The sequence below is a fragment of the Actinomycetes bacterium genome, from assembly GCA_022599915.1.
Lineage (GTDB): Bacteria > Actinomycetota > Actinomycetes > S36-B12.
On record JAHZLH010000052.1, the window covers coordinates 1 to 57,087 of the forward strand.

Consider the following 57,087-nt stretch of genomic DNA (forward strand, 5'->3'; position numbering starts at 1 on the left):
CAACCCCCCGCGGGGTGCCGGTCGCGTCGCGGAACGGGCCAAACCAGGCGGAGGCATACTTCGCGGTGTAGGCCAGCACAGCGGTGTCGATAAACCCGGAATCATCCAGCGCCGTGCGCACCCCGGCGACCTGACCGTCCATCATGCCGCTGAACCCCAAGATGTCCGCCCCAGCGCGCGCCTGCGCCACCGCAATCTCGGCGTAGCGGGCCACAGTTGCGTCATTGTCGATAGCCCCATCGGCGGTGAGCAGCCCACAGGCACCGTGATCGGTGAACTCGTCCAGGCACACATCAGCCATTACCGACAGCCGTTCGCCCGCTGCAGCAACTGCCACGGCAATAGCCCGGTTCAGGATTCCCTCGGGGTCGACCGCAGCACTGCCGGTGGCATCCCGCTGTTGCGGCACACCGAACAGCATGACGCCACCGACGCCAGCCGCCGCCGCTTCGTTGATGGCGGCGGGCAGCGAGTCCAGCGTGTGCCGAACCACCCCCGGCATTGAGGCGATCGGGGTTGGTTCGGCAATGCCTTCGGCGACGAACAACGGCTGCACCAGATCGGCTGATACCAGCGATGTCTCGGCGACGAGTCGACGCATGGTGGCGTTGCGGCGTAGTCGCCGCGGCCGCTGCACTAAGGGATCACGGTTCACCCAAATAATCTTAGGTGGCTTTGCGGCGAGATGCGGCGCGTTTGCTGCTGGGACGCCAGGTGTGTGCGCCAGCCTCGATCGCTGCTAGCCGCAGCGACTCGCCATGCTCGGCCAAATTGTGAGCCAGGATGGTCACCTTCGGCTCCTCGCTGAGCACATCGACGGTCAAGCCATGCTCCTCGGCAGTGCTGGCCGTGGCTGGACCGATGCAGGCAATCACCGTGGTCGCATGCGGCTTGCCGGCGATCCCAATCAGGTTGCGAACAGTGGAGGACGAGGTGAACAGCACCGCGTCGAACCCACCGGTCTTGATCGCTTCCCGAATCTCGGCAGGCGGCGGAGCGGCTCGAACCGTGCGGTAGGCGGTGACGTCGTCAACCTGCCAACCCAGTTCCTGCATACCGGCCACCAGGGTCTCAGTGGCAATATCGGCTCGCGGCAGGAAAACCCGATCGATCGGATCAACTACCGAGTCATACTCCGGCCACTCAGCGAGCAGTCCCTTGCTGGACTGCTCCTCCTCGGGAACCAGGTCGGGGGTGACACCGAACGCCTTCAGTGCGGCTGCGGTTTGATCACCGATAGCCGCCACCTTCAACCCGGCAAATGAACGCGCATCCAAGCCGTAATCGGTGAACCGTTCGCAGACAGCACGCACCGCGTTGGTGGAGGTGAACACCACCCACTCGTAGCGGCCGGTGACCAGACCCTGGATCGCACGTTCCATCTGATGTGGGGTGCGGGGTGGCTCCACCGAAATCGTGGGAACCTCAATCGGCACTGCGCCGTAGGAGCGCAGTTGCTGGGATAGCGAACCGGCCTGCTCCTTGGTGCGGGGCACGAGTACCCGCCAACCGAACAGCGGTTTGGTCTCGAACCAGGACATCACCGATCGCTGCTGCACTACATCGCCGACGACCATGATCCCGGCGAGTGACTGCTTGCTGGCCTTGAGCGCCTCCGGCAGCGTGTCCAGGGTGGCGACCAACGTGAACTGATCGATGGTGGTGCCGTCTTTGGTCAGCGCCACTGGCGTCTTGCCGCTACGACCGGCTGCCAGCAGTTCGGCAGCGATGTCAACGGCTCGCTCCGCGCCATTGAGGATCACCAGCGTCTCGCGAGCGCGCACATGGGTCGACCAGTCCAAGTCAGTGTCGTGGGCGTCCACGACCGCGACCTCACGGGACTTGCCACCGGTCAGACCGAACCCAGCGTAGGCGGGGATGCCACTGACCGGACTGACTCCCGGAATGACCTCAAACGGCACCTTGGCCTTGGCCAGCGCCTGAATCTCGATGAACAGCGAGCCATCCAACACGGGGTCACCGCTGATCAACCGGACCACCGACAGCCCTTTTTTGGCTTTGCTGGCTACCAGCTGGGCGCGAGCCCGATGGTCCAGCGGCAGTCCGTCGTCGTCAACGGCGAGGCAAATCCGCTCGGTGTCCACCAGCTCTTCAGCCAACGATGCCGCGTCGGCATCCGCGATTACCGCGTCCGCTTCTCGCAGCAGATCAGCGGCCCGAACGGTAAGCAAATCCTTTTCACCTGGCCCTGCGGCAATCAGGGAAACGTACGACATGCGCACCTTCTCTTTCTTCTTGGCAGTCATCGACGCGCTACCCCCACAATTCTCCTCATGGAACAGACTCCCCTAACAACACGCTTGCGCCCAAATTGAGCGCTTCTTCTGCCGCCCGGCGACCGAGATCGACAGCCGATTCCGGCGGCCCAGACACCTCGGTCCGCACGGTGCGGACCCCATCAGAACTAAAGACCCCGAGCTGTAGTCGGAGTTGGCCAGCCTTGACCACAGCAGCAGCCCCCATCGGTGCTGTGCAGCCAGCCTCCAGCCGGGCCAGGGCAGCCCGCTCAGCGGTCACTGCCGCCCGGGTGGCTGGATCATCTAGGTCGGCAGCCAACTGAGCGAATCGGTCGCTATCGGCGGCCGAACATTCCACCGCCAGCGCGCCCTGACCGGGGGCTGGCAGCATGTCAGCCGGGGACAAGACTTCGGTGATGGCCTCGGTGATACCTAACCGAGCCAGCCCCGCCTGGGCGAGTAGCACCCCGTCGAAATCGCCGTCAGTGACCTTGCGCACGCGGGTATCGACATTTCCGCGGATATCTACGACCTCTAAGTCGGGTCGTAGCGCCAGCAGTTGGGAACGCCGCCGAGGCGAACCGGTACCGATCTGCGAGCCAGGAGGTAGTTCCTTAACCCCTCCCGCGCGCGACACCAACACGTCGTTGGCTTTACCTCGGGTGGGGATAGCCAGCAGGTGCATCTGCGGATGGGCGGCCGTGGGCAGGTCTTTCAGCGAATGCACCGCTAGGTCTGCCTCACCGGCCAACACTGCTTCCCGCACCGCTGCGATGAAGACGCCGACGCCACCGAATTCCGTCAGCGGGGCTTCACTGCGGTCACCGAGGCTGGTGACATGCACCAGTTCCACCTCGGAACCGCTGCGTTGCGCCACGGCGGTAGCGATGTGACCCGCCTGGGCCAACGCCAGCGGTGAGCGACGGGTTGCTATCCGGATGGCGGTCATAGCTCGCCCTCCGACTCCGGATCACGGGGTCGAGTCACTTGCTCAACGCGCTCGCCAGGTAAGTCGAACAGCGAACTCAACGCATCGGCGTAGCGCTGCCCGTTCGGATCGCTGGCCAGTTGCTTGATCCGCACGGTAGGGGTGTGCATCAGCGTGTTGACGGTGCGACGCAGGGCCTGCTCTACCAACTCCCACTGTTCTTCAGACAAACCGGTGAGCCGTTCGCGAATCCGCTGCAACTCCGCCTCGGCCACAGCCGAACCGCGTGCTCGTAGACCCAGCAGCACCGGTTCGACCGCCCGCGCAGCCTGAGCGGTGGCAAAGTCGTCAAGTTCGTCGGACACGATTTGCTGGGCGGCGGTCACATCCTGTTGATCGGCATGCGTCTCGGGTCGATCAGCAAGCGAGGTCAGGTCGATACGCACTACCCCGGGAACTTCAGCGATTGTGGGATCAGTGTCATGCGGCAGCGCCAGATCCAACACCACTAGCGGTCGATCCGGTCGTTGCACCATGGCCGCGGCCACTTGTTCGTGGTCCACGACCGTGCCCACCGCTCCGGTGCAGCACACCAGATAGTCGGTCTGTAGCAATAACTCATCAAGATCAGCCAGGTCGGCATCCGTGGCGCCGTAGTTGTTGGCCAGTTCGCTGGCGCGAGCACGAGTTCGACTAATGACGGTGGTGCCCCCCAGTTGATTGCGCTGCGCGTGGGCTACCGCCAGCGCGCTGAGGGAACCCGCACCGACGACCAGTAGTTGCGCATCGTCACGAGCAGTCCCGCCAAGCGCGATCATTTGTTCCAGTGCTTCCGCGAAGCCCACCGACACCACGTTGGCGCCCGACCGGTCGATTCCGGTCTGGGTCCGAATTCTTTTTCCTACTCGCAGTGCGGCCTGGCCGACTTCGTTCAGTTCCCGGCCAGCAGCGCCCAGTTCTTGGGCCGCCACCAGCGCAGTACGCACCTGCCCGAGGATCTGCGCTTCGCCCACCACCATGGAATCCAGACCGGCGGTTACCTCAAACAGGTGCTGCACGGCGCGTTCTTCGTAGTGAACGTAGGCCAGCGCAGTGACCTCCTCTGATGTCATTCCGGCACCTTTGGCCAACCCGGCCACGACGTCATCCACTGCAGCGTGGAACCGATCCACCTCGCAGTAGATCTCCACTCGGTTGCAGGTGGACACTGCCATCACCTCAGCAACGTGAGGCGACGCCAGCAGTTCGGCAGCAAACCGACGACTATCGATGGCGGCCAGTGCCTCCAGCAGATCATTATCAGCAGTGCGGTGACTAACACCCACAGCAAGCAGTGTCATCGAGCCACCTCATCAGTCGATGGTTCCCGCAGGTCGATCGTGGCTTCTCCATTGCGACGTTGTTGCTCGTGGAAGGCCAAGATCTGCAGTTCCAGACCTAGGTCCACTTCCCGCACCTCTACGTCATTCGGCGCCGCCAACACAGCGGGAGCGAAGTTCAAAATTCCGTTGATGCCGCATGCGACCAGCCGGTCACAGGTCGCCTGCGCTACATCTGCCGGAGTAGCGATCACCGCCATATCTGGCGCGCTTTGGCTGATAATCCGCTCCAAGTCAGCCACGTCAGCCACCGTTGGTCCGGCCTCGCCCAGGGTGCTGCCAATGAGGGCCGGATCGGAATCGACGACGGCAACTACCTCGAAGTCACGGTTAGCAAACCCGGCGTAGGGAGCCAGAGCGCGACCGAGGTTGCCGGCGCCCACAATGAGAACCCGCCAGTTCTGAGTTAGTCCCAGACCACGACTGATTTGATACTGCAGGTATTCGACGTCATAGCCGACTCCGCGAACGCCGTATGAGCCCAGGTAGGACAAATCCTTGCGGACCTTGGCCCCGTTCACTGCGGTAAGTCGTGCCAGTTCAGCAGAAGAAACCGTGACGATGCCGGTTTCCTGCAACCGCAGCAGTGCCCGTTGATAAATTGGCAACCGCGCGACCGTGGCATCGGGGATTCCCGCCAGAATCGGCGCACCCGGACGTTGTTGAACCACACGTTCTCCCAAAGGCGGCAGGGTGCATTCCGGAGGGGGAAGCGAGTGCCGCTGTGACTTGATTAGGTTACGAATCCTGCTCGGTAATCACAAAGTCACGAAATCGAGGGGTCCGAATAGCGGATTTTTACTCGGCTGCGGCCCAGTAGCGCTCCCCCGAAATAAACAGAGCCGCCGCCCCCACGAGGGCGGATTCTTCTTGGGCCAGCAAGATTCGACACTGCGAGACAAACTCCAACCCAGCGTGCTGTTGAAAACCTTCGAACACCGCTGGCAGGAACAGGTCTCCCGCCTGACTGATCCCCCCGCCGATAGCCACGACGTCTAAATCCAACACTGCGGCTACCGACGCAATCGCGGTCCCCACGGCCACCCCGCCGCGCTGAAAAGCCGCAGCCGCCACGACGTCGCCTGCCCGTGCGGATTTGGCCAAGGCCACGCCGGTCTGGTCCGCACTGCGCCACCCCTGCTCGATAGCCCAGGACACCAGCGCCGGCCCGCGAGCGATCGCCTCCAGACAACCGCGGCCACCGCAGACGCACCGTGGCCCGGCTGGATCCACCACAAGGTGACCGATGTGTCCGGCATTGCCGGAGGCTCCGTTCAGCAGCCGTCCGTCGGAGACCACGCCGCCCCCTACCCCCGTCGAGACCACCATGCCCATGACGTTGGCCAGACCACGACCATTACCAATGAGGTGTTCGCCGATCGTCAGACAAATCGCGTCGTTGTGAATCCGCACCGGAAGTTGGAAGCGCCGCTGGAGCTCATCCCGCAGCGGAAAGTCCCGCCAGCCGGGAATGTTCAATGGCGACACGTCACCGCTGGGCCACTTCATCGGACCACCGCAGCCCACTCCGAGGGCGAGCGGAGTGATATCAACTTCGCTCAGCGCGGCCTCAACCGCGAAGCTCACTGCTTCGAACAGCTCCTCAGCGGATCCGCCAGGCGGAGTTGGCACTTGAGCGCTGGCCAGCAGCTCACCGCCAGAACCAATCACGCCACCGGCGATCTTGGTTCCGCCAATATCGAGTGCCAGATACGCCGGTTGCCCGCTCACGCCGGGTCGGCGACCACTGCAGTGCCGTAGGCGATGACTTCGGTGCTGCCGTCAGCGTTGGCCGCTGAGTCGAACCGCATGGCTACGACCGCGTTGCCGCCGGCGGCGCTTGCCGCACTCCGTAACTGCGTGACCGCCTCATCGCGACTGGCCGCCAAGCTGGTGTGATCGGCGGTGGCACCCAATGCGCGCACCGATACTCCAACAACGACACCGAGAATCCGACTGATTCGATGTCCAGCCAACTCCTCAGCAGTCGCCACTACTAACTCACCAGCAGCAGCCGCTGCGGGCTCGACGACACCACCGAAGGTCCCGGTACCTACGCCGAGCGCTTCCTCGGCAGCAGCTGCCAGCCCACCGGCCGCTGCGGCAGCTGCCACATCTGGCTGAACTGCCGGTTCTTCGGCCGCAGTAGCAAAACCTGCTGCTGCAACGTCAAAACCTTCCGCGGCACCAGCAGCAGGCTCAGCTGCGGCAGGTTCCTGCGACTCAGCCAAGCTGAATTCACCCAACATCGAAGGCGCCGAAGCCGGATCCGCAGCCACTGGCTCCGAAACGGCGAATCCCGCCGCCTCTACTTCAGGGGTAGCCGTCACCACTGGCTCCGCTGCAGCTGGAGCAGGGCTTGCGGCCCCACCAGCCGGACGAGTCTCCGTCGTCCACGAAGTGCCGTCCCAGTAACGTTCCTGCGCCGGATCACGCGGGTCGGGATACCAATCCGCCGGGGGTAGACCGTTTGCGTTCTCACTCATAAGTAAAACCATAGTGGGCCGAAGGCTCCAGTGGCAGGCAGATTTCCCGGCCCGTTCAATGTTCCGCGTACAGTTTGGGTGTGACTCGCCCGCAACGCCCACCATTGCGCACCCGCACCGCCCTCGTGGCGGGCCGGGCGGCCGCCGCCCTCTCGCGCGCGACTGGCCGGGGCGAAGGCATGGTCATCGGCGGTCAGGTCATCTTGCGGATGGCCCCCGACGCCATCACCAATCTTGCTAACGACCGGGTCGCGGCGCTGGTTTCTGCCACCAACGGCAAAACCTCCACCACTCGATTGCTGGCCTCATCGCTCGAGCAACTCGGCCCCATCGTTACCCAACCCACCGGCGCCAACATGTCCACCGGCATCGTGGTCACCCTCGCCGATTCCGACCCGCAAGCCACAGCGGTGCTTGAAGTCGATGAGATGTTCCTGCCCCGGATCGTGGATCAAACCGCTCCCGGGCTACTGCTGCTCGGCAATCTCAGCCGCGACCAACTAGATCGGATGAATGAGGTGGCCAAGATTGCCCGGCTGTGGCGAGCCATGCTGGCTCAGCACCCCCAGGTGATGGTGGTCGCCAACGCTGACGATCCGATGGTGGAGTTCGCGGCTGCTGAACATGATCGGGTGCTGTGGGTGGCTGCCGGTCAGGCCTGGACATCCGACTCCGCCGTTTGTGCTCAGTGCGGCTCGCTCCTTCGTCGCGGCGATGGAGACTGGTCCTGTCCCGGTTGTGGCCGGCGACGCCCCACACCATCGTGGTCGCTGCTGGCCGATCCGTGGCGGGCGCTCGGACCAGACGGCACCCAGTTCGATCTCACCAACCTGGGGCTACCGGGCCGATTCAACGCCGCCAACGCCACCATGGTGCTGGCGGCAACGGCAGCGCTCGGTGCAGATCCAGCAGTTGGCCTGCAGCGGCTATCCACTGTTGATTCCGTTTCCGGCCGCTACGGCACCTTTGCCGTCGACTCGTTGCAGATCCGATTGCTGCTGGCCAAAAATCCGGCCGGCTGGTCCGAGTTGCTGGACATCATGCCGCCCGCACCCACTCCAGTGATCATCACGATTAACTCCGACTACGCCGATGGTCGCGATCCATCGTGGTTGTGGGACGTGCCGTTCGAGAAATTACGCGGCCGAACCGTAGTGGCTACCGGATTCCGCCGCCGCGACCTAGCGGTACGGCTGCTGCAAGCCGGCGTCGACCATGTGGTCATCGAAGACCCCTACGCTCCCGATGCACCGCTGCCGCCCGGGATGCGTGACCTCGACCAGGTCGACTGCGCCGCCACGTATACCGCCTTCCATCACCTGCGCACTACTGGAGTTCCCTCGTGACTGCGGACCTGACCATCGCCAGCATCTACGCCGACCTGCTAGGCACCTACGGTGACGCCGGCAACTTGATCACGCTGCTGCATCGCAGTGACCGCCACGGGCTTTCCGCTGAAGTCATCGACGTACAACCCGGCGACGCGGTCCCCGCACAAGCCGATATCTACCTACTCGGTGGCGGCGAGGACACCGCCCAAGTCGCAGCCTGTAACGCATTGCGATCAGACGGTGCAATCAAGGCGGCGGCCGACGCGGGCGCGGTGATCTTCGCCGTGTGTGCCGGTTACCAACTCTTGGGCGAGTACTTCCCCGATGCCAATGGCCAGCCATCCCCCGGTCTGGGGCTGATTGATATTCGCACTGATCGACTGCCGGAACGAGCCGTCGGCGAACTCGCCGCCGAACCGCAGCAAGGCTCGCAGGCACGTCACCGGTCGCGACTCACCGGCTACGAAAACCACGCCGGCGGCACCACTCGTGGTGACTCGGTTGCCCCGTTGGGACGAGTCCTGTCCGGGATCGGCAACGGTGACGGCACCGAAGGCAGCGTCTCCGGACACATCCTCGGAACCTACCTGCATGGCCCCTGCTTGGTCCGCAACCCTGATATCGCCGATCAACTACTGGGCTGGGCACTGGGCCGGGAGTTACCGCAACTGGATGAGCCCGAGGTGACCGCTCTGCGAGAAGAGCGCCTACGCACCGTCCTCGGTCATTGATGGCTAGGTCTGCCAAGAATCTCGTTAGTGAAAGCGCCTGGCTGCGCGGACTACCTCGCGAGGTCAAAGTTCTCGCTGCGATTGCCTTCTGCGTCGCGCTAGGTTTCGGAATCGTAGTGCCGTCAATCCCGATTTATGCGGTGTCGTTTGGTGTCTCGGCTGTGCTTGCGGGCGCGGTGGTCAGTGTCTTCGCGTTGGCCCGGCTGATTTCATCCCCCGTTGCTGGTGCTTTCGTCGATCGCATCGGCGAACGGCGCGTGCTCACCACCGGACTAGTGATCGTTGCCTGCTCCAGCGTGCTGGCGGGACTGGCCCAGAACTACCCGCAGCTATTGATTTTGCGCGGCCTAGGCGGCATTGGCTCCAGTATGTTCACCGTCTCGGCAATGGCGTTGACTCTCAAAGTCGCTCGCCCAGAACAGCGCGGTCGGGCAGCAGGAGCCTTTCACGGTGGCTTCTTGATTGGCGGCGTAGCCGGACCAGCAGTTGGCGGCGCCGTTGTTGCAATTTCGCTGCGGGCACCGTTCTTTGTCTACGCCGTGACTTTGGCCGTGGCCGCACTGATTGCATGGCGACTGCTGCCGCCTGCGCCCGGCAAGGAGGATCCCACCAGCAGCGATCAAGCCCAGTTGGCAGCGGATCATCCACCGCCCACACTCGGGCAGGCGCTGCGAGATCGAGCCTTTCTCGCAGCATTGGCAGGCAACCTCACAAACGGCCTAGTCACCTTCGGGCTCCGCAGCAGTCTGGTGCCGCTCTTCGTCGTACTGGGACTGCGGGAAGATGCCACGTTGTCGAGCATCGGGTTCCTCGTCGCAGCTGGCACCCAGGCAGTGCTGCTGCTTCCCGCGGGTCGACTGGCCGACACCAACGGTCGAAAACGCGCGCTGATACTGGGGACAGCGTTGACACTGCTGGGGATGCTGGCGTTAGTCATCGCGGGCAGCAGCGTAATGTTCCTGACCGCCATGGCTATCAGCGGACTAGCCGGCGCCTTCATGGGATCCGCGCCCGCGGCGATAGCAGGAGACGTCGTCGGGCCGTCCGGGAAAGGGACAGTGATCGCGGTATTCCAGATGACCGCCGACCTGGGCGCCATCATTGGCCCGTTGCTCGCCGGACTGCTGGCGGACCAACTGGGCTTCGCGCCCGCCTTTGCCATCGGCGCTGCCACTGCGGCACTCGCACTTGCCCTAGCCGCGGTAATGCCGGAGACGTTGCACCGGGCCCGGCAGACGCACCCGCGCGACGGGTAAGTCCCGACCGGCAGTTGTCTCAGCCACGCTGCAGCCGCGGTCGACCCAAATCAAGCGATCCGAGCGAAAAAACTCACCGGATTCCGTTTGAAATGTCGTTTCTTGGCAAGAACCAGCTGAAAGCAAACAACGCAGTGCTCACACCGGGCACCAGCAACGAGGAGGCAAGATGGTCAAGTTCGTTATTTCGCAGGGCGGAATGCCCAGCCTGCCAATCGCGACCTACGACAACATCGACCCGTGGTACGCCGGTAAATCTGGCAACAGAAATCCCGGCGACTAGACCGAAGAGTGCCGGTCCGACGCCAATCGGGATGCACGCGAGACGAATCGCGGCCACAATATGGGGATGTCGTTCTTCGGATTTCGCCGGCCCGAGATGGTCGATCAGGAACATGCCTTACCTGGTAGGGACACAGACATCCTCACCGGGTCACCAACCCACACCATCTTGGGAACACCGCTGAAATGCCGCGAATCCTTCCCCGATGACTGGAAGAACATCTACCTCGGCATGGGATGTTTCTGGGGTGCGGAGCGACGACTGTGGCGACTGCCGGGAGTCTTCACCACGGCTGTCGGCTATGAGGGTGGCTACACCCGTAATCCCACGTATGAGGAGGTGTGCACCGGACAAACCGGGCACACCGAAACGGTTCAAGTGGTCTACGATCCTGGCCAACTGCCGCTGTTCGACATTCTCAAAGTGTTCTGGGAAAACCACGACCCGACGCAGGGCTACCAGCAGGGCAACGACGTGGGTACCCAGTACCGCAGCGCGATCTACTGGACCACGCCTGAGCAGCGGGACATCGCCATTCATACCCGCAATGTTTACCAGTCAGTGCTCACTGCCGCTGGACTCAACCCGATTACCACCGACATTGAGCCGGCTGCGGAGTGGCCATTCTTCTATGCTGAGGATTACCACCAACAATATCTGGACAAAAATCCGAACGGCTACGACTGTCACGCCAACACCGGATACGAACTGCCCGCTCTGTAGGACTTATCCCAGTTCGAGTGCATATCAGGGCACCCCAAGAAATCGGCCATCTCCGGGCAGATTGTTCAAGGCAACCAGCCGCATCCGCTTAGATCCAGTCATCGCCCACTCGCCGCAGCAGCGGCGCTACTCGACGGTGCACCCCGCCGCTGGTCGGCATGATGAGCAGATCTCGTTGATGCTGACCAACATCATCACGTTGCGCAACATCGCACCCATCGGGTCCACTCCGCACAGATTCGATTCCACTCTATGGATGTGTCTCACCCGAGGACAACCTGTTCGCCTGAGTCAATCAGAGCGGTAACGTCTTGATGAAAATGTGACCATTTCCATCGTGGCCGCCCTCGACGAGGTTCGTCGCGTAGGAGGAGAAGACGATGCGAGTGCTGTCAGGAGACCACCACGCCGCCGGGTACATGGAGTCCACGCCCTGATCGGCTTGCTCACCTGCAGCATTCGTCGACACCAACTCCACCTCCCCAGTAGCCAACGTCTTCACAAACACCTGGAAGAAGCCGTTGGTGCCGTCGACAAGGTTCGTCGCCCATGAGCCAAATGCAACACGAGAGCCATCCGGAGACCACATGAGACTGGATGAGTAACTATCGGCTTGCTCACCTGCAGCATTCGTCGACAGCAACTCCACCTTCCCAGTAGCCAACGTCTTCACAAACAACTGGTCACTGCCGTTGGTGCCGTCGACAAGGTTCGTCGCCGACGATGTGAATGCAACACGAGAGCCGTCCGGAGACCACACCGGACTGGATGAGTAACCATCGGCTTGCTCACCAGAGGACGAGGCGGATACGAGGGTCACCTTGCCTGGTTGGGGCAGGCTCACCCGGGAGCTTGCGTCAGAAAAATTAGAGAGGCCTACCCCATTGATCGCTGCAATCCGGAATCGATAGTTGGTGAATTCCATCAGATCTCCTACCGCGTAGGTAGTGGCGGGGCTTTCGGTGTCGGCCACGGTAGTCGTCCATCCGGCCCCAAGATTGGCCTGCACTCGGTACCCGGTGATTTCGCTACCACCATCAGCGGTCGGTGCGTTCCATGACACGAGAACCCGATCGTTATCGATGGTTGCGGACACGCCGGTGGGTGCGTCAGCCACAGTCTTGACCGGTATCGGACTGTTAGTGGGGGTCGGACTGTTAGTGGGGGTCGGACTGTTAGTGGGGGTCGGACTAGTTGGCGCTTGCGCGGGTTGGGTGAACGTGACCGTGATCGTCTTGCTGGTCACACTTTTCACACGACGAGGCTTCACCAACTGGGTCCGTAGCTTCACGGTCGGCTTGTTCGGCAGCTTCACCTGCTTGCGATACTTGCCCTTCTTGTTGGTCTTGGCCTTACTAACGGTGACCCACTTTTTGGCCTTTTTACGTTCAATGATGACCCTGGCTTTTGCCACCGGCTTCTTCTTGACCTTCGCCGCGCCCTTGATCATCACCGCATCACCGGTAACGGGATTGACTTTTGGGCCTTTGATAGTCAGTTTGATACTCCCGCGTTTGCCTGCTTCCACCGCAGCAGCACTGCCGCCAGCGTCTGCCGCCAGCGCTGTACCCGTTGGGGCGATAAGTCCCGCCCCTAACGCCAAAACACCAGCAGTTGCAAAAAGAACGCGTCGCATGGAAATATCCCCCGCCTGTTGTCGGTAACAACGGCTGCCCTCTCGCAACCGTCTGCACAATCATCGGCAGCGCGCAGCAAGGAATTGACCCTCGAAACAAAAAAACCGAAAGAATACCGACAGATGGAGAAGAACTTCACGGTTTTCTCTCCCGAAAGATTCGAAAATCGCTACTCGCTCTTGTCGCATGTCCACCCTGTGGTCCCTAGTGACTACCCGCAACTCTCCCGTCATCCCTCATTCCGAACCTACTGCGATTCTCGCGTGCTACTGCTGCGGATGCGCTCGTAGCTGGACAGGTACGTCGGAACATCGATAGCAGCCACTGCGTCTGCCACCACATCTAGCGGTAGATCCGCCAAGTTCCGGAAGCGGACGCAGGATTTGCCGATGTCCATGCGCTTGCCGGTCTCCCGATAAGCCTGCTCAAACCGTTCCCGCTCCCCTTCATCCGCGTAGATCGAATGAAGGTATAGCGCCATGTGCCGCTTTTGCGATGCCAAGGCAGCGAACATCAGCGGTTGCCCGTTGTAGGTGTCGGGGTAGGTGGCTAGCGGAATCTCATAAGTGATCATTCCCCAGTTCATGACCTCAACCACGCCGTCGGGCAGGTTCGCCAAGACGACGTCGCGGACCCGAGCTACGGCCTCGCGCCGATCTTCAGGTAGTTCGGCTAGGTACTCATCCACCGTCTCGGCATCGCTGCGCATACGACCACGCTACTCCGATGACCCTTCGACTCTCAGCGAACGTCAACCCTCGACTGCGCCCCCTCCGGTGACTGGCGGCCTTCATCAGGATCTTGACCCGTGCCGGTCTGCTTCCGAGAACGCGATGCGAAAGCGGACAGCGGTGTTCTAGCCTGGGGGTATGCGGCTGCTTGTTTCTACTCTGGCTGGTGCGGTCAGCGCTGGCCTGCTGATCACAGCGCCCATGGCTGCCCATGCTGCCGAACCCGATCCGACAGCGACCAGCCCCACCGCCCAACAGCCGGTGCAGATCACCGCACCAGAGCGATTCCGCGGCCGCTACCTCGCCACCGGCACGTTGCGTCTAGCCGTCAGCCCGGCAGCATACGCCGGAGCGATCGAGGTCACCGACTGGAAAGGGCAACCACTCGCTCAGACCACGGCCGATGCTGGCCAAGCCGTACTCAAGGTGCCGGCGCAGCGACTCGGCGATGTCCGCCTGCGGATCAACGTCACGGAAACGGCCGAGTTCACCGCAGCCACAGCCCGCACGGTCATGAACAGCAAAGGGACACGACTTTCACCCGGCGATCGCAGCCCGGTAGTGAAGCCACTGCTGCGAAAACTGAAGCAACTGAACTTCTTGATTCCCGGCGTTGGCTCTCGATTCACTCGGGCTAGCAGCGATGTCGTTATGGCATTCCAAAAGACGCATGAACTGCGGCGTACTGGCCGCATGAACGCCGAGACCTGGCAGACCCTCGCCAAAGCTCGGCCAGTGAAGTCTCGCTACTCCGGCAATGGCACGCATCTAGAAATCGACAAGACTCGCCAAATCATGATGCTGGTGCGAAACGGCGAAGTGAAAGCAACCTTGCATGTCTCCACTGGCAAAACCGGAAATACTCCGGAAGGACGATTCCGAATCTTCGCCAAAGGGATCGGCTACCTCTACAAGTTCATGCCGTTCCTCGGCAACTACGGAATCCACGGCTACGTGCCTGTTCCCAAGCAGCCGGCCTCCGCTGGATGCATCCGGGAACCTATGTGGGCGGCTGACTATTTCTACAACCGCAGTCGAGTGGGAACTGTTGTGCACGTCTACCGATAACCAACAGTCGAGACATCCATCACGTGTCCTGCAGCCGGGGCGACTCGGCCGCTACCGGGGATGACTAATCGTCGATGTGAACAACCCCTGCGGCCATCAGCGCATCCAAGAAGCCCAATTTTTCGTCGCGGGGTGGCCCAGCCTGTTCCGGCAGGACGACGTCCGATAGGTCGACGATTTCCGCCACTGGTCGCGTTCCGTCAATCCGATCCCAGACCTCGCCATGCGGGCCGGATAGGTCGAACTGCGAGAAGTCCTGCGGCGCCAGCAACGTGCGTGATCCGCCAACTTCAGCCTCCACCGCGTCGGGTGACCTAGTCAGCACCACTTCATCGCGGAGTTCACTACCGAGATCGACAGACACAAAGTTTTCGGGGGAAGCTGCGGGCATGGCTAAAGGGTAAAGCGGTTCGAATCCCGGCGGGGCGGAATCAGACAATCGGCAGCGGTAGGGTCACGACGTGCCCTCTGATGACATTTTGATGGAAACCCACGGTGGCGCGGTTCATCTGATCCTGAATCGCACTGCCAAAGCCAACGCGTTGACGCAACAGATGTGGGAGGAACTACCCCAGCTCATCGAGTACGCCCAAAATCAGCCGGGGACTCGGGCATTGGTACTGCGCTCGGCCACCGACGAGGTGTTCTGTGCGGGTGCTGATGTCGCGGAGTACCGCGCCAATGCTGGTGGCGTCGAATGGGGTATGGCCAACCATCAACGGGTAACCCGCGCGACGAATGCCCTCGCTGATTGCAGCCTCGCCACCATCGCTCGGATTGCGGGACCCTGCGCCGGTGGCGCGGTAGGCCTGGCCACGGCGTGTGACTTCCGACTGTGTTCCCGCGACAGTTTGTTTTCCATCCCACCTGCCCGGCTTGGGCTGGTCTATCCGCAAGCGGATACGGCTCGCTTGGTCGACCTGATCGGCCCCAGTGCAGCCAAGCGCCTGTTGCTCACTGCCGCCCGGGTGGACACGCAATGGGCTGAGCGAGTGGGCTTGGTCGACGAGGTAGTCCATCTGGAGGACCTCGACGCCGCGGTGGACCAGTTGGTGGCCCAGATCGGTGCGGGTGCCCCGGTTTCTATCCGAGCTATGAAACGAACGATTGGACTCGCCCTCGCGGGATTGCAGTCGGAAAACGCCGAGACTGAAGAACTGTTGACTATCGCGCTGCAGCATCCCGATCACGCCGAAGGAACAGCGGCTTTCTTGGAGCGGCGATCGCCGAGATTCTCCGAATGATTCCTGCCAATAGCGCTCACGTCGGCCGCATCGTGCGAGCCGCGATGTTGGGTGGTGGCGGTCTACTAGGAGTGGGTGCGGCGACTGCTGGTGTACTCGCGGTGCAGACCCAACTGGCTCGCCGCACGATTGGTCCGCGTACTAGTTCCGCCCCCTACGCAGATGGACGCTATGGCCGAGCGAAGGGCACTTCGGTGCGGCTGGTGATGATGGGAGACTCCGTTGCGGCCAGTCTGGGCGCTGACACGCCGCACGACACTGTCGGGGCAGTCTTGGCCTCCTTGGTCGCGGAATACGACAATCGCGAAGTAGTACTGAACAGCATGGCTAAGGTTGGGGCCCGCTCCAGTGACTTACGCGATCAGGTGGCACAGGCATTGCACGTTCGGCCGCATGTCGCCGTCATCATCATCGGTGGCAATGACGTAACCCACGCAGTACGACCACAGATGTCGGTCCGGCTGCTTGCTGAGGCCGTACAACTGCTGCGCGATGCTGACGTGCAGGTGGTCGTCGGTACCTGCCCCGACTTAGGAACGGTGCAACCGATTCGACCACCGCTGCGTTGGGTGGCACGACGACTTTCCCGCACCCTCGCCGCAGCACAAACTGTGGCCGTGGCAGAAACCGGAGGGCGGGCAGTATCACTGGGAGACCTGCTGGGGCCCGAGTTCAGTCGGCGGCCGGGGCAACTCTTCAGCGCCGATAGGTTCCATCCGTCAACGGAGGGTTACCAGGCGGTGGCCCAGGCATTGGCACCGTCGGTGCTAGCTGCGCTGACTCGCGGTGAGAGTGGTGAAGTACTCCCCGAAGTGCTCTCGCCGAGTGCTGAGTTGCCACCCGATACAGCCGACGCAGTAGCACCAATGACCGAAGCAGCCGTCGCCGCCACCGCCCGACCGGGAACTGAAGTACGCGCGGCACCAAGCACGCCCTCCTCACCGGCCGCTCGGACCGGCTGGGGGGAACTGCGACAACTACCGGCTGGAAAGTCAGACTCTTCGCGTTAGCCCCGCCACTAACTGCCACCGGCAGTAGGCTGATGGCATCGACGCACCACCCAGGCTGGAGGGCCGATGACGCTACACCACTCCGAAGAGACCCATCGACAGTTGGTCGAGCGCATCCCCGATGCAACCGGCAAGGACCTGAATGAGTGGTACACGGTTTTGGAAGCCGGGCCCGGGCTCTCCCGATTCGATGAGCGGGTGAACTGGTTGCGCGGCGAGTTTGAACTGTCGCATGGCCAAGCCACGGCCATCGTGCACGAGTACGACAAGACGAGAGCGGCCAGGAAACTGTCCTGACCGCTCTCGGTTGACTTACCTGACTATATTTGTCGCTGCTGCGGCGACGGCTAGTCGACTGTCCGCTAGTCGCGGCTCCCCGCCAGGATGGCCAGCATCCGCAGGATCTCCAGGTAGAGCCAGATCAGCGTCACTAGCAGGCCGAAGGACATCCGCCAGGATTCCCGCTCGGGGAGCCCCATCTTCACGCCCTGCTCGATAGCCGCGAAGTCTAGATTCAGCGAGAACGCTGCCAGCAGTACACCAGCCGCGCACAGCAGGATTCCCAGAGTTCCCACTCCGTAGAAACCCCAACCGCCGCCGACACCGAACAGCGCTGAGATGAACGAGATCAGCGCGATGGCTGCGTAGGAAATAATGGCGATGGTCATGACCTTGGCGAAGGTTCCATTCACCTTGATGATGCGGGTGGTGTATAGCAGCAGCATGACGCCGAAGGCCACCAAAGTGCCGATGATCGCCTGACTGACCAAACCGGTGTACTCCGGGTTGACCGCCTGCACCCAGTTGTCGTACCAGAAGGAAATTCCACCGAGGAAAACCCCCTGGACAGCGGCATAGACGAGGACCAGCGCCGGCTTGATCTTGCGCATCAAGGCGTTGGCAAATCCCAAACCCAGGCCGACAAACATCGCTACCCATACCAGCCACGGCATCGACGGGGTGAGTTGCCAGCCAGCCACAGCGAAGAGGACAAGTACAAAGAGTAGGACGGCAGTCTTGTTGATGACATCGCCCAGCGTCGCTGGACGGGTAGAAACCGCGCCGGTACCGGCCTGATCAGCAGACTGCGCCGTCTGCACTCCGGTGCCGGCCTGGGAATAGGCCGAACGGCCTTCATCGTAGGCGAATCCACTGTTGCCGGAACCTGGGTTTTCCAGCCGGCCAAGAACGGGGTTGCGTGTCTGCACGCTCTCACTTCTCCTCTATTGCTGTCGCAGCTTGTGACGGCCACGCCGCCCACTGCGCTCGGCGGCGGCGACCGCTTTGGCCACCCGTCGTCGAGATTACTTAATTATGACTGTTCCGGCCCCGTTGCGCCAAGCCTTGAGAGGCAGAAAGGTGTCGACTTGGGCACAGAAACCGGGAAAACCGGGCGTCAACCAGCCTGTGAACAGCCGCTGTGGCCGGCGGATGACAGTTGAGACCGGGCAGGGCGTCGGTCCAGGCCACCAGAAATCCGCCGCTCATAATCGCAGCACAAGCACAAGAATTGGCACGGCCCCGGGCCGGAGCACATTCACCCGGGCCGGGGCCAAGACCTCAACTATGACGGTACTCGAGGCTGAATCACCGTCCCGTTAACGGGACGGTGGCCTCGGTCACAACCACAACTGCTGGCGGTGCCCGGAGTGGGACTTGAACCCACACGCCGTTTCCGGCCCGAGGGTTTAAGCCTCGTGCGTCTGCCGATTCCGCCATCCGGGCTGCGTCTTAGCCTACTGGCATCGAGTATTGCGTTCAGCCAGCACCCACAACTGTCGATAGATTTGCGGGCAGGCCCGTTTCTTCGAGCAGAACGCGGGTGAACCAACCGTTGACCCCCACGTTGCACAGATCTGGCTACTGATAGGTCTGCCGTGGGTGGATGGCATGCGCAGCAGCCACCCGATCCAAGAACAGCAGTCCGTCAATGTGATCGAGTTCGTGCTGCAAGGCGCGGGCTTCGAAGGCATCTGTCTCAAACTCGATCGGCTCGCCACTGCCGGGCAGGTAGCCGCCAATGGTTAACCGACTGGCGCGACGTACGTCACCAGTGAAATCTGGCACGGACATGCAGCCCTCCCGAGCACGCTCTTTGCGGGTGGCGCTCACTACCTCGGGGTTGACCAGCGCGATGAGCCCTTGGCAACTGCGGGTCTTGGGATGACTAGATACGTCCACGCAGAAAACCCGGGCCGGGACACCGATCTGATTGGCCGCGAGTCCGACGCAACCGGGCGAAACGCGCATTGTCGCCACAAGATCAGCCGCTAGCCGGACGGTGTCCTCGTGTTCGGGCGAAACGTCCGGACACCGCTCACTCAGGACAACGGCGGGCGCAACCAAGACCTGGCGAATCTCACCCGGCCCGAGATCGTCGACTTCGAATCGCTTCATCTCGGCTAGAGCACATCCTCATCAGCCGGACGTACGGTGGCCTGGACGCCCAGCGGCGCCATTGCCGCCATCACGTCCTCGTTTACGGCAGCCAAGTCAGTTCCCGTCGGGAAATCCACTTCGGCTACTAGGACGTACAACGACGACCCCAACCGAGTCGACAGGTCGACAATATTGCCGCCACACCCAGCCACCACGCCAGCGGCGGTGCTGACGATTCCCGGACGATCGGCACCGTGCACGCTCAGCTGCGCCAAAACTCCCGGCTCCGCGGCCGTCTCCGCTGGCAAGCTCAAGACTGAAACCGCGAGGCCATCCGCCATCAGCGGCGCCAACCGCTGCTGCAGATCCGCCGCAGCTACCGGCAGATCAGCCACGAGCGTCATCGCGAAGTGACCACGAAGCAACGACATGGAGGAGTCCTCCAGATTGCCGCCCAAATCCGCAATGGCAGCAGTGACCTCGGCGACGATTCCAGGGCGATCGTGACCCACGACAGTTACAGCTAGCAACGACATAGGTGGACTCTAGCCGTAGCCACGAGGCACAATCAGCGCTGCCACGAGTCACCGTCACCGCTGCGCCACCGACACAACTGCGGCAAGCAACGCCTCAACTACGCGCAATGGTCGCGAAACTATGGTGCGGCTACTCCAAATGGGTGAGCCTTGAGGTTTTCTTGAGGTTTCCTTGTCAAATAGTTGATAAATCCCCCGTTAATGCGTCATTCTTTTGGTGTTGGTGGCGAGGACGGCGCAAAAACCTCGCAACCAACAGGCACAACCGAGACGCACATGAGAATGGCCAGGGTTACAGCACCCGACGGGTGCGACTAGGCCGGCAACGGGAGCCGATGAGCGGTAACGACAGCACCGACTCGTCACACAGTAGCCGCGAGTGACCACGCAATCCCATCGAGGATGTCGTGCTCACTCGCGGTTACTTCATTTGCGCCACTGCGTTTCACAATCTGGTCCAAAATCACCGCGCCAGTTGCAATCACATCGACCCGACCCGGGTGCATGATGCCCAACTCGGCACGCTGGGCGGCAGACATACCGACCAACTCGGTCATCACCTGCTCGACCGCTGCCGCAGAAGCTGTTGATAAATGGATCCGGTCAGAGTCGTATTCCGTCAACCCTGCGGCAAGTCCAGCAACGGTAGTCACGGTTCCCGCCAACCCGACCAACGATTCAGCCCCCCGCAGCGGCACCGACTGCTCCACCTGATCAAGGAGCCGGTCAACTTCAGCCCGAATGGCGGCCAGTTCGGCAGAACTCATTGGATCGGTGCGAGCGAACCGCTCGGTGAACCGCACACAACCCATGTCGACGCTCACCGCAGACTCCGGGTGGCCCGCACCGCGGATGAACTCTGTCGATCCGCCACCGATGTCAAAGACCAGCGCTGGACTCGGCAAACCGCTGCCCCTCATCGCACCAGCGAAGGACAGTTGCGCTTCTTCTTCACCGGTGACGACCTCGGGTGCCACACCCAGAATGTGCTGCACACCAGCAGCAAACTCAGCGGCATTATTGGCATCCCGAGACGCGGAGGTGGCCACAAACCGGACCCGTTGCGCCTCGAACTCATCGATGACGGCCGCATATTCTCGACAAGCAGTAAAGGCTCGCTCCAGCGCAGCCGAAGACAGCGAACCAGTGCGATCCACACCCTCGCCGAGTCGGATGATCTGCATCCGCCGATCCAGCTCCACGAAATCGGGGCCAATGTCCGCGACCAGCAGCCGGATGGAGTTTGTGCCGCAGTCGATCCCGGCGACTCGTGTTGATGCCGCGGTCATACCTCCTCCTTCGTAAGGCAGTCGCGTCGCTGCCACCAGCCGGCAATCGCTGCCAGCACTTCGTCACCGAGCGGGTTCACCCCGGGCCCGGCGGCCAACGAATGGGCAGCGAGCACGTGCAGACACTTGACCCGATCGGGCATACCCCCCGCTGAGATGCCAGCAATTTCCGGGACGTCCCCTAGCGCAGCCCGCCGCTGCAGATAGTCACGATGAGCGGCGGCATACTGCTGAGCCAACTCCGGATCCTCAGCGACACGCTGCTGCATCTCGGCCATTACCCCGTCTGCTTCCAGCGTCCCGATCGCCGAAGCCGCCCGCGGACAGGTCAAGTAATACAACGTAGGGAAAGGGGTGCCATCAGGTAGTCGCGGCTCCGTCATCACCACATCAGGCGCTCCGCAAGGGCAGCGGTGCGCGATTTCCACGACACCACGGGGGCTGCGGCCAAGTTGCTCTGCGATGACGGCGAGGTCCGCTACCGTCGCCGGTTCACCGCTACTGCTGTCCGCCATCGGCGCCCGACTCTTCAACGGCGCCCAGCCGAACCGGGTTCTCTGTAGAACGCCACAACTTGCCATACCAAGTCGTGGGTTCCTGCGATTCCGGTTGCGCCTCGTCTCGCTGGAAATCCGGGTCCAACAGGATCAGTCCCATTTCTCCCGGCTTCACTAGGTTGAGCCGCTTCCTAGCCTGGTCCGTGACGAACTCCTCGTCCTGCCACTGCTGCTCTTGTGCGGTGAGTTCGGCAATCCGTTGCTCGGTAGCTGCGTTCTGGGCAGACAGCTCGGCGAGTCCCGCCCGCTGCGAGATCCAGGAACGCACTGGCATGACCAACATCGCCGCTACCGCCAGCAGCGCCAGGACCAGAATCAGCGTTCGGCCAGAAGCAGGCTGTGAGCGTTCATCGAGGCCGGCTAGACCAGTATCGGGCGCAAAGTCTGCCCCCGATTCCGGACGACCGTCCATATCAATGCTCACCACGTGATACTCGCACGTTGCGACCAGCGATCCCGGCAGCGGCCCGCCGTGTCAGCAACCAAGACCCCACGGCGGTGGGTGTGACTGCTGTCGCTGTTAGGCGGAGAACCGGGGAAAGGCAGAACTTCCGGCGTACCGGGCGGCCTCGTCCAGTTCCTCCTCAATCCGCAGCAACTGGTTGTACTTCGCCACCCGCTCCGAGCGAGCCGGAGCACCGGACTTGATCTGACCGCAGCCCAAGGCCACAGCTAGATCCGCAATGAAGGTGTCCTCAGTCTCGCCAGAGCGATGGCTCATCATGGTGGCGTAGTTGTTGTGGTGGGCCAGACTCACTGCATCAACGGTTTCGGTCAGACTGCCGATCTGATTGACCTTCACCAACAGCGCGTTGGCGGCACCCAGATCAATACCCCGCTGCAATCGCTCCGGGTTGGTGACGAAGAGATCATCGCCAACGAGTTGCACCTGATCACCAATCGAGGCCGCAATCTGCACCCAGCCGTCCCAATCTTCCTCATCCAGCGGATCTTCGATACTGACCAACGGGAAGTCCTTGACCAAACCGGCATAGTAGTCGATCAGCCACTCGGAATCTCGATCCTCACCCTCAAACTGGTATTTTCCGCCCTCGTGGAACTCGGTCGCTGCCACGTCGAGCGCCAGCGCCACGTCGCGCCCAGCGGTGAGCCCAGCGTCCTCGATGGCTTTGACAATGATCTCCAGGGCCGCCCGGTTGGCGGGCAGATCGGGAGCGAAGCCTCCCTCGTCGCCGAGCCCAGTGTTGAGTCCGTCGGCTTTGAGGCGTGACTTGAGTGCGTGATAGACCTCGGCTCCCCAGCGCAGCGCATCGGAGAAGGTCGGTGCGCCGATCGGGGCAATCATGAACTCCTGAATGTCCACATTCGAGTCCGCGTGAGCGCCACCGTTGAGAATGTTCATCATGGGAACGGGCAGCAGATGCGCCTGCGGACCGCCGAGATACCGGAACAGCGGCAGATCTGCCGATTCGGCCGCCGCCTGCGCGGTCGCCAGCGAAACGCCCAGAATCGCGTTGGCGCCGATGTTGCTCTTGTTGGGGGTGCCGTCAAGGTCGATCATCGCCTGATCGACGAGCCGCTGCTCCGACGCATCGAATCCGAGCACCTCTGGGGCGATCTCGTCCTCGACTGCGACACACGCCTGCTGGACACCCTTGCCCAGATAGCGTTCGCTGTCGCTATCCCGCCGCTCTGCGGCCTCAAAGGCGCCGGTAGACGCTCCGGACGGTACCGCGGCACGACCGACAGATAGGTCGTCCAAGCCGACTTCCACCTCGACGGTCGGGTTGCCCCGAGAATCCAGAATCTCCCTGGCGATGACAACTTCAATGCTGGCCATGTGCGCTCCTTTGCGGCTGACCCGGCGGATAGGTGAACGCGACCACCCTAGCGACTACTCCAACCCGACCAAAGGTGGCAGTACCCGCGGCGGCACCGAACCGTGCGCCAAAACGGCATCGTGGACCTGCCGCTGTGACCAGTTGCGATTCCGCTCAGTCAGTCGACCGACTATCTGTTTGATCTGCTGGTAGCCGAGGAAATAGCTGGCGAGCTGACCACAGGTCAGCCGGGCCCGACGCCAGTTTCCAGGGATTTCGTCATCGGGGAAGAACCCCCGGGTGGACATCAGCCGCTTGGCCTCCGCCTCGGTCATACCACGCGTGTGGACCCGAACATCCAGGATGGTGCTCACGATGATGCGCAGTTGCATCTTCAACTGCTGGATCCGCAACGACGCACGCGGCTCCTCGGGCACGGAGAAGCCGCCACCGGCCATCAGCTCCTCGGCGTAGACGGCCCAGCCCTCGACGAACAAGGTACTGGGCAGGGCCGCGCGGGCTGCTGATGGCGCAACTGCTTCCCGAGCCTGCGCCTGCTGTAACACGTGCCCAGGTACTCCGACATGAACCATCAGGTTGTGGATCAGATGTCGGTTGTATTCGCGGTAGTGCGCACCCCGCCGGGCGCCACTCCAACTGGGTGGCGTTGGCGCGATTCCGATCACCGTGGGCAACTCTCGTCGCTCCAATGGACCGGGCGCATTGCAGTACACCGGAAACACGCCTCGACGAACCGCGGGAATCAGTTCCATCCGCACGTCCACATCAGGAACGGTGACGAGTTCTCGATCGATCGCGAACGCTACGGCAGACTCCATCGCCGCAGCGCAGACGTCCAGCACGTTGCCGTCATCAACATCGCCACCATCACCCAGTCGATCCAACGCCTTGGGAATCACTGAGCGGTCCGCCATGCTGCCCTGCAACAGCTTCGCCGAGGCGCTGGCTAGTGCGTCCAGCACCTCTTCGAGTGACTCCTCCGCCTCAGCGAGGAGTACATCCGGATCTGCTGGCGCGTCGAGGTGAGTACGCAGCACGCCGCTATACAACTCTGGGCCGTAGGCCGGGTTCCGCCGGGCACCGGGCAACCGGGATCGCAGCCAGGACACGTGATCGCCGATGGCACCGGTCGCCGACATCAGGGAGTCCGACAATCCTGGCTTGACCCGCATATCTTCTGGCAGATCCGCGAGCATGGCCGGGATCGCGGAGAACTGCTCTATGGCAGTTTCCACATGCACTCCTGGCATCTCGCCCAGCGTGTGCCGGGCGTTCTCTAGATGCTCCGGAACTTCTCGCAACCGTTCCAGCAACGACTGGGAGCGCTGCTCTTCTGGCGCAAAATCTCGTGAGACCAACGAATACAACGCCTCGGCGGGACTCCACACCAGCGGATTCCACAGGTGTGGTTGCACCTTGGTCATGTCGAAAAGCCGGGAAGCCACTCCGGCCCGCAGCACCTCTAGGTCTGCGGCTGCGACGCGACTGAGCGCACGGGAATCCACCGAATCCAAGAAGGCGGCGTGGCGCTGCATCACTCGAGCGAACTCATCCACGCCATCGCCGGTGAGATCAGGAAGGCGACCGTCGAACCGATGATCGCCCACTTTGGTGGCCCGAACTGGGTCGCGAGCCAACAGGTCATCGACAACTGCAGCCGCGAGGCCCGCGAATCTGCGGTCCTCCGGAGAATGGATACCAGCGCCGAACACGGTATGACCCTAACCTTCGCCGGTTGCGCTCTCCGCCTCGGCCTGCCGGATGTCTTGATGCAAATGCCGGGCGCGGTCGCGGACGAGCGCCTCCGCATCCCAGCCCTGCTGCTCGGCCTGCACCGCTAGGGCATAGAGCTGATCCGCCAACTCAGCAGCCGTGTCCGGTGCCGCGACTCCTGATTCCGGTGGCAGCAACTCCAGCCCACTTTCGGCTGCTCGCCGCCAAGACTTCTGCACCAGCGCGAGCGCGGGCATGGCCAATGGCACACCATCAAGGGCCGAGTCGCGAGATTTCTCGGCGGCTTTGAGCTTCGTCCAGTTCTCCGCTACCGCGGCCGCGTCCTCGGCTTGCGCGTCGGCGAACACGTGGGGATGACGGCGGATCAGCTTGTCGCTGATGCCATCGGCAACCTCCGCGATGCCCCAGCCTGGATCTGATTCCTCCGCGATCCGGGCGTGGAAGACCACCTGCAGCAGCAAGTCCCCGAGTTCCTCACGCAAATGCTCATCGTCGGCGGTCTCAATGGCTTCGATGGTCTCGTAGCATTCTTCGAGCAGGTACTCGACAAGCGATTCGTGAGTTTGCTCCGCATCCCACGGGCAGCCCCCGGGGGAGCGCAGCCGATCCATGACTGCCACTAGTCGAAGCAGCGGATGCGGATGTTCCACCGAGGCTTCGGTCACTGCTGCGGCTGTTCCTGTGGCTGCGGCTGTTCCTGTGGCTGTTCCTGTGGCTGCGGCTGTTCTTGTGGCTGCTGCGGCTGCTGTGGCTGCTGTGGCTGCTGTGGCTGTAGCGGGTCAACCGGCAACTGCGGCTGGGCTATCCGACTGGTGGGGTTCTCGGCCGGCCCAATGCTCAGTTGCTCCGGGTACCACTCGCCATACTTGGGAGCGACCTCAACGCCGATCGCCTCAGAGAACTCGGCCAGCGCCGCTATCAGGACCTGTTGCTGCTCCTGCTCCGGCAGACCTGGCGCCAACGCACCACCGAGGGCCATCGCGATCAACTGCGTTTGAATCTGACCCTGCAGTGCACTCGGCGGAAAACCGCTCTGCACTAATGCCTGCTCGACTGCTTCCTGACCGCCGTTCGCCTCGATGACCTCGGCATAAGCAGCGTCGATCTCGGCCGGTGGCACCGACACCTCTTCCTTAGCGGCCGCCTGGTTCACCAACTCGCTGGTGACGTTGAAGTTCACCAGTCCAGCCACAAACTGCAGATTGGGCTCTGTCGGCGGGAGACCGCTCAGTTCGTTGACTTCCCGCATTTGGTCAGCGATCTGCTGCTCGGAGATCGTGACGTCACCAACGACAGCAGCTTTGCCCGGTTCGGATGCCGAACAGCCCGCCGCCACTACGCAACTAGCGGCCACCGCTGCGGTGACCGTCAGCACTCGTCGGAAGCGCTGCGAGATTCTCATGCCAACCTCTTCATTTCTCAGCCGGTTCGTCCAAGATGACAGTCTTGACTACCTGGGCTGCCCAGTCCAGTACAACGGCACCTTCGACGGCGGTGCGACCGTCCATCGGCCGCGGAACTTGCATCTGCCGAGTGGCTGGTTTCACCAGAGCACCACGGTACAACCGCGTGAGCCTAACCCGCCGAGACTCTGGTAGTTCCACCGGATGGAATCGAACACGGTTGCCGGTCAAGATGATTTCGTCCAGGCCAGCGCGGCGGGCCAGCAGCCGCAGCCGGGCCACCGCAATCATGCTCTGCACTGGCTCCGGCGGCTTGCCGTACCGGTCGGTGAGTTCGGCCACGAGTTCTGCCACCTGCTCATCACTGACAGCAGCGGCCAAGCGCCGATATGCCTCCAACCGCAGCCGTTCCTCCGCTACGTAACTGTCGGGAATGTGGGCATCGACCGGCAGATCGATGCGCACCTCGGTGTCCGCGGCTCGCTTCTCACCCTTGAACTCGCTGAGAGCTTCACCCACCAGCCGCACGTAGAGATCGAAGCCGACGTCAGCGATATGACCGCTTTGTTCGCCCCCGAGCAGGTTGCCCGCGCCGCGAATCTCCAAATCCTTTAGCGCAACCTGCATGCCGGAGCCGAGGTCGGTGTTTTGGGCGATCGTGGCCAGCCGCTCGTGAGCGGTCTCGCTCAGCGTTCGATCCGGGGAATGCAGGAAGTAGGCGTAGGCGCGGCTGCGGGACCTACCCACCCGGCCACGCAACTGATGAAGCTGACTCAATCCCATATGCTCAGCACGGTCCACGATCAAGGTGTTGGCGTTGGCGATATCGATACCCGATTCCACGATGGTGGTGCAGACCAGTACGTCGACGCGGCCCTCCCAGAAGTCCAACACCACCTGTTCCAACTTGTTCTCCGGAATTTGACCGTGTGCGACAGCGATGTTGGCCTCTGGCACCAGTTCCGCCAGCCGAGCGGCGGTCCGATCGATAGATTCCACCCGGTTGTGCACAAAGAAGATCTGTCCCTCGCGGAGTAGCTCGCGGTGAATCGCAGCGGTGACTTGCCGGTCATCGTAGTTGCCGACATAGGTGAGTACCGGCAGTCGCTCCTCCGGTGGGGTAGCAATGGTCGACATCTCTCGGATACCGGTGATCGCCATTTCCAGGGTTCGGGGAATAGGTGTGGCTGACATCGCCAGCATGTCCACATCTGCTCGCAACGCCTTCAAATGATCCTTGTGCTCGACGCCAAACCGCTGCTCTTCATCGACAATCACTAGCCCCAGATCTCGATAGCGCACCTGCGGGGAAAGTAGCCGGTGAGTGCCCACCACGATGTCAATCGTTCCGGCTGCTAACTTCTCGATAATCTCGGTCGCTTCCTTGTCACTGTTGAACCGACTCAGGCCTGCCACGCGCACGGGGAATCCTGCGAACCGCTCCGTAAGAGTCTGCAGATGCTGCTGCACCAACAGGGTCGTGGGTACCAACACAGCTACTTGCTTGCCGTCTTGCACAGCCTTGAACGCTGCCCGGACCGCGATCTCGGTCTTGCCGTATCCGACATCACCGCAGATCAACCGGTCCATGGGCACCGGTTTTTCCATATCGATCTTGACTTCGTCGATGCAGGAGAGTTGATCGGGGGTCTCGGTGTATTCGAATGCGTCTTCCAACTCTCGCTGCCAGGGCGTGTCCGGGCCGAACGCATGGCCAGGGGCAGCTTGTCGAGCCGCATACAACCGAACCAACTCAGCCGCGATGTCGCGGACAGCCTTGCGAGCACGGCCTTTCGCTTTCGCCCATTCACTACCACCCAGCTTGTTCACCCGTGGCTCTTCGCCACCTACGTAGCGAGTGACCGCCTGCAGTTGATCGGTGGGGATGAACAACCGATCGGGTGGGTAGCCGCGCTTGCTTGGGGCATACTCCACGACCAGGAACTCCCGATCAGCCCCGCGGACATCCCGGTGGATCATTTCGATGTAGCGACCAACGCCATGCTTGTCATGCACGATGAAGTCGCCCGGTTGCAAGGACAGCGGATCGACTTGGTTGCGCCGTCGAGCGGGAAGTTTCGCCCGTGGGGTGCTCCGGGCAGATCGCCGCCGGGTGAGATCATTGTCCGAATAGATCGCGACCTTGGCGGTCGGATCGGCGAAGCCGGTTCGCTGCGGCCCGACAACAACCTGCACCACTCCCGGCTGGAGTTCACCGGCGGTTCTGGTAGCGGCGACGTCATCGTCACCCAATACCTCCACCAGCCGGTCCGCGGTACCGCTGCCGCCGGCGACAATCGCAATTCGCCAGCCAGCACTAGCGTGCCGTTTTACTTCTGCGAGCGCCTCAGTCGATCCGGTGAATGGCCCGACCGGAATCAGACCGATGTCACTCACCGCCGCATCCGCTTCCCGCAATGTGGTGATCACTCGCTGACCTGGCAGTCGCTGCTGTAACAGCTCCCACGACTGCAACACGCCTTCGCGAGAAACTACTGGCGTTTCGCCACCCATCCCGGCCGCTGACCAGGCTGCTGCGGCAAACTCTTGCGCGGTACTCATGGCATCTTCGCTGCGGGCCGCAACCAGTGCCGGCTCCACCACGATTGTTTGCGTCTCGGCCGGAACCAGATCCGCCAAGCCCACCATCTGCTCACTCAGCAGCGGGGCCAGTGCCTCCATGCCCGGGATCGCTATCCCTTCACCGAGTTGCAGCAGGTCTTCCCGGGATTCCGGGTGCCCGCTCGCGGCCTGTTGAGCTCGCTGCTGCACCGCAGCGGTCAGCAGCAGTTCCCGGGTGGGCCGCAACAAGACTGGCTCGGTAGCGGTACCCAACGAACGCTGGTCGGTGACGGCGAACCAGCGCATCTCATCGATAGTGTCGCCCCACAGTTCAATTCGCAGCGGGTGATCTGCGGTGGGCGGGAAGATGTCAATGATGCCGCCGCGAACGGCAAACTGGCCCCGTCGTTCCACCAGATCAAATCGCTCGTAGCCGAACTCCACCAGCCGTTGTGCCAGTTCGACTGGATCGACGTCAGCACCCGGCACCAGCAGAACCTGCTCGGCCGACAGCACCTCACTGGCCACCGGTTGCATGAGCGCCCGGACTGGCGTGACCACCACTTCGAGCGGTCCAGCCCCGGGGACATTAGGCATGGGATGTCGCAGCCGCTGCATCACCGCCAACCGCTGGCCAACCACATCGGCAGACGGCGACAACCGTTCATGCGGCAAGGTCTCCCATGCCGGATAGATCGCAACGTCAGCCTGTGGGTCCCAGAAGGCCAGTTCCGCCGCGAGGTCTTCGGCCTCTCGACCAGTGGGAGTAACGACTACCAATGGCCGATTCAGGTGCGCAATGATGCTCGACCGGGCACCTTCTGAAGCGATGAGACCTGCGCCATCGGCAGCGGCAATTGCGTCACTGACTGACAAACCAGTGGGAGGAGAGTTGAGCGGCACTTCGGCCATTGCCTGCTCCCTCGTTCACCGAGGCGATCTCGAAACTCGACGCGCCCTCGGCTCTCAGTGTCCCATCACGACGGTGGGACAGCCCCTTGAGGGGCTAGCCGGTCAGGCTGGCCCGCAGCTCATCGGCGATCGCGGGGTGGGATACGAAAACGTTCTTCACGAACGGCGGCATCTGATTGAATACCACCTCGGTGCCGTCCCAGTGATCGCAGATCAGACCGTAATGCTTGGCCACTGCCAAAGGAGCAGCAAGATCCCATTCGTAGAAGCCGGTGTCGTGCAGGTAGGCCTCCGCGCGGCCGGACAGAATCTCGTTGACCTTGGCCCCCACCGAACCCACATTGACCACTTCAACTTCGCGGCCCAGACGGTCAGCCAACCGCGCCACTATGTCATCGAGTTCGGCAGGTGGTCGAGTTCGCGAAGCGACTACTCGTAGCGGGCGATCCTCGGGCAAGGCGGGCAATTCCGCATCCGGGTCAGCCGAGGTGCGAACCAAACCTTGGGCCGGCAGATCGACGACACCAAGCGGCATTTCCCCGCTCTCGGTGTCGTACAGGGCTATGTGAACTGCCCAGTCGGAACGGCCCTGGCCGTACTCCCACGTCCCGTCCAACGGATCGATGATCCACACGCGGCGGGCTGACAACCGGGCTTCGTTGTCCACCGCCTCTTCGCTCAACATTTCATGACCTGGGGCCATGACCATACGAGAGGCGATCAACTCTTGGGATCGACCATCCGCCCGATCACGGAGCGCCTTCAGCGCCACCTTGTCATCACCGGGGATGTCACCGGCTTCCGCCCGAATGGCGGCGAGTAGTTCACCCGCCGCAGCCGCAGTTGTGCGGGCGAGATCGATATCACTTGCATCGGCAGCTGCTTGAGGAGTCACCCGGGCAGCCTACCGCGCGAGGTGAACGCGACTGCAGGTGCTGTTCAGCTGTTGTACCGGTTCTGTGCGACTGTCAAACCATCCGCGAGTAGCACCTCGGCGGCGTCCGCCGCCCGATCCAGCAGGTCCGGTAACTCCGCACGCTCCGATCCGCTGAAGCCAGTAAGGACATGTCCGGCGGTGTCGCCGCGGCCACGACCAACACCAACTCGTAGCCGATACCAGTCCCCGGTGCCCAACGATTTGCGAATGCTTTTCAAACCATTGTGGCCGTTGTCGCCACCACCGAGTTTGAGCCTCAGCGCGGCAAATGGCAGGTCGATTTCGTCGTGGATCACCAGCAGTTGCTCTGTGGGAACTGAGTAGTACTGGGTCAATGCGGCAGTGGGCCCACCCGACTCGTTCATATAGCTGTGTGGCACCGCCAGCAACACCTTGTGGTTGGCCACTCGGGTCTCCGCCACATCGCACCGAGCACGACGCTGCGCCTTGAAGCGCTCGCTGGCGCGATCTGCCATCCGCTGAATCACCATCGCCCCGACGTTGTGTCGGGTACGGGCATAACGTTCGCCAGGGTTCCCCAGACCGATAACAGCCCAGGGTGATTCGCCAGCCATAACTGTCGAATCGCCTACTCTTCGGAGTCGCCAGCGTCTTCGTCGCCCCCCGCAGCCTCGCCAGCTTCGCCTTCCTCGGCTGCCTGAGCAGCAGCCGCCTCGGCGGCGGCATCTTCAGCAGCGGCGGCGGCAGCGGCGGCTTCGGCCATGGCCCGAGCCCGCTCCTCCAAGATCTCCACGATCCGATCGGCCACGTCGACAACGTCTTCGCCAGCGGCGGCGGCCTCTTGAATGACGGCAGCAGCCTGCCGCGGATCGAGCCCGGCTTCTTCCGCGATGGCCTCGGCACGGGCCAGCGCATCTGCGTAGGCATGACGCTCGGCAACTTCCTCGTCGCTCAACATCAACAGGTCCACATGCAGCAAATCGGTGCGGACGATGTCCCGCTGCACATCTGCCGGCGCAACGACGAACTCCGAGCCTGCCAACTGCACCTGCAACACAACTCGGGGAATCCGCAGCGCGAGATCAAGTTCGTGGCCGGGGAGGGTCACATGGCGCAGTTCGCTGCCAGAGCCATACATGACGGCCGGCACTAGTCCCTCTCGCCGGTAACGGCGAGAAGCTCCCTTGCCGAAATCGGAACGAATTTCGGCGTCGATGCGTACGTCCTGGGACATCGGCGGTTCTCCTCGGTCGGCAGCGGGCGCTCGCACCTCGACTTTGCGAACCCGCCGCGTCGATTACGGCGGATACCCGCCCTCGCCGAGGCCTTCCCAGCATAGAGCCCCCACCCGGGTAGCCCAAATTCAGGGCCGCGCTGCAGCCTAAATATCGGCTTTGGGTAGTTCGAACAGTTGCGTCACCGAACCGTCCGAGAACACTTCCCGGATCGCTTGCGCAATCACCGGAGCGATGGATAACACCGTCAGTTGATCGAAAAACCGCTCTTCGGGGATGGGCAAGGTGTTCGTTACCACAACTTCCGCAATCCCCGAGGCCGCCAGTCGTTTCGTTGCTGGGTCACTCAAAATGCCGTGCGTGGCAGTTACCACTACGTCGCGGGCCCCATTCTCAAACAGCGTCTCGGAGGCCTTGGCGATGGTGCCACCGGTATCGATCATGTCGTCCACAACCACGCAGAGCCGATCGCGAACGTCGCCAACAACCTCGAAAACCTTCACTTCGTTGGGGACATCGGGATCACGGCGCTTGTGAATGATCGCTAGCGGAGAACCCAGCACGTCAGTCCAGCGTTCCGCGACCCGCACCCGACCCGCATCTGGCGAAACGACCGTGATCGGCTCGTGGCCGTAGTGGGCCTTGACGTACTGCGACAACATCGGCAGCGCAAAGAGATGGTCCACTGGCCCATCGAAAAAGCCCTGAATCTGGCTGGTGTGTAGGTCAACGGTCATGACTCGGTCTGCGCCAGCGGAGCGCAGCAGATCCATCATCAGCCGGGCGGTGATCGGCTCCCGACCTCGGTGCTTCTTGTCCTGCCGGGCGTAGCCGAAGAAGGGTGCCACCACTGTGATGCGTTTGGCCGAGGCGCGCTTGGCGGCGTCAACCATGATCAACTGCTCCATGATCCACTTGTTGAGCGGATCGGTATGGGTCTGCAGGATGAAGACGTCACAGCCACGCACTGACTCTTCGAACCGGACGAACATCTCACCGTTGGCGAAGTCACGGGCCGAGATCGGGCTCAGTTCCGCACCCAGGTCATGGGCCACCTCCGCGGCCAACTCCGGGTGTGAGCGGCCCGCGCTCAGCAACAGTCGTTTCTGTGCCGCAAGCGTAATCCCGCCATTTTTTGTGCTCACTGATCGCCCTCCTCGTGACCGGCTACAGCCTCAGCCGAAGCAGACCCGGCACGATTGGTTTCGACCCAGCCTGCAATGTTTCGCTGTCGACCGCGTGCGATCGCCAGCGCCCCCGCCGGCACATCCTCGGTGATGACCGACCCAGCAGCAGTGTAAGCGCCGTCCCCCACTTCGACCGGAGCCACCAGCATGGTGTCACTACCAATCCGCACCTGTTCACCAACCACGGTGCGATGTTTGGCCACACCGTCGTAGTTGACCACCACGGTGGCAGCACCAATATTGCTGCCAGCACCTACATCGGCATCGCCGACGTAGGACAGGTGCGGAACTTTGGCACCCGGTCCGATGTGACTGTTCTTGATCTCCACAAAGGATCCGGCTTTGGCGCCGGCGGCCAGGTCAGTTCCCGGTCGTAGCCGAGTGAACGGACCGACCTCAGCGTCAGTTCCGATCTGCGCTAACAGGCAATGCGCCCGGTCCACTCGGGCGCCAGCGCTTACCTCCGTGTCAATCAGCGTGGTGTCCGGCCCGATCACGGCACCGGAGGCCACCGCGGTTGCTCCTTGCAGGTAGGTGCCGGGAAGAAGCGTGACATCTGGCTCTAGTTCGACGTCAACGTCGACATAGGTATTGGCTGGATCGGCAATGGTCACGCCCGCCAACATCCAGTTGCGGTTGATGCGGTCGCGCAGTACCGCGGCAGCCTCGGCCAACTGCACCCGGTTATTGACGCCCATAATGTCGTTCGGATCTGGTGCGGCCACTCCCGCGACTGGCAAACCGTCCTGCCGAGCCAAACCCACGAGATCAGTCAGGTACTCCTCACCTTGCGAGTTGTCAGTAGACAGCCGCTCGATCGCGTCGGCGAGGAACTCCGGATCGAATGCGTAGGTGCCGCTATTCACTTCATCGATTCCGAGGACGTTGTCATCAGCGTCGCGATGCTCCACAATCGCTGATACCGAATCGTCGGCCTTGCGGACCACCCGACCGTATCCGGTGGGGTCCGGCAGGACCGCGCTCAGCACCGTGACTGCAGCACCTCGAGTCGCGTGCTCGGCCAGCAGGAGTTCTAGCACCTCTCCACCTAGTAGCGGTGCATCGCCAGCCGCCACGAGGACTGGCCCACCCGTAGGCGTTATATCTTGTTCCGCCAGCTGTCGCAGCGCCATGCGCACTGCGTGACCGGTGCCATTCTGCTCCGACTGCACCGCGGTGACGATATCTGGCGATAGCTCCGCTAGATGGCGCTCGACCTGCTCTTTGGCGTGACCGACGACAACCACAATCCGCTCGGCAGCGACTGATTGGGCGCTGGCCACCACGTGGCCTACCAGCGATCGGCCACAGATCTCGTGCAGCACTTTTGGCGTGCTGGACTTCATCCGGGTTCCCTCGCCAGCGGCGAGTATGACGACAGCGGACGGTTGGGGCGTCATGGGGATCCCTCTCCGGCGACTCGAACCTGCTCCGGCAGCCTACTCCTCGGCGAGAGAGATGCTGCCAGCGACATCAGCTCCGCCGCCAGGTCTCGATCCTGGACCTCCAGCTTCAAAGGCTGTCGGGCTGCCATTACCCCACGGCGGATTGCGGTGCCCCCGCACCTGCCCATGGTGCCATACCAGTGCCGTCGGCTGAGATTCCCACTTTCTTTTCCGGGTATTGAAACCTACGGAGTCGTAAGTTACGGTTGAGTATGTTCTCGAACTCCGATGCCCCTGCCGACGTCATTGATGTCACGGACGAGCGCACTCGCGGACCGCGGTGGGTAGTTTTTCTCTTCATTCTCGGACCGCTGTTTGCGTTACTGGTCGGCCTACCACTCGCCTTGCGCGGCTGGCTTAGCTGGCTCGATGTAACCCTTGCGGCAATCTTTTACTTGGTCTCAGCGGCCGGGATCACCATGGGCTTTCATCGGCTCTTCACCCACAGTTCCTTTAGGGCAAACGGCCCGCTGCGAGCCACGCTCGCGATTGCTGGCTCGCTGGCGATTCAGGGTAGTTGCGCTGACTGGGTGGCTGATCACCGCAAGCATCATTCCAAGTCTGACAAGGAGGGCGACCCGCACTCCCCTTGGCAATTCGGCACCTCAACTCGTGCAGTCGCGAAGGGGTTTTGGCATGCCCACATGGGCTGGATGCTGGCCGGCGACGTGACCGACGTCGGAAAATATGCCCCTGATTTGCTGAAGGACCCCGTCATCGTCCGGATCTCGCGGGCATTCCCCTTGCTGGTGGTGGCGACTTTTCTGATACCCGCGCTCTTAGGCGGTCTGCTCACCATGTCTTGGCAAGGCGCCCTCAGCGCGCTGTTCTGGGCAGGCTTGGTCCGAGTCGCCCTGGTGCACCAAGTCACCTGGAGTATCAACTCGATCTGCCACATTGCTGGCCAACGACCCTTCCGCACCCGCGATCACTCCGGAAACGTGGCCTGGCTGGCGGTCCCGGCTCTTGGCGAGTCCTGGCACAACTACCATCACGCCGATCCGACATCGGCCCGGCATGGGGTGCTGCGGCGGCAGCTCGATCCCAGCGCGTGGGCGATTCGGTTCTGTGAGCGCCGTGGCTGGGCATCCCGAGCGCACTGGCCGAGCGAAGAGCGAGTCCGCAGCAAGTTGGTCGACCCGGAACAGCCGGTCGAGATCAACCGGACCTTGATCGAGGCTCATTCCGAGGACGTGAAGACGCCGACCCCCTAGGCTGCGATCATGGCCGACAAACCACTCCCGTCGGATGCCGAGGCATCTGCTCCTCGAGTCCGAATGAGCGGCAGCCAGCGACGCGAGCAACTCATCGGCGTGGGACGGAAACTCTTCGCGAAGAAGGGGTATGAGGCGGTTAGCGTTGAGGAGATTGCTAGCGAAGCTAAGGTCTCGAAACCCGTGGTCTACGAGCACTTCGGCGGCAAGGAAGGGCTCTATGCCGTCATCGTTGACCGGGAAATGAATAGCCTGCTGAATCGCATCGTCTCGTCGTTGACCGGTGACCACCCCCGACTGCAGCTGGAACAAGCGGGGCTAGCACTGTTTGACTACATCGAAGATGAAACTGACGGGTTTCGGATTCTGGTCCGCGATTCGCCGGTCTCGCAGTCGTCTGGAAGTTTTGCAAGTCTGATCGTGGAGGTAGCGACCGAAACCGATCACATCCTGGCGGAACAGTTCAAGCAGCGAGGTTTCAATCCCAAACTGTCCCAGATGTATTCGCAAATGTTGGTCGGCATGGTGGCGCTCACCGGGCAATGGTGGCTCGACGCGCGAAAACCCGGCAAAGACAAGGTAGTCGCCAACCTGGTCAACCTGGCCTGGAACGGACTCAGCCACCTAGACAGCGACCCGGAACTCACCAGCCGGTAGCTGAGGCACCACCATCCGAGATCACCGCAGCACCTGGCACCGGGCCATGGGCTCGCCGCACTGATCGACACAATCCCGACGATGACAACGCCACGGTCAGTTCCATAGCATCCTCTTCGTCAGCCACTAGGAAAGCGCACGTTGGCCCGCTCCCGGACACCATCGCTCCCAGCGCACCGTGATCCGGGCCGAGTTCCAGCAGCGAACCCAGCGATGGCCGCAACGAGAGTGCTGCTGATTGCAGGTCGTTGCTCAACCCCCGACCGAGGGCCACTGCGTCACCACCGCGCACCGCCTGCAGCACCTCGAATTTCACCTGTGGATCGGCCACCGGCTGACCGGCCCGCAAACGATCCAATTCGTTGTACACCTTTGGTGTCGACAACTGACCATCCGACAGCGCCAGCACCCAATGGAATGTGCCACGAGCCATCGCCGAGGCCACCTGCTCACCACGATTCCGACCCACCGCCACGCCACCCAGCAACGCGAACGGCACATCCGATCCGAGTCGAGCAGCCAACTCCATCAGATCTGGCTCGCCCTCGTCTCGCCATCGGGTTGCCGCCGCGACCAACACCGCCGCAGCGTCCGCACTGCCGCCCGCCATGCCGCCGGCCACCGGAATTCCCTTGTCGATGGCAATGTCGAGGTCGGGCTGTTGGCCTAACTCAGTTGCCACCAGCTCAGCCGCCTGCCAAGCGAGGTTGTCGCTGTCGAGTGGGACTGAACTTGCCTGGCTACCTGACACCGTGACTCGCAGACCACTACCGGCGGCCCGGTCGGTCACGGAGATGTCGTCGTAGAGCGAGAGCCCCATAAAGACCGTGGCCAACTCATGAAAACCATCATCACGCGGCGGCCCCACCGCCAGACTCAGGTTGATCTTGGCGGGGACTCGGACCCGGATGGTTGCAGACATTTCAATCGAGAGTAGATGCCTACTGCGGCGGAATCGATTCGGCCAGCCGACAAAAGTCGGCGAGAGCCAAATTCTCCGGTCGAACCGTGGGGTCGATCTCAGCCTTGGCCAGTGCGACAGCGGCCGCTTCTCGGCCAATGTGGCTACCTAATACCGCCCGGACCATCTTTCGCCGCTGCGCGAAGAGGAGGTCCACCAAGCCAAAGACCTCCGCGCGAGCGGCCGTTGTCACTGGTGGGCTCCGCCGGTCAACTCGAACCAGCCCACTCTCCACTCGCGGGACCGGCCAAAATACTGCTGCTGGGACGGTGCCAACTCGCCGCACATCACCGAACCACGCGGCCTTGACGCTCGGCACGCCGTAGTCCCGTGATCCGGGTGGGGCGGCCAATCGGTCCGCGACTTCCAACTGCACCATCACTAAACTGCGCTGTAACGAGGGAAACTCAATCAAGCAGTGCAGCAGCACCGGCACCGCTACGTTGTACGGCAGATTGGCCACTAGGGCAGTCGGCGGCCCGAACTCATCGGCGATCTCGTGGGATATAGCGCCGGCATCGGCGGTGATTACTGACAACCGTCCACTGGCGTCCGGCAGGAACTCCGTGACTGTCGCGGGTAGCTGATCGGCTAGGGCGGGATCAATCTCCACCGCGACGACCTGATGGTCGCCAGCCAGCAATCCCAGCGTCAGGCTGCCGAGTCCGGGCCCGACCTCCAAAACCACACCTTGGCCGGTCAGGTCTGCCAGCCGAACGATTCGGCGGATGGTGTTGCCGTCAACGACAAAGTTTTGCCCCCGAGCTTTGCTGGGCCGTACGCCGACGGTCGCCGCCAGCGAACGAATATCCGCAGCACCCAGCAGGGTCATCCGGCAAACCCGGCGGGCAGGTTGAACGCTCGCTGCGTGTTGCGCGTAAGCAGGTCACACATCTCGACTTCCGCCAAGTCCAACTGCTCGGCCATCGTCCTGACGGTGTGTGGCATCAGATAGGAAGCATTGGGTTTGCCCCGCTGCGGTGTCGGGGTCAGAAACGGCGCATCGGTTTCCACCAAGATCTGCTCCGGATTCGCAATCGACAGTGCCTCCCGCAACTCAGCGGCGTTACGAAAACTAACTACTCCGGAAAAGGACAGGAACCAACCCGCCTCGCTACAGATTCGCGCCATTTCGGCATCGCCGCTGAAACAGTGAAAGACCACTTGGTCGGGTGGATCACTGCTCTCGAGCACTCGTAAGACCTCGGCGTGAGCATCACGATCGTGGATGACCAATGTCCGCCCACTCTCGCGCGCAAGCGCGATGTGCTCACGAAAGGACGTCTCTTGGTCCGCACGGCCGGATTCGCCGGTGCGATAGAAGTCCATACCCGTTTCGCCAACGGCAACGACATTGGGTTGCTGCACCAACTCAGCCAGCACCGACAACTGTTGCTCCAACTCGCCGGACCGACAGACCCCTGGCGCTTCATTCGGATGTAACGCAACTGCTGCTACCACCTGCGGCAGTTCGGCGGCGATGACTGCTGCGCGTTGTGAGGAGGGAAGATCTACTCCTACTTCGACGACACCGGTCACACCCACAGCGGCAGCCGCAGCTAACGCCGCCTCAGGAGCAAGCCCGCTGTACTCAGTAGTGATATCTAAATGACAGTGGGAATCAATCACCGGAGCGAGCAGCGGCTCCGGTGGCGGCACCGGCAGCTCCGACGCGGTCATTCCTGCTCACCCTCGCCTGGTTCCTCCGGCAGCCGGGGAAAGAGCGGCGCAGACTTGGTCACTGACACTCCCGGCGGCAACTCGCCCCACCTGATGGTGGTGACATCCTGATCTGCCAGCGGCCCAATAGCTTCCGCTGCGCCGAGTGACTCCCAGAGCACTTGGGTGGCCTTCGGCATTGTCGGGTGGTAAAGCACCGCGATAGCTCGCAGACTCTCGGCAACCACGTACAACACAGTGGCCAGCCGCGGGCGCTGTTCATCGTCCTTAGCCAACGCCCACGGTTGCTCATCGCTGACATAGGCGTTGACTGCGTCAACGTAGGACCGGATAGCAGCCAATGCACCACTGAAGTTCAGTTGCAGCATGGCCGCGTCAGCGTCGGCGGCGATCCGAATCAGGTGATCCTGCAGGGCCAGATCGCTGTTGTTGTAGTTCGTCGCACCCGGCAGTTGGCCGTCGAAGTATTTCCCAATCATCGCCGCCGAACGTGAGGCAAGATTGCCCAGCCCGTTGGCTAGTTCCGCGGTATAGCGACTACGCATGTCTTCCCAGGAGAAAGACCCATCGGAACCGAAATTGATGGCACGCAAAAAGTAGTAGCGGAAGGCATCAGAGCCAAAGAAATCAGTGATCTGCTCTGGCGCAATCCCGGTGAGTTTGGACTTGCTCATCTTCTCGCCACCGACCAGCAACCAACCGTGGGCAAAGACCTGCCGGGGTAGCGGGAGATCTGCCGCCATCAACATTGCCGGCCAGTACACCGCGTGAAAGCGCAGGATGTCCTTGCCCACCAGATGCACGTCCGCCGGCCAGGTGCTCTCGAACAGTTCCGACTTGCCACTGTCGCCATAGCCGATCGCAGTCAGATAGTTCAGCAAGGCATCAAACCAGACGTAGACGACTTGGTCCTCTTGCCAGCTCAGCGGGATGCCCCAACTAACGCTGGAACGGGACATCGAGATATCCGACAACCCGCCCCGGATGAAGGACAACACCTCGTTATAGGCGGAGCGGGGAGCGATCGCCTCGGGGTTCATTTCGTAGTGCTGCAGCAGCCGGTCGTTCAACTCGGAGAGTTTGAAGAACCAGTTCTCCTCGCTAAGAATCTCCACCGGTCGGTTGTGCACTGGGCACAACTGCTCGTCCGGGCTGTCTCCCGGCACCAGATCAGCGGGAAACTTAAACTCCTCACAACCCACGCAGTACGGGCCTTCATAGGAGTCCTGGTAGACGAAACCCTTCTCCTTCAAGACCTCCCAGAAGGCTTGCACGCCGCGGACATGCCGCTTCTCCGTGGTGCGGATGAAGTCGTCGTTGGCGACGTCGAGAGTTTCTAGCACCGGCTGCCAATGATCCGCTACCAGCCGATCGACCCACTCGGTTGGCGTGACGTCATTCTCTTCTGCCTTGAGTTGCACTTTGGTGCCGTGCTCATCGGTACCAGTCAGATAGACCACCGACTCACCGCGCTGCCGATGCCAGCGGGTGAGCACGTCACCAGCGACCGTGGTGTAGGCGTGCCCGATGTGCGGAGCATCGTTGACGTAGTAAATGGGCGTCGTGGCATAGAACGACTTCGGCATGGCTTCCATCGTAGGGGTGACCGAGTTGTGGTGTAGCGGCAGCAGTACTTGGCCGCCACCAAATCGCCCGACCCGCTAGGAGTCGTGGACCGCCTGATACACCTGTTTTCGTGGTGCGCCCGTGCGTTGCGCCACCTCACCCACCGCATCGCGAGTCGATCGACCTACTGCCACAAGTTCGGCAACCTCTGCCCGCCAACTTTCCGGGTCGCCAACTTCCACCCGCTCCGGTGCGCCCGCTACTACCAGGGTGATTTCACCGCGCACACCCTGCTCCCCCCACAACGCTAACTCAGCTAGCGTCCCGCGGATCACTTCCTCGTGGGTTTTGGTGAGCTCCCGACAGACCGCTGCTCGGCGATCTGCGCCGAAGACCTCTGCCAGATCAGCAATCGTGGCCGCAGTTCGCCGTGGCGATTCGAACAGCACCAGCGTGCGCGGATCTTGCGTCAGTTGTTGCAGCCGACGCCGCCGCTCACCTGATCGCCGCGGCAAGAAACCTTCGAAACAGAACCGGTCCGCGGGCAGCCCGGACACCGTCAGCGCTGCCAACACCGCTGACGGCCCCGGCAAGACCGTCACCTCGATGCCCTCATCGGCGCAGGCCGCCACCAATCGATAGCCAGGGTCACTCACCAGCGGCATTCCTGCGTCCGTTAGGAGCAGCACGTCGGTCCCCTCGCGCAGGCTGGCGAGTAGCGCCTCGCTGCGGCTTGCCTCATTTCCGGCAAAGAGCGACACCACCGTGGCGGTAAGTTTGACCTGCAACTCAGCAGCCAGCCGACGCACCCGGCGAGTGTCTTCTGCGGCAATGAGCTGCGCCGAGGCCAGCGCCTGGGACAGTCGCAGGCTCGCATCTGCGGGATTGCCCAGCGGGGTTGCCGCTAGCGTCAACATGCCGGTCATTTGCCCATGCTGACATGATCGGCGTCACCGCGAGGTCGTCAGTGTGGACCGGTTAGGCCACTGCGGCGCCGCTGACCCCTACGATTCAGGTGTGAGCACCACCCGCCGAGCCCTACTGTCGTGGGTCGGCCCGTTGGCCGTGACTGCGCTGGGTGGCTGGCTTCGCTTCGCAGATCTCGGTAACCCCAGAGCCTTCGTTTTCGATGAAACGTACTACGCCAAAGACGGCTACTCGCTGCTGCAGTTCGGCTATGAACGGGATGCGGTGGAGGAGGCCGATCAGAAACTTCTGGATGCTGCCGATCCCAGCGCCATCCAGGTGTTCACCGAGGACCCCGCCTTCGTGGTGCACCCACCAGTCGGCAAATGGTTGATTGCCATCGGGGAAGGCCTCTACGGCATGAATCCGTTCGGCTGGCGGGTGGCAGTGGCGCTGCTAGGAACCCTCAGCATCCTCATCCTGGCCCGAGCCGTGCGCCGGATGACCGGCTCTGACGTGTGGGGAACTGTTGCCGGACTATTGCTGGCGATCGACGGCATGGCAATCGTGACCAGCCGTGTAGCCATCTTGGATGGCATGCTGATGTTCTTCGTACTATCGGCGTTCGCATTGCTCCTTATTGATCGCGATCGATCTCGCGGCGTCGGCTGGTCAGGTCATTGGCTGCGACCGTGGCGGCTGGCAGCCGCGGTTTCCCTGGGACTGGCCTGCGGGGTGAAGTGGAGCGGGCTGTGGTTCGTCCTTGCCTTTGGCCTGCTAACTGTCGCGTGGGATGCCTCGTACCGCCACCGCAGCGGCACCAGTTGGTGGCGCGGTTGGCTGCAAGACTTGATCCCGACCGCACTCACGATGGGACTGGTTTTTCTCGCCACCTATCTTGCGAGTTGGTTCGGCTGGTTCGCTAGCGACAACGCGTGGAGTCGGAACTGGGCGCAGGGGTCCGGCGTGCTGCCCTCGCTGGCGTCGCTGGGTCACTACCACCAAGAAATGCTGTCCTTCCATAGCAATCTCAGCAGCGATCATCCATACAAATCATCGGCCTTTGGCTGGCTCTTGCAGGCTCGACCCACCTCGTTCTACTACGAGAGCCCAGCAGGATCAGCTAGTCAATGCCCATCTGGGACCTGCTCATCAGCAATCACAGCGCTCGGGAATCCCATTATTTGGTGGGCGGCAATCCTGGCCGTGCTCCATCAGATGTGGCGCTGGATCGGGCACCGGGACTGGCGTTCCGCGGCAGCCCTGACCGGTCTCGCCGCAGGCTGGCTCCCCTGGCTCTTCTTCCCTGACCGCACGATCTTTTCCTTCTACACCATCGCGTTTACGCCATTCCTAATCATGGCAGTGACGCTGTCGTTGGCCGCGCTTGCGAATCCGAAGCCGACGGGATCCATCTGGCGAGATCGGCGAGTCCGAGTGGTACTCATAACGGCATTCCTGCTGCTGTGTGTCTGGGTGTCCTGGTACTTCTATCCCCTCTGGTCAGCAGAGCTCATCGATCGCGACACCTGGTCTAGCCGAATGTGGCTGCCCTCATGGGTGTGATTGGCAATCCCGCCTTACCCTGAAGTGTGGTCCTTACTCCGTCAGCCCGACGCCTTCGGATGGCCGCCGTCGTGGTGGCTGTTGCCGTCAGCAGCGCCCTGATCGGAATATCGGCGTGGCCCGCCGCCGGCCACTCTCAGTTGATGGCCAGTACCCCCGCTGACCGCGCCACCATCGCTAAGGCCCCGACGCAGGTGCTCCTCGAATTTTCCGGACGCCTCATCGCCGATACCGCCTCGGTGACCGCCACTGGCCCGCAAGGTGAGCAAGCGCTGGCTACTGCGGGATCCAGCACTACGGTCACGGCGCGCTGGCCAGCAGCATGGAACGAGGGCGACTTTGAGGTGGCATATCGAGTCGCCAGTTCCGACGGCCACATCATGACCGGCGCGATCCGCTTCACGGTGACCCCGAAGCAGACCAACGAACCGTCGACTGCCACCACCCCAGACCCGTCGCCGACAGCGGATGCCGATCAGGACGCGATCGGACCTACCACTGACAGCACCCAGGGCAGCCCTGGCGCGGTGCCACCATGGTTGGCGGCTGTCGCCATTTTGGGAGCAGTGGGGCTAGCGGTGTGGTGGCTGGTCAACCGGAGGCGGGAGCAGTCCCGTGACTGAGACACTCACTGAACCGTCGACCGAAAGAACCAGCAATACCGGTCGCCGCCGAACCATCCTGGTCATCGGAGCAGTCGCGGTGCTGGCACTGTTGCTGGGAATGTTCTGGGGCGGGGCCGCCTACACTCCTTCGACATCTGGAGTTGCTGATCCGGGTCCGGTAGTTGGTTGGGGACTACCCCTCGCCAAACTCGCGCTGATCCTGACCGCGACCCTGACCATCGGCTTTCTCACGAGCGCCGCCTTTCTCATTCCGGGTGCAGACAAACGGACGGTGTCGCATGCGGGGAGACGTGACGTTCGCGCAGCCGGCTGGTCCGCGCTGGGCTGGGCGATCGCTGCGCTGGCTGCCATCATCTTTGGTAACGCAGCCGTGGTGGGTGCACCACTGTTGGAGTCACTTGATCCCGATCTGTTCTGGACCTTCGCCTTCGAACCTGACATTCACCGGGCCTATCTCCTGGTGGCAACTGTCGCTGTCGTTGTCGCGGTGTCGTGCCTGTTTACGGTGCGAACCGGGGCGGCAGCGGTGTTACTACTGCTGTGCATGCCGGCACTCATCGCGCCAACTGTCGCCAGCCACAGCAGTTCCGTGGGCGATCACTCACTGGCGACCACGGCTGGCGCAGTCCACGCAATCGCCGCGGCGCTGTGGGTGGGAAGCCTCATCGCCGTGGCGCGCCATATCTGGGGCATGTCGGCGGGAGTGGAACGAGCAGTCAGTCGGTTCGCCCCGCTGGCGCTCGCGTGCGTCATCGCGCTGGCGCTGTCGGGGGTGGCCAATACCTACACTCGGTTGGAAAGCCCTGCTGACCTACTGGCAACCGGATACGGTCTGCTAGTCCTGATCAAAGTGGGACTGCTGGTTGTGTTGCTCCTGCTGGCGCGCGGCGCGCGGATGCTCGCGCTAGCCAATGAGCCAGCACAACGGGGGGCTTTGCTGCGTTGGCTGGTGGTGGAGATCAGCCTGCTGGCTGCCACCATCGGCATTGCCGCGAGCCTGACCCAAACCGCCTTCCCGCGCGCTGATGTTCCGCTGCCATCAGCAGCCGAACAGTTGCTGGGTTTCCCGTTCCCACCAGCGCCGGATTGGACGTCGATTGTTTTCGGTTGGTATCCGGACGCCTTTTTCATCCTGCTGTGTGGTGCGTTACTGCTGAGCTATCTGCTGGGGGTGTTTCGACTGCGCAGGTCAGGCGTGGCCTGGCCCTGGGGTCGGACGTTGTCTTGGATTCTCGGAGTAGCGATACTCGCCTGGGCGACAAACGCAGGTATCGCCGGCTACGCGAAAGTGTCAGTGCAGTGGCACATGGTGCAGCACATGACCATCGGCATGCTGGTTCCGGTGCTTCTGGTGATGGGGGTGCCCGCCACTTTGGCCTTACGCGCACTGCCTAGCGGCAAGGACAAGGACCGAGGTGCCCGAGAGTGGACGCTCTGGGGGTTGCACTCACCGGTCTCCTCGCTGCTCACTCACCCCCTCGTCGTACTGGCACTAGGCACCTTTGGCCTGTACGGCTTGTACTTCACGCCACTGTTCGAACTAGGGATGAGTTCCCACATCGGTCATGTCCTGATGACGCTGCACTTCATGCTGTCCGGATTCCTGTTCTTCTGGGTAGTGCTGGGCCTCGATCCAGGCCCACGCCGAGTGCCACCGTGGGCGCGACTGATTCTGCTACTGGTGTACATCTCCCTGCACGGACTTTTTTCGGTGGCATTGATGAGTCTCACCCAGCCGCTTGCTGAAGGCTGGTTCAGCCAAGTGCAACCACCCTGGCTGGGGGACCCCCTCACGGACACCTTGAATGGTGGCGGAGTGGCGTGGGCGTTTGGCGAAATCCCGGCAGTGATCGCGGTCATCGTGGTCTCGGTGCAGTGGGCGCGAAGTGAAGAGCGTGCTGCCGTCCGCGGGGATCGGCAGTCGGAGCGCGATAACGACGCGGAACTGCGGGCCTACAACGAGCGGTTGGCGCAACTTGCCGCTCGCTCAGACTCCGACTCCAACTCAGTTGAATGAAACCTTGCCACCCGATTCAGGCAGTAGATTGATCCAGCTGTTTCCGGGCGGGACGGCAATCACCAGACCCTGATCCGTGGTGAACTCGAACGGTTCAGTGAAGCCAGTCTTCTCCCACCGGATGGTGTGCACCGCGCCGTCCAGCGCAAGGAAGCCGCGTCCATTCCCCACGACTGCCGCCTCGGGAACGCTGCTACCAGCGGCATCAACCAATCCAGTGTCAATCAGGTCTACCGACAAGATCAGCAGCGTGTCGGCCAGGTAGGGCTGTTCGGTACCCAGTTGTTTCCACTGCCCCTTGCCCGTTGCCTTCCATTGTGTCTGCGCAAAGTCGGAGAAGACGATGGTCATTCCGTCAACCTGCTTGCCTGAAGGGAGGTCCAAATCGCCGAAGTCGAGGTATTCCTGCTTGGGCAACGGTCCGGCAATCTCTTGACTTAGGTCAGCGTAGAGATCGTAGGGCGCGGGTCGATTGGGGTTGCGGACGAAAATCTCATTGGGCTCGACGACTAGCGGGACGTTCGCTGTTTCGAACTCCTGCAGTACTTCCGGTGAACCACCGGAAGTAACGACTGTCGCCGAAACCGGCATGGTGAGCGGAATATCAGTGGTGCGAATCGAGCGCACCGGACCAACTGACTCTGGTCGACGTGACTCATAGAAGGCCACCAATCTGGTCAGACCGCCTTCGACTGGTTCTTGCACTACCAGATCGGCTTGAGCCACCCCTTGCTGTGGCTGGCCGGCAGCAGTGTTGTCGATCTTCACCGCTACCACCGGACGGCGGGGAGTCTCTGGCTGTGCTGGAAGGCCAGTCGTGGCGTAGTTGAAGGGCACCCAATCTGACTCAGTGGGGTCCTGGGCAACATAGACCTCGGAACACGCCGACAGCACTGCGGCCGCTGCAATCGCAGCAACGAATCCGCGAACTGCTCTTCCCGATTCCATGTCGAAACGGTATCTGCCAGATCTTGGTGTCGAAGCGAGGACACGCACGCAAAGCCGGGGTGATCAGCCGGCGATTGTCACTCACCGACGATGTCCGCGATCGTTCAGTTGTTGGCAGTGCACAGGACATGGTGGAGCTGAGGGGATTCGAACCCCTGACCTTCTCATTGCGAACGAGACGCGCTACCAACTGCGCCACAGCCCCTTGCGTCAGCAAGAGTACCAACGGTCTCGCGGAAGAATGAAACTACTCGTTGGCCGCACGCCGGTAGAAGCCTTCGTCATCTGCTTCCGGATAGGCGTAGTCGGCCACCTCTTGGTCTTCGTCTGGTGCTACCACCGAGAATTCGCGATCGAACTGCTCATCCAGTTCAGGCGATGCCTGGTGCATCTTGGCAGCCTCGACCATGCCCGCTCCGGTCCAGCCTTGTCGGGTGAGATCAATCCGCCGGGGCACCCGAGAGGCCTTGGGCTTGTTGACATAAGTCGGCAGCGTCGTTTCGCGTGGTGACCAGCTGGAGTCTTCTTCATCCGCTGCCGCGCTGACCACTCGGACACCGTCGCTAGAGCGGGAGGTGGACTGTTCTGTGCGGCTGTAGGGAACCTCGGCGCTGGCGGACGCGGGATCGGCCGTCGATGTGGCTGTCCGACTCTCCAGCCGCCGTAGTTGCGAGAACATGGCTGCCAGGTAACCCGCCAGCAACGCCGCAAACAGCAGCGCCACAAAGCCGGGCAGCACGCCCACGGCCGCTCCCAGTATGGTGACGCCAGAACTGGCGGCAAGGGCCAGCAATATCGAACGGCGGCGGCGGGCAGCAGGTGACTGCGGGGTGCGTACTTGACCGATCCATCGATGCCGGTCCAAGTTGGTGAGCGACAACAGATACTCGCTCCACGACGACGCGCGACCGCTGGGCTCATCAGCCTCGAGTTGCGGGGAGAGAGCTGCTTCTAACCGCTCCGACTCCCGCTGACGCCGACTCTCGTCATGATGACGCAGGAACCGGGGAACTAAGATGACAGCCCACACTGCGATGAGGATCACATAGATGAGGCCGGTCACAGGCTCTACTGTAGGCGGACGCACGCGGCAAGTCCGCTACCGCGAAGTCGTGTCGCGGATTTCGCAGCAGGATGTTACTCGGAGTCGGCCGGGGTTTCGATAGTGCCATGGCTACTCAACTGGGCCACGATTCCGGCGAGCGGCCGCTCCTCGGCCATCATGACGTATGTCAGGTGATCCCGCCACTCACCATTGATATGCAGATAGGCCTTCCGGACGCCTTCATACCGAAATCCCAACTTACGGACGACAGCGAGCGAGGAGTGGTTCTCCGGGCGCACATTGATTTCGATCCGGTGAAGTTGCAGCGAGGTGAAGGCATAGTCACAGATCAGGGCAACGGCTAGCGGGGTTAGACCCCGGCCGGCCCAAGGTTTGCCGATCCAATAGCCAATATGGCCGGCCCGTAATGATCCCCACGATAGCCCGCCCAGAGTTATTTGCCCGATGAGCTGACCAGGCAACGCCATCGCCAACGACAGCGAGCGACCATCGCGAGCGTCATGAGCGTGGCTGCGGATCATGGCTCGATAACTGGTCGGCACCGTCGGATCAGGTGCGGGCAGAGTTGCCTCCCACTCCCGTAGCCAATCAACGTTGCTCCGACGCAGTTGCTGCCACTGGCGCAGGTCCCGACGGTGCAACGGTCGCAGGACCAACTGACCCTCGCTGAGGGTGAGTGGCCAGGGAATCCTAATCGCGGCCACCCCCAATCCGCAGCGCCGGAATCCGACTCCCGACCGGCATGACACCGGCACCGGGGAGTATTCGGATGATGGCGTCGGCTCCGGCGTAGCCCGCTGGGGTGGGAGTGCTCAGCAAGGGCTGTGCGAGGCCATCAGCTCCTATGCGGGCAAGTAGCAACGCCGTCACTTGCTCGTGGCGGGGAACTTCCGCCCCCAATGCCAGTGTGAGTGGCTGCTGCGGCGGCATCCCCTGCATCACTCGCATCATCGGATCTGCGAGCACCGCGAAGAGCATGGCCGCCCGCACTGCATTCGCGGGCAATGCCAATACTGGAACCCGGTCCTCTCCCAGCGAGCCATGACCAAACGGCCCCAAACTGGTGGATCCTTCATCGAAAACCAATCGTCCAGCGGTGCTCAGAAATCGGCGAACTTCCTGGTCGCCCGGTTCACTGCCACCGCACACGACGAGCAGATCGGCCCGCACCAGTTGATCTTCCAGTACCTCACTAATATTGCGCTGCACTGAAGGGATTGGTCCCACGCGAGAAGCCATCGCCCCAGCCTCGGTCGCCACCGCTTGCAGTATCGGACCCGCTGCGTCGAACACCTTCCCGGCCTCAACGTCGTCCCGCAGCCCGGCCAGACCATTTCCCACCGACGCCACCACAACTCGCGGCGGCGGCCGCACCGCGACCCGCGAAATTCCGGCGGAGGCGAGCAAACCCACTGCCCGAGAGTCGATGCGCCTGCCAGCGGACAACAGCACCGCACCTGCGGCCGCCTCGGAACCAGCAGCCAGCACGCCGTAGCCAGCGGCTACCTGCTGCGGTAACGCTGCAGTTCCGCCGGTAGGCACCAATTCAACCGCGGGCACCACCGCATCAGCACCGCTGGGCAGCGGTGCGCCGGGTTGCACCGCGACACAAACGCCAGCGTAGACCGGTTGAGTGACGCTATCGCCGGCTTGGGCCTGCCCCACCACCTGCAGGTTCGACCCAACCGTCACTTCCGAGCTGCGCACTGCATAACCGGAGAATTGACACATCGCGTAGTGAGGCATGGGGCGCGGTGCGGTCACATCGGCGGCTAGATGAGCGCCCAGTGCGCCGGGCAATGCCACATCGAGCGGTTCCAGGACGGAGAGGCCGCCCAACAAACTCGCGAGATGGTCACCAAGGCTCACCGTTGACTCGCCTTCTACACATCGTCCGGTCGGCCACCGAGCAACTCCAGCAGCCAGGGCCGGAAATCCGGCCCTAGCTGAGGATCCTGCAGCGCCAAAGTCACCACGGCGCGCAAGTAGGACTGCTTGTCCCCGGTGTCGTACCTGCGGCCTCGAAAGACCACGCCGCGGACGCCACCACCGCCCACGGCAGGCACTGAGATCAGCGTCCGCAAGGCGTCGGTGAGTTGGATTTCCCCGCCACGGCCAGGCTCAGTTTCTTGCAGCACCGAGAAGACTGCCGGGTCTAGTACGTACCGGCCGATGATGGCCAGGTTGCTGGGGGCCTCATTGACTGGTGGCTTTTCGACAAGATCGGTGACATCCACAACATCGTTGGTGTCGGTGGCTCGCACTGCCGCTGCCCCGTAAAGTGAAATACTCTCCGGCGGGACCTCCATCAAACAGATCACCGAACCGCCATATTCATTGCGAACGTCGATCATCTGCTGCAGGACGGGATCTCGGCCATCGATCAAGTCATCGCCCAGGAGTACCGCGAACGGCTCGTTGCCGACATGTTCGGCAGCCATTCCCACTGCATGACCGAGCCCCAATGCTGCTCCCTGTCGAACCGAATGGATCCGAGCCAGCGACGTGACCTCGTCAATCAACTGCAATCGCTCGGTATCGCCCTTGTCAGCCAGCACCTGCTCCAGTTCGACTGCTCGATCAAAATAGTCTTCGATAGCGTTTTTGCCTCGACCAGCGATGAAGAGAACGTCCGCCAACCCGGCAGATGCTGCTTCTCGAACGACATAGTCGATCGCGGGACGATCGACTACTGGCAACATCTCCTTGGGAACCGACTTGGTCGCCGGAAGGAAACGAGTTCCGAGCCCAGCCACGGGAATGACCGCTTTGCGCACCTGATCCATGTTCCTGACACTACGCGAGCAGGAACGTAGATGTTGCAGATGTGACGCTGCGTCGAGTGATACATGCTGGTGGGGTGGTGCCCTCGAGAAAGTCCGTGCTGCGACAGCACCTGCTGCAGCAACGGCAGCGGGAACCGACGCAGACGAATCAGCAGCGAAGTGTGGCGATGCTCGGTTGTGCTGATCAACTGCTCACGTTGACGTTAGGTCCAATTGCCGGCTTTCAGCCCACCAACCGGGAACCCGACGTCAGCCCGCTGCTACGGTCACTAGCCGCTCGCACCGCGATCTTTCTTCCTCGCCCGACCGAAACTGCCCTGGAGTGGCTGGCGGCCGATCAGTCGCAGTTGATCGGCGATCTGATCGGAATCCCGCGGCCCGTTGGCGCTACCGCCGCAACTGGGGCACAGGTTGTGACAAAACTGGGCGTTCACTTGTTGCTAGCTCCGGCCCTGGCCGTCGATCCGATCTCTGGGAATCGGCTCGGCTACGGCGCGGGCTACTACGACCGTCTCCTCGCCGACATCCGAGAGCAGGCCAGCATCCTGGCAGTTGGCGTCTGTCGAGATGAGGAACTGATTGGCCTTCCGGCCGAGCCACACGACCAGCCGGTGGACGCGGTCCTTACTGAATCCGGCCTTCGCCCACTACCCCTAGCGGACTAGCCGCTAGCGCTAGTCGCCGGACCTGGGTGACAGCACCAGCGTGTCTTGCCCAGCGTTGCGGACCGCGTCTGGCGTGAAGGGCCATGGATATTGGTCGCCTACCGCCCACGAATCAAACTGATCTATGTAGTTCGGGTTGTAGGCATGGCCGCTATTACCGGTGAAGTTGACCCACGTGGATGCATCCAGATCTGCGAGATCAACCACCTGCCGCATAGAGGGAATCCAACTGACGTCGTATCCAACGACGGGATCCCAACCGTTGGCGAGCGGCACGGAACTACCGCCACCTACCGGTAGCGGGCCCCGGTTGAACATGGACTCAACTATCCCGATACCGCTGTCACCCAAAGTGGCGTTGCGGGCCTCGACCTGCAGCAACTGACCCCAGCGCCACTGCGCCGAATCCTCGCCCTGAAGTTCCGCCAGCTCAACAGCAGCTGCGTTGAGCGCGGCAGCCACCGTGTCGTTGCGACGCTGTTTGCCGGGTTCGTTGGCATCATCCCACCAGGGATTTTTCGGGTCATCCCACAGCACCCGGATAACTTCCCACGTGCGATCACCCGCACTTATACCGGTGTTATCGGTGCCGAGTTCATCGTAGAACATCCGCTGCAATAGTTCGCGATAGAACACGTTGAAGAATGCTGCTGGAGCGGAATCTACGCCCTGCTGGAAATCCCACTTTTGCAGCAGCAGGACTGCCCGCTCCGTCTGGGGGAAAACCGAAAGGTTAGCTAGTTTCGGAACCAAGAACTCGGCTAGTTCGTTTCCGGCGTCCAACTGCACCGACATCATCTCAGCGGCCGACATTTTGCCGCCATCGGCAACCAAAGCGGCGAGTCGAGCGTTGATTCGACTAGCCCGGGACCCATAGGAAGACGGATCAGATTTGATCGGATTACCCGTTTCCGGATTCACCACCTGCTGATTGGCGGTGGTCACCCAGCCGGCCGCAGGGTCGGTGACCGTCGGGAGATCGTCGAATGGGATGAAGCCCGACCAACTGAAACGCGAGTCCCAGCCGGGAACCGGCCACTTTCCGTTGTAGCCGGTGCGGGTCGGAATCTGACCGGGTGCCTGATAGCCAATCACTCCCTCGGTATCGGCGTAGATCAAGTTCTGGGAGGGCACCGCCAAGTTAGCGGCTGCCGCTCGGAACTCATCCCAGTTAGTGGCACGGTTGACCGCCAAGATGGCGTCGAACGTGGGGCGGGGTGTGAGCGCCGTCCACTTCATCACTACCGCATAACCCTTGCCCCGTGGCTGCTTGTCTGGAGTCACAAATTGACCCGGTGCAGGCACGGGCGCAGCCTCACCGACCTCGCCATAGACAGTTGACCCAGGCAGATCCGAGACAATCGGACCGTTGGCGGTGGTCCGTACTGTGATCGGTACTGGGGCGCCGCCCGCCACCTTGATTTCGTCGTCGCGAAACAGCATGGGGCGCTTTCGGCCATTCACGATGTAGTTCTTGCCCTGAACTTTCTCCAAGACCAGATCGCTGACGTCTGGACCGAGATTCGTTAATCCCCACGCGATCTTCTGGTTGTGTCCGATAAAGATGCCCGGGACTCCGGACATGCTCCAGCCAGTGACGTCATACGGACAAGCAGGTGAGACTTCACGGCAATGCAGGCCGGCTTGGTACCAAAGGCTCGGCAGGCTCGGCGCGAGATGTGGGTCATTGGCGAGTAGCGGTTTTCCGGATTCAGTGAACTCACCAGACACGACCCACGAGTTGGAGCCAATACCGGGGCCAGCGGGACCGAGCACCGCTCGCAGCGAATCTGCGACTGCGGCAGCCCGCTGCAGCGCGGGTGCTACTCCGGGCCGGTCCAATGAGGCTGCCTGCGCAGCTGACGTTTGCTGCGCCGTCTTCCGCAACTGCTTGTCCGCCGCATCACCCATAATGGTGCCGTTGCGGTCATAGGGGTAGGCCGGATACAACTCCAAGGCGCGGTCGACACCCACTTTGGTTGCATTCAGCGCCCGAGAAATCTCTTTCTCGTAGTTCCCGTTCAGATCCCAAGCCAGTGCCTTCAGCCAAGCCAACGAATCGACCGGATCCCACGACTCGATCTGGTACTCCGGGTTATCAAGACCGAGTATCAAGTACTCCAGCGACACCTCCGGGCCGGATTTTTCGGAGAGGTACTGATTCACGCCGGTGGCGTATGCATCTAGCGCGCTACGCGAGTCCTCGCTAATCTGCCCGTACTCCTGCTCAGCGATTCCTCGCCAATCAAGCCGCCGCAAGAACGCATCGGTATCCACTTGGGAGTCCCCGAACATCTCTGACAACCTGCCGGAGGTGATGTGGCGGCGAACGTCCATCTCGTAGAAACGATCCTGTGCGTGAACGTATCCCAGCGCCGCAAAAAGGTCGGTCTGCGTGTTTGCATAGATGTTGGGAACGCCACGCTCATCACGAATGACTTCCACGTCTGCGGACAATCCCACTAATTGCAACGTGCCATCGGTTTGCGGGAACGACCGTCGGATCGACCACCATCCGAGAGCCGCAGCGATCAGCGCTAGCACAACCAGAATCGCGACCACGACGAGGGCGATTCGGCCAAGGACACGCATGCCGAGACTGTAGTGCAGTGGCCGCCGCTGTGTCGCTAGGCGGTCCTGCGCGCCTTGGGTGCGCTCGCATAGGAACCAATATCACCGAGGAAAGCTAGCCCGACCAGGAACCAGTCGAAACCGGTGACATTGCCGGTCCAGGCAAAGAGCGCAACGTAGACAAGAGTGGTGAAGGGCAGGAACAGCAGACCCAGTAGCGGCACGACCCACTCACCGGAAAACGCCCGCTGAATCCAATCCGAGAACACCCAGAGCACTACCAGTGCGACGCGAGGAAACATCGCACCAAATGCCACCACGAGACAGCCGCACATATCGTTCCTCCTCAGCACCGACGGTTCAGGACGCAGGGACCAGTCTGCCAGCCCCAGCATCCCTAGCTAGTGCCGCTGCCCAACATGACCCATTCGTGGATTGACTCTAGTTCCGCAACCAACCGTTTCCGCAGCGCGGTACTGCGCTCCGCCAGTCGCCGCTGCTCAGTGGCGTGCTCACTACGTCCCGTTGCGGTCTCCACCCGGATTGGCGACAGCCCCCAGGCCGTCAGGTCGTACGGCGAGGACCTCATATCCACTTGCCGAGCTGACCGAGCGAATTCAAAGCAATCGGTCACCAACTCACTACTGACCAGTGGTAGCGCCTCATAGGCGAACCGGTACAAATCCATACCAGCGTGAATACAACCCGGCTGTTCCCAATCCGCTTGCCCTGCCCGAGTGAGTTGGAGCTGACGAGACTGTGCCGGGCCGCTGAAGAATCGGTAGGCATCGAAATGTGTGCATCGCAGCCCTACGTCATCAACCGCTGCTGCAATCTGCTCACTAGACAGCCGGAGAGGAACCTTTGCATGACGGATCTCATTGGTGCGATAGACCATGGCCCACTCGTGCATACCAAAGCAGGACAACTCGGCTGGACGAGTAGCAGTTACCCGCATTAGTCGAATCGAGTGTTGCAGTCGCTGCAGTTGTCGCTCGGATAGTCGCGAATCCGCCCCGTATCCCTGGTCACGCCGACGATAGCCGGAGTGGTCGGCGAGCTGATCGCAACCAACCACCGCATAGCGCCAACCCGGATGCCAGGTTGATAACTGTCGTGGGCTCAGTCGGTAGTACTCGAATAGAAAATCATCGACTGGGTGCCGCTGTCCCGCCTTTCGCCGCTGGAGTCGGGGCTGGATCCACGGCGCTACTCGCTGCAGATGCCGCTGCTGCAATGGCCGCCACTGGTGCGGGCTGAGAACGACATCCGTTGACTCATCGATAGCGGCACCATCAACCGGGTGGTGGTCAACGGACATCAGCAATACCCAGCGCCAAGCAACCTGCCTGGAGCCGATCGAACCCCAAACCATCTATCGGCCCCAGCGCCCCGACCGGCAGGTCTTGGCGTCGTTGCAGCAGCGCTGCACCCCAGTCCAACAAGTCCGCGGTCATGTCATAGGGATCCGGCCCGTCAACTTGAACCCGATCGATCTCGACACCGGCGCCGTCGCGTCCCACTGCGAGCACGTGTGACCGATTAGCGGCTCGTTGATGATCCGCAGGTCCGGTGTCGGAGACACCACCTAGGGCGGTGCGCATCACCGCTCCCATTGCAGAGCCCACCCCGGGAACTTGCATGGCGCTTCCGGCGAGTGCACCGGCAGTTGACCAGGCTCGGGACCAGCGACCGATCCAACCGACTTGGGTATTGATGGTACGCAACTGCGGGTAGCTGCGCGGCAAGGCAAACTGTTCGGTACCACCGATACTGACGGCCGTCATCGGGCGGCCAGCTAGCTCAAACTCCAGTGTGCGGGAACCAGTTCGTTCTGAGGCCAACTCGCCGTCGCGCCAGGTGTAGGAAGATTCCAAGGCCACCCCAGTAGCGCTGGCTATCGTTCCACTGCTCGGGGTGAAGTTACCAGTGACGAAATAGCCGATGTCCACTTGTTCGATGGCGCTGGCCGCACTGCGTTCGAGTAAGAGCCCAGCGGCGAGATTACCGGGCACGTAATCAAACCCGAAGGCAGTCAGCAGCCGAGCGCCGGTACGCCGTGCGCGACGGTCGTATTCGGTGAAGATCTTTTTCACGAAAGCTGGTTCGCCGGTGCAGTCCAGGTAGGCCGCGCCGGCATCAATAGCTGCCTCCACCGGGGCCTGACCCAATCGGGTAAAGGGACCGACAGTGCTCACCAACACATCTGCTTCCGATCGCAACAAACCCAGCAAGTCGCCTCGTTGGTTGACGTCGGCAATCGCCCAATCTGGTTCGCGACCAGTGGGGGCCAGTGGCAGCAACTCTTCGACGAGCCGCTGCAACTTTTCCTGATCCCGTCCGACTAGGACTGGCGCGCGACCTTGCGCCACCATGCGCATGGCGGTCAACCGGCCGGTGTAGCCGGTGGCACCAAGCAGGACCACCTGACCGTCTGGCTGATCGTCAATTTCCATAAGACAAGCCTAGCCAGCGCTCGAAAAGACTATCGACCGGCCAAAGTGAGGCTGACCCGATCCGATCGACGAATCGCAGCTAGCTCGCCTGCCTGTTCGCTGGTGACATCAAGCAGGACCGCAGAATCCGAATTTCCTGGTGTCAGCACCTCGTCGGAATCGGAAACGGTGACTGTGAGCACCTCCACGCCAGTCGCAGCCGTCCAGACGGAGTTCTGTTCTGTGTGTTGACTCGCCAACCCGGCCAGTCGTTCTGACGCTACAACGACGTCAACGATGTCACCGGCCACCAACATGCCGGCCATCCCATCGTCTGGCAGCGGCAACGGGAAGACCACGCGACCTGGCTTCACGGCCAGTGACCGCCCAGGGGTGAGTCGGCTTGGTGTGATGGGTTC

General features: G+C 62.1%; 56 protein-coding genes and 3 tRNA genes (1 of these 59 only partly in view). 14 read left to right on the top strand and 45 right to left on the bottom strand.

The window, feature by feature from the left end; all coding sequences use genetic code 11:
• From K0U62_08225 to K0U62_08255, 7 genes are all read right to left on the bottom strand, one after another.
• The coding region (locus tag K0U62_08225; GenBank protein MCH9801500.1) for a porphobilinogen synthase at positions 1-601 on the bottom strand (601 nt) is incomplete at its 3' end.
• Positions 602-665: 64 nt separating this feature from the next.
• Positions 666-2,267 (bottom strand): bifunctional uroporphyrinogen-III C-methyltransferase/uroporphyrinogen-III synthase, encoded by a 1,602-nt coding sequence (locus tag K0U62_08230; GenBank protein MCH9801501.1) that lies wholly within the window; start codon positions 2,265-2,267, stop codon positions 666-668.
• A 25-nt stretch (positions 2,268-2,292) separates the two neighbouring features.
• Positions 2,293-3,207: a hydroxymethylbilane synthase gene (gene hemC / locus K0U62_08235; GenBank protein MCH9801502.1), complete on the bottom strand. Its 915-nt coding sequence runs from the start codon at positions 3,205-3,207 to the stop codon at positions 2,293-2,295.
• A complete protein-coding gene (locus tag K0U62_08240; protein MCH9801503.1) occupies positions 3,204-4,526 on the bottom strand; it encodes a glutamyl-tRNA reductase in 1,323 nt (440 codons plus the stop codon). The genes hemC and K0U62_08240 overlap by 4 nt, the downstream gene beginning before the upstream one ends.
• The gene (locus K0U62_08245; protein MCH9801504.1) at positions 4,523-5,236 is read right to left on the bottom strand and encodes a redox-sensing transcriptional repressor Rex; all 714 of its coding nucleotides are present in this window, start codon (positions 5,234-5,236) and stop codon (positions 4,523-4,525) included. Before K0U62_08245 ends, K0U62_08240 begins: the two co-directional genes overlap by 4 nt.
• Before the next feature lie 127 nt (positions 5,237-5,363).
• Positions 5,364-6,296, bottom strand: a complete 933-nt coding sequence (locus tag K0U62_08250; GenBank protein ID MCH9801505.1) for an ROK family protein — start codon at positions 6,294-6,296, stop codon at positions 5,364-5,366.
• Entirely contained in the window at positions 6,293-7,051 is a 759-nt protein-coding gene (locus K0U62_08255) for a heavy metal-binding domain-containing protein (GenBank protein MCH9801506.1), read from the bottom strand. Before K0U62_08255 ends, K0U62_08250 begins: the two co-directional genes overlap by 4 nt.
• Positions 7,052-7,131: 80 nt before the next feature.
• Between K0U62_08255 and K0U62_08260 the strand changes: the two genes are divergently transcribed.
• The 4 genes from K0U62_08260 to msrA all read left to right on the top strand — a co-directional run bounded on the left by K0U62_08260 (position 7,132) and on the right by msrA (position 11,375).
• Complete coding sequence (locus K0U62_08260; GenBank protein ID MCH9801507.1) at positions 7,132-8,397, top strand: MurT ligase domain-containing protein; 1,266 nt, start codon at positions 7,132-7,134, stop codon at positions 8,395-8,397.
• Positions 8,394-9,113 (top strand): glutamine amidotransferase, encoded by a 720-nt coding sequence (locus tag K0U62_08265; GenBank protein MCH9801508.1) that lies wholly within the window; start codon positions 8,394-8,396, stop codon positions 9,111-9,113. The genes K0U62_08260 and K0U62_08265 overlap by 4 nt, the downstream gene beginning before the upstream one ends.
• Entirely contained in the window at positions 9,113-10,369 is a 1,257-nt protein-coding gene (locus K0U62_08270) for an MFS transporter (protein ID MCH9801509.1), read from the top strand. Before K0U62_08265 ends, K0U62_08270 begins: the two co-directional genes overlap by 1 nt.
• 349 nt (positions 10,370-10,718) lie before the next feature.
• Positions 10,719-11,375, top strand: coding sequence for a peptide-methionine (S)-S-oxide reductase MsrA (msrA, locus tag K0U62_08275; GenBank protein ID MCH9801510.1), 657 nt, complete (start codon positions 10,719-10,721; stop codon positions 11,373-11,375).
• 88 nt (positions 11,376-11,463) lie between these two features.
• On the opposite strand, the gene K0U62_08280 is transcribed toward msrA, so the two are convergent.
• The 3 genes from K0U62_08280 to K0U62_08290 all read right to left on the bottom strand — a co-directional run bounded on the left by K0U62_08280 (position 11,464) and on the right by K0U62_08290 (position 13,721).
• A complete protein-coding gene (locus tag K0U62_08280) occupies positions 11,464-11,610 on the bottom strand; it encodes a hypothetical protein (protein MCH9801511.1) in 147 nt (48 codons plus the stop codon).
• Between the two features lie 60 nt (positions 11,611-11,670).
• Positions 11,671-13,011 (bottom strand): fibronectin type III domain-containing protein, encoded by a 1,341-nt coding sequence (locus tag K0U62_08285; GenBank protein ID MCH9801512.1) that lies wholly within the window; start codon positions 13,009-13,011, stop codon positions 11,671-11,673.
• 248 nt (positions 13,012-13,259) lie between these two features.
• On the bottom strand, positions 13,260-13,721 hold the full coding sequence (locus tag K0U62_08290) for a DUF1801 domain-containing protein (GenBank protein ID MCH9801513.1): 462 nt from the start codon (positions 13,719-13,721) through the stop codon (positions 13,260-13,262).
• 160 nt (positions 13,722-13,881) lie between these two features.
• Here K0U62_08290 and K0U62_08295 point away from each other — a divergent pair, with 160 nt between their 5' ends.
• Positions 13,882-14,811, top strand: coding sequence for a L,D-transpeptidase family protein (locus K0U62_08295; protein ID MCH9801514.1), 930 nt, complete (start codon positions 13,882-13,884; stop codon positions 14,809-14,811).
• 64 nt (positions 14,812-14,875) lie between these two features.
• Here K0U62_08295 and K0U62_08300 read toward each other — a convergent pair whose 3' ends face one another.
• Complete coding sequence (locus tag K0U62_08300) at positions 14,876-15,202, bottom strand: hypothetical protein (GenBank protein ID MCH9801515.1); 327 nt, start codon at positions 15,200-15,202, stop codon at positions 14,876-14,878.
• 70 nt (positions 15,203-15,272) lie between these two features.
• On the opposite strand from K0U62_08300, the gene K0U62_08305 reads away from it, so the two are divergent.
• The 3 genes from K0U62_08305 (at position 15,273) to K0U62_08315 (ending at position 17,362) form a co-directional block, all read left to right on the top strand.
• Positions 15,273-16,055, top strand: a complete 783-nt coding sequence (locus K0U62_08305) for an enoyl-CoA hydratase/isomerase family protein (GenBank protein MCH9801516.1) — start codon at positions 15,273-15,275, stop codon at positions 16,053-16,055.
• Positions 16,052-17,065 (top strand): SGNH/GDSL hydrolase family protein, encoded by a 1,014-nt coding sequence (locus K0U62_08310; protein ID MCH9801517.1) that lies wholly within the window; start codon positions 16,052-16,054, stop codon positions 17,063-17,065. The genes K0U62_08305 and K0U62_08310 overlap by 4 nt, the downstream gene beginning before the upstream one ends.
• 66 nt (positions 17,066-17,131) lie before the next feature.
• The gene (locus tag K0U62_08315) at positions 17,132-17,362 is read left to right on the top strand and encodes a DUF4287 domain-containing protein (protein MCH9801518.1); all 231 of its coding nucleotides are present in this window, start codon (positions 17,132-17,134) and stop codon (positions 17,360-17,362) included.
• Between the two features lie 65 nt (positions 17,363-17,427).
• On the opposite strand, the gene K0U62_08320 is transcribed toward K0U62_08315, so the two are convergent.
• The 18 genes from K0U62_08320 to K0U62_08405 form a co-directional block, all read right to left on the bottom strand.
• Positions 17,428-18,273: a Bax inhibitor-1/YccA family protein gene (locus tag K0U62_08320; GenBank protein MCH9801519.1), complete on the bottom strand. Its 846-nt coding sequence runs from the start codon at positions 18,271-18,273 to the stop codon at positions 17,428-17,430.
• 433 nt (positions 18,274-18,706) lie between these two features.
• Positions 18,707-18,790, bottom strand: a tRNA-Leu gene (locus K0U62_08325).
• 135 nt (positions 18,791-18,925) lie between these two features.
• Positions 18,926-19,462, bottom strand: a complete 537-nt coding sequence (def, locus tag K0U62_08330; protein ID MCH9801520.1) for a peptide deformylase — start codon at positions 19,460-19,462, stop codon at positions 18,926-18,928.
• A 5-nt stretch (positions 19,463-19,467) separates the two neighbouring features.
• A complete protein-coding gene (locus tag K0U62_08335) occupies positions 19,468-19,980 on the bottom strand; it encodes an amino acid-binding protein (GenBank protein MCH9801521.1) in 513 nt (170 codons plus the stop codon).
• 362 nt (positions 19,981-20,342) lie between these two features.
• Positions 20,343-21,269, bottom strand: coding sequence for a Ppx/GppA family phosphatase (locus K0U62_08340; protein MCH9801522.1), 927 nt, complete (start codon positions 21,267-21,269; stop codon positions 20,343-20,345).
• Positions 21,266-21,784 (bottom strand): DUF501 domain-containing protein, encoded by a 519-nt coding sequence (locus tag K0U62_08345; protein ID MCH9801523.1) that lies wholly within the window; start codon positions 21,782-21,784, stop codon positions 21,266-21,268. The genes K0U62_08340 and K0U62_08345 overlap by 4 nt, the downstream gene beginning before the upstream one ends.
• Positions 21,768-22,250, bottom strand: coding sequence for a septum formation initiator family protein (locus K0U62_08350; protein ID MCH9801524.1), 483 nt, complete (start codon positions 22,248-22,250; stop codon positions 21,768-21,770). Before K0U62_08350 ends, K0U62_08345 begins: the two co-directional genes overlap by 17 nt.
• Before the next feature lie 96 nt (positions 22,251-22,346).
• The gene (eno, locus tag K0U62_08355) at positions 22,347-23,627 is read right to left on the bottom strand and encodes a phosphopyruvate hydratase (protein ID MCH9801525.1); all 1,281 of its coding nucleotides are present in this window, start codon (positions 23,625-23,627) and stop codon (positions 22,347-22,349) included.
• 54 nt (positions 23,628-23,681) lie between these two features.
• Entirely contained in the window at positions 23,682-25,340 is a 1,659-nt protein-coding gene (locus K0U62_08360; GenBank protein ID MCH9801526.1) for a DUF885 domain-containing protein, read from the bottom strand.
• A gap of 9 nt (positions 25,341-25,349) precedes the next feature.
• Positions 25,350-25,973: a MazG family protein gene (locus K0U62_08365; protein ID MCH9801527.1), complete on the bottom strand. Its 624-nt coding sequence runs from the start codon at positions 25,971-25,973 to the stop codon at positions 25,350-25,352.
• A 50-nt stretch (positions 25,974-26,023) separates the two neighbouring features.
• Complete coding sequence (locus K0U62_08370; protein MCH9801528.1) at positions 26,024-26,764, bottom strand: SurA N-terminal domain-containing protein; 741 nt, start codon at positions 26,762-26,764, stop codon at positions 26,024-26,026.
• A gap of 10 nt (positions 26,765-26,774) precedes the next feature.
• Entirely contained in the window at positions 26,775-30,239 is a 3,465-nt protein-coding gene (mfd, locus tag K0U62_08375) for a transcription-repair coupling factor (GenBank protein ID MCH9801529.1), read from the bottom strand.
• A gap of 94 nt (positions 30,240-30,333) precedes the next feature.
• The gene (locus tag K0U62_08380; protein MCH9801530.1) at positions 30,334-31,134 is read right to left on the bottom strand and encodes a 3'(2'),5'-bisphosphate nucleotidase CysQ; all 801 of its coding nucleotides are present in this window, start codon (positions 31,132-31,134) and stop codon (positions 30,334-30,336) included.
• Between the two features lie 44 nt (positions 31,135-31,178).
• The gene (gene pth / locus K0U62_08385; protein MCH9801531.1) at positions 31,179-31,751 is read right to left on the bottom strand and encodes an aminoacyl-tRNA hydrolase; all 573 of its coding nucleotides are present in this window, start codon (positions 31,749-31,751) and stop codon (positions 31,179-31,181) included.
• Between the two features lie 14 nt (positions 31,752-31,765).
• Positions 31,766-32,371, bottom strand: a complete 606-nt coding sequence (locus K0U62_08390) for a hypothetical protein (GenBank protein MCH9801532.1) — start codon at positions 32,369-32,371, stop codon at positions 31,766-31,768.
• 147 nt (positions 32,372-32,518) lie between these two features.
• Positions 32,519-33,496, bottom strand: coding sequence for a ribose-phosphate diphosphokinase (locus K0U62_08395; GenBank protein MCH9801533.1), 978 nt, complete (start codon positions 33,494-33,496; stop codon positions 32,519-32,521).
• 17 nt (positions 33,497-33,513) lie between these two features.
• A complete protein-coding gene (gene glmU / locus K0U62_08400; protein MCH9801534.1) occupies positions 33,514-34,959 on the bottom strand; it encodes a bifunctional UDP-N-acetylglucosamine diphosphorylase/glucosamine-1-phosphate N-acetyltransferase GlmU in 1,446 nt (481 codons plus the stop codon).
• A 77-nt stretch (positions 34,960-35,036) separates the two neighbouring features.
• Positions 35,037-35,107, bottom strand: a tRNA-Gln gene (locus K0U62_08405).
• A gap of 109 nt (positions 35,108-35,216) precedes the next feature.
• On the opposite strand from K0U62_08405, the gene K0U62_08410 reads away from it, so the two are divergent.
• Together K0U62_08410 and K0U62_08415 are read left to right on the top strand one after the other, a co-directional pair.
• Positions 35,217-36,218, top strand: a complete 1,002-nt coding sequence (locus K0U62_08410) for a fatty acid desaturase (GenBank protein MCH9801535.1) — start codon at positions 35,217-35,219, stop codon at positions 36,216-36,218.
• A gap of 9 nt (positions 36,219-36,227) precedes the next feature.
• Positions 36,228-36,875, top strand: a complete 648-nt coding sequence (locus K0U62_08415) for a TetR/AcrR family transcriptional regulator (protein ID MCH9801536.1) — start codon at positions 36,228-36,230, stop codon at positions 36,873-36,875.
• Here the strand turns inward: K0U62_08415 and K0U62_08420 are convergent.
• The 5 genes from K0U62_08420 to rsmI all read right to left on the bottom strand — a co-directional run bounded on the left by K0U62_08420 (position 36,862) and on the right by rsmI (position 41,999).
• Complete coding sequence (locus K0U62_08420; GenBank protein MCH9801537.1) at positions 36,862-37,797, bottom strand: 4-(cytidine 5'-diphospho)-2-C-methyl-D-erythritol kinase; 936 nt, start codon at positions 37,795-37,797, stop codon at positions 36,862-36,864. The genes K0U62_08415 and K0U62_08420 overlap by 14 nt on opposite strands.
• 19 nt (positions 37,798-37,816) lie before the next feature.
• Entirely contained in the window at positions 37,817-38,668 is an 852-nt protein-coding gene (gene rsmA / locus K0U62_08425; GenBank protein MCH9801538.1) for a 16S rRNA (adenine(1518)-N(6)/adenine(1519)-N(6))-dimethyltransferase RsmA, read from the bottom strand.
• On the bottom strand, positions 38,665-39,516 hold the full coding sequence (locus tag K0U62_08430) for a TatD family hydrolase (GenBank protein MCH9801539.1): 852 nt from the start codon (positions 39,514-39,516) through the stop codon (positions 38,665-38,667). The genes rsmA and K0U62_08430 overlap by 4 nt, the downstream gene beginning before the upstream one ends.
• On the bottom strand, positions 39,513-41,102 hold the full coding sequence (metG, locus tag K0U62_08435; GenBank protein MCH9801540.1) for a methionine--tRNA ligase: 1,590 nt from the start codon (positions 41,100-41,102) through the stop codon (positions 39,513-39,515). Before metG ends, K0U62_08430 begins: the two co-directional genes overlap by 4 nt.
• A gap of 75 nt (positions 41,103-41,177) precedes the next feature.
• The gene (gene rsmI / locus K0U62_08440; GenBank protein ID MCH9801541.1) at positions 41,178-41,999 is read right to left on the bottom strand and encodes a 16S rRNA (cytidine(1402)-2'-O)-methyltransferase; all 822 of its coding nucleotides are present in this window, start codon (positions 41,997-41,999) and stop codon (positions 41,178-41,180) included.
• Positions 42,000-42,099: 100 nt separating this feature from the next.
• On the opposite strand from rsmI, the gene K0U62_08445 reads away from it, so the two are divergent.
• From K0U62_08445 to K0U62_08455, 3 genes are all read left to right on the top strand, one after another.
• Entirely contained in the window at positions 42,100-43,554 is a 1,455-nt protein-coding gene (locus tag K0U62_08445; protein MCH9801542.1) for a phospholipid carrier-dependent glycosyltransferase, read from the top strand.
• A 143-nt stretch (positions 43,555-43,697) separates the two neighbouring features.
• On the top strand, positions 43,698-44,177 hold the full coding sequence (locus tag K0U62_08450; GenBank protein ID MCH9801543.1) for a copper resistance protein CopC: 480 nt from the start codon (positions 43,698-43,700) through the stop codon (positions 44,175-44,177).
• Positions 44,170-46,197, top strand: coding sequence for a bifunctional copper resistance protein CopD/cytochrome c oxidase assembly protein (locus tag K0U62_08455; GenBank protein MCH9801544.1), 2,028 nt, complete (start codon positions 44,170-44,172; stop codon positions 46,195-46,197). The genes K0U62_08450 and K0U62_08455 overlap by 8 nt, the downstream gene beginning before the upstream one ends.
• Here K0U62_08455 and K0U62_08460 read toward each other — a convergent pair.
• The 6 genes from K0U62_08460 to K0U62_08485 form a co-directional block, all read right to left on the bottom strand.
• Positions 46,186-47,145, bottom strand: a complete 960-nt coding sequence (locus tag K0U62_08460) for a DUF3048 domain-containing protein (GenBank protein ID MCH9801545.1) — start codon at positions 47,143-47,145, stop codon at positions 46,186-46,188. The genes K0U62_08455 and K0U62_08460 overlap by 12 nt on opposite strands.
• A gap of 129 nt (positions 47,146-47,274) precedes the next feature.
• Positions 47,275-47,350, bottom strand: a tRNA-Ala gene (locus K0U62_08465).
• 42 nt (positions 47,351-47,392) lie between these two features.
• Complete coding sequence (locus K0U62_08470; GenBank protein ID MCH9801546.1) at positions 47,393-48,208, bottom strand: hypothetical protein; 816 nt, start codon at positions 48,206-48,208, stop codon at positions 47,393-47,395.
• Between the two features lie 74 nt (positions 48,209-48,282).
• Complete coding sequence (locus tag K0U62_08475; GenBank protein ID MCH9801547.1) at positions 48,283-48,906, bottom strand: GNAT family N-acetyltransferase; 624 nt, start codon at positions 48,904-48,906, stop codon at positions 48,283-48,285.
• On the bottom strand, positions 48,902-50,080 hold the full coding sequence (locus K0U62_08480) for a molybdopterin molybdenumtransferase MoeA (GenBank protein MCH9801548.1): 1,179 nt from the start codon (positions 50,078-50,080) through the stop codon (positions 48,902-48,904). The genes K0U62_08475 and K0U62_08480 overlap by 5 nt, the downstream gene beginning before the upstream one ends.
• Positions 50,081-50,094: 14 nt before the next feature.
• Positions 50,095-50,997 (bottom strand): UTP--glucose-1-phosphate uridylyltransferase, encoded by a 903-nt coding sequence (locus K0U62_08485; protein ID MCH9801549.1) that lies wholly within the window; start codon positions 50,995-50,997, stop codon positions 50,095-50,097.
• Positions 50,998-51,074: 77 nt separating this feature from the next.
• On the opposite strand from K0U62_08485, the gene K0U62_08490 reads away from it, so the two are divergent.
• Positions 51,075-51,662: a 5-formyltetrahydrofolate cyclo-ligase gene (locus tag K0U62_08490; protein MCH9801550.1), complete on the top strand. Its 588-nt coding sequence runs from the start codon at positions 51,075-51,077 to the stop codon at positions 51,660-51,662.
• Between the two features lie 9 nt (positions 51,663-51,671).
• On the opposite strand, the gene K0U62_08495 is transcribed toward K0U62_08490, so the two are convergent.
• From K0U62_08495 to K0U62_08515, 5 genes are all read right to left on the bottom strand, one after another.
• Positions 51,672-54,254, bottom strand: a complete 2,583-nt coding sequence (locus K0U62_08495; GenBank protein ID MCH9801551.1) for a penicillin acylase family protein — start codon at positions 54,252-54,254, stop codon at positions 51,672-51,674.
• A 35-nt stretch (positions 54,255-54,289) separates the two neighbouring features.
• A complete protein-coding gene (locus K0U62_08500; GenBank protein MCH9801552.1) occupies positions 54,290-54,568 on the bottom strand; it encodes a hypothetical protein in 279 nt (92 codons plus the stop codon).
• Between the two features lie 62 nt (positions 54,569-54,630).
• On the bottom strand, positions 54,631-55,554 hold the full coding sequence (locus K0U62_08505; GenBank protein ID MCH9801553.1) for a 3-methyladenine DNA glycosylase: 924 nt from the start codon (positions 55,552-55,554) through the stop codon (positions 54,631-54,633).
• Positions 55,544-56,689 (bottom strand): saccharopine dehydrogenase NADP-binding domain-containing protein, encoded by a 1,146-nt coding sequence (locus tag K0U62_08510; protein ID MCH9801554.1) that lies wholly within the window; start codon positions 56,687-56,689, stop codon positions 55,544-55,546. The genes K0U62_08505 and K0U62_08510 overlap by 11 nt, the downstream gene beginning before the upstream one ends.
• A gap of 29 nt (positions 56,690-56,718) precedes the next feature.
• Positions 56,719-57,087, bottom strand: partial view of a hypothetical protein gene (locus K0U62_08515; GenBank protein ID MCH9801555.1) — the 3' portion only. It continues 222 nt past the right edge of the window; 369 of the gene's 591 nt are visible here — the last part of the coding sequence; its start codon lies off the right edge, out of view — the gene reads right to left on this strand; it ends in the stop codon at positions 56,719-56,721.

What these genes read in the sequence shown, in the direction of transcription:
- K0U62_08290 (MCH9801513.1), bottom strand. Translation starts at nt 13,721, where the DNA reads ATGCGCAGCGATGCCGAGACGGTGGATGAGTACCTAGCCGAACTACCT.
- K0U62_08390 (MCH9801532.1), bottom strand. Translation starts at nt 32,371, where the DNA reads ATGTCCCAGGACGTACGCATCGACGCCGAAATTCGTTCCGATTTCGGC.
- K0U62_08370 (MCH9801528.1), bottom strand. Translation starts at nt 26,764, where the DNA reads ATGAGAATCTCGCAGCGCTTCCGACGAGTGCTGACGGTCACCGCAGCG.
- K0U62_08230 (MCH9801501.1), bottom strand. Translation starts at nt 2,267, where the DNA reads ATGACTGCCAAGAAGAAAGAGAAGGTGCGCATGTCGTACGTTTCCCTG.
- K0U62_08450 (MCH9801543.1), top strand. Translation starts at nt 43,698, where the DNA reads ATGGCCAGTACCCCCGCTGACCGCGCCACCATCGCTAAGGCCCCGACG.
- metG (MCH9801540.1), bottom strand. Translation starts at nt 41,102, where the DNA reads ATGCCGAAGTCGTTCTATGCCACGACGCCCATTTACTACGTCAACGAT.
- K0U62_08340 (MCH9801522.1), bottom strand. Translation starts at nt 21,269, where the DNA reads ATGACCGCGGCATCAACACGAGTCGCCGGGATCGACTGCGGCACAAAC.
- rsmA (MCH9801538.1), bottom strand. Translation starts at nt 38,668, where the DNA reads ATGACCCTGCTGGGTGCTGCGGATATTCGTTCGCTGGCGGCGACCGTC.
- K0U62_08460 (MCH9801545.1), bottom strand. Translation starts at nt 47,145, where the DNA reads ATGGAATCGGGAAGAGCAGTTCGCGGATTCGTTGCTGCGATTGCAGCG.
- hemC (MCH9801502.1), bottom strand. Translation starts at nt 3,207, where the DNA reads ATGACCGCCATCCGGATAGCAACCCGTCGCTCACCGCTGGCGTTGGCC.
- K0U62_08415 (MCH9801536.1), top strand. Translation starts at nt 36,228, where the DNA reads ATGGCCGACAAACCACTCCCGTCGGATGCCGAGGCATCTGCTCCTCGA.
- K0U62_08315 (MCH9801518.1), top strand. Translation starts at nt 17,132, where the DNA reads ATGACGCTACACCACTCCGAAGAGACCCATCGACAGTTGGTCGAGCGC.
- K0U62_08365 (MCH9801527.1), bottom strand. Translation starts at nt 25,973, where the DNA reads ATGGATCGGCTGCGCTCCCCCGGGGGCTGCCCGTGGGATGCGGAGCAA.
- K0U62_08495 (MCH9801551.1), bottom strand. Translation starts at nt 54,254, where the DNA reads ATGCGTGTCCTTGGCCGAATCGCCCTCGTCGTGGTCGCGATTCTGGTT.
- K0U62_08285 (MCH9801512.1), bottom strand. Translation starts at nt 13,011, where the DNA reads ATGCGACGCGTTCTTTTTGCAACTGCTGGTGTTTTGGCGTTAGGGGCG.
- K0U62_08310 (MCH9801517.1), top strand. Translation starts at nt 16,052, where the DNA reads ATGATTCCTGCCAATAGCGCTCACGTCGGCCGCATCGTGCGAGCCGCG.
- K0U62_08420 (MCH9801537.1), bottom strand. Translation starts at nt 37,797, where the DNA reads ATGTCTGCAACCATCCGGGTCCGAGTCCCCGCCAAGATCAACCTGAGT.
- eno (MCH9801525.1), bottom strand. Translation starts at nt 23,627, where the DNA reads ATGGCCAGCATTGAAGTTGTCATCGCCAGGGAGATTCTGGATTCTCGG.
- msrA (MCH9801510.1), top strand. Translation starts at nt 10,719, where the DNA reads ATGTCGTTCTTCGGATTTCGCCGGCCCGAGATGGTCGATCAGGAACAT.
- K0U62_08485 (MCH9801549.1), bottom strand. Translation starts at nt 50,997, where the DNA reads ATGGATCAGGTGCGCAAAGCGGTCATTCCCGTGGCTGGGCTCGGAACT.
- K0U62_08255 (MCH9801506.1), bottom strand. Translation starts at nt 7,051, where the DNA reads ATGAGTGAGAACGCAAACGGTCTACCCCCGGCGGATTGGTATCCCGAC.
- mfd (MCH9801529.1), bottom strand. Translation starts at nt 30,239, where the DNA reads ATGGCCGAAGTGCCGCTCAACTCTCCTCCCACTGGTTTGTCAGTCAGT.
- K0U62_08335 (MCH9801521.1), bottom strand. Translation starts at nt 19,980, where the DNA reads ATGTCGTTGCTAGCTGTAACTGTCGTGGGTCACGATCGCCCTGGAATC.
- glmU (MCH9801534.1), bottom strand. Translation starts at nt 34,959, where the DNA reads ATGACGCCCCAACCGTCCGCTGTCGTCATACTCGCCGCTGGCGAGGGA.
- K0U62_08300 (MCH9801515.1), bottom strand. Translation starts at nt 15,202, where the DNA reads ATGCCCGCAGCTTCCCCCGAAAACTTTGTGTCTGTCGATCTCGGTAGT.
- K0U62_08410 (MCH9801535.1), top strand. Translation starts at nt 35,217, where the DNA reads ATGTTCTCGAACTCCGATGCCCCTGCCGACGTCATTGATGTCACGGAC.
- K0U62_08240 (MCH9801503.1), bottom strand. Translation starts at nt 4,526, where the DNA reads ATGACACTGCTTGCTGTGGGTGTTAGTCACCGCACTGCTGATAATGAT.
- K0U62_08430 (MCH9801539.1), bottom strand. Translation starts at nt 39,516, where the DNA reads ATGACCGCGTCGGAGCTGCCGGTGCCGCCACCGGAGCCGCTGCTCGCT.
- pth (MCH9801531.1), bottom strand. Translation starts at nt 31,751, where the DNA reads ATGGCTGGCGAATCACCCTGGGCTGTTATCGGTCTGGGGAACCCTGGC.
- K0U62_08500 (MCH9801552.1), bottom strand. Translation starts at nt 54,568, where the DNA reads ATGTGCGGCTGTCTCGTGGTGGCATTTGGTGCGATGTTTCCTCGCGTC.
- K0U62_08295 (MCH9801514.1), top strand. Translation starts at nt 13,882, where the DNA reads ATGCGGCTGCTTGTTTCTACTCTGGCTGGTGCGGTCAGCGCTGGCCTG.
- K0U62_08345 (MCH9801523.1), bottom strand. Translation starts at nt 21,784, where the DNA reads ATGGCGGACAGCAGTAGCGGTGAACCGGCGACGGTAGCGGACCTCGCC.
- def (MCH9801520.1), bottom strand. Translation starts at nt 19,462, where the DNA reads ATGAAGCGATTCGAAGTCGACGATCTCGGGCCGGGTGAGATTCGCCAG.
- K0U62_08505 (MCH9801553.1), bottom strand. Translation starts at nt 55,554, where the DNA reads ATGTCCGTTGACCACCACCCGGTTGATGGTGCCGCTATCGATGAGTCA.
- K0U62_08270 (MCH9801509.1), top strand. Translation starts at nt 9,113, where the DNA reads ATGGCTAGGTCTGCCAAGAATCTCGTTAGTGAAAGCGCCTGGCTGCGC.
- rsmI (MCH9801541.1), bottom strand. Translation starts at nt 41,999, where the DNA reads ATGTTGACGCTAGCGGCAACCCCGCTGGGCAATCCCGCAGATGCGAGC.
- K0U62_08510 (MCH9801554.1), bottom strand. Translation starts at nt 56,689, where the DNA reads ATGGAAATTGACGATCAGCCAGACGGTCAGGTGGTCCTGCTTGGTGCC.